Origin of the sequence: Hyphobacterium sp. CCMP332, from assembly GCA_014323545.1 — a bacterium.
Classification (GTDB): domain Bacteria; phylum Bacteroidota; class Bacteroidia; order Cytophagales; family CCMP332; genus CCMP332.
This window is the reverse complement of sequence record CP058647.1, coordinates 726,828-784,498: the sequence shown is the minus strand read 5'-3', so window position 1 is coordinate 784,498 and position 57,671 is coordinate 726,828. Positions and strand designations below refer to the sequence as shown.

49 protein-coding genes (1 of these 49 only partly in view) are annotated in these 57,671 nt (G+C 37.2%); 29 read left to right on the top strand and 20 right to left on the bottom strand.

The genetic code is table 11. The features are described from left to right. Window positions 1-343, top strand: partial view of a T9SS type A sorting domain-containing protein gene (locus HZR84_03405; GenBank protein ID QNL21024.1) — the end only. The gene continues 2,045 nt to the left of window position 1, outside the view; the window shows 343 of its 2,388 coding nt (coding positions 2,046-2,388); its start codon lies off the left edge, out of view; it ends in the stop codon at window positions 341-343. A 282-nt stretch (window positions 344-625) separates the two neighbouring features. Here HZR84_03405 and HZR84_03400 read toward each other — a convergent pair whose 3' ends face one another. Further along, window positions 626-3,256 (bottom strand): valine--tRNA ligase, encoded by a 2,631-nt coding sequence (locus HZR84_03400; protein QNL21023.1) that lies wholly within the window; start codon window positions 3,254-3,256, stop codon window positions 626-628. A gap of 191 nt (window positions 3,257-3,447) precedes the next feature. Between HZR84_03400 and fahA the strand changes: the two genes are divergently transcribed. Beyond that, window positions 3,448-4,728, top strand: a complete 1,281-nt coding sequence (gene fahA, locus HZR84_03395) for a fumarylacetoacetase (protein QNL21022.1) — start codon at window positions 3,448-3,450, stop codon at window positions 4,726-4,728. Next, window positions 4,725-5,627 (top strand): flavin reductase family protein, encoded by a 903-nt coding sequence (locus tag HZR84_03390; GenBank protein ID QNL21021.1) that lies wholly within the window; start codon window positions 4,725-4,727, stop codon window positions 5,625-5,627. Before fahA ends, HZR84_03390 begins: the two co-directional genes overlap by 4 nt. Window positions 5,628-5,675: 48 nt before the next feature. Here HZR84_03390 and HZR84_03385 read toward each other — a convergent pair whose 3' ends face one another. Then, window positions 5,676-8,267, bottom strand: coding sequence for a T9SS type A sorting domain-containing protein (locus HZR84_03385; GenBank protein ID QNL21020.1), 2,592 nt, complete (start codon window positions 8,265-8,267; stop codon window positions 5,676-5,678). 78 nt (window positions 8,268-8,345) lie between these two features. Continuing rightward, on the bottom strand, window positions 8,346-9,242 hold the full coding sequence (locus tag HZR84_03380) for a DUF72 domain-containing protein (protein QNL21019.1): 897 nt from the start codon (window positions 9,240-9,242) through the stop codon (window positions 8,346-8,348). A gap of 202 nt (window positions 9,243-9,444) precedes the next feature. Here HZR84_03380 and HZR84_03375 point away from each other — a divergent pair, with 202 nt between their 5' ends. From HZR84_03375 to HZR84_03360, 4 genes are all read left to right on the top strand, one after another. Beyond that, window positions 9,445-10,866 carry a hypothetical protein gene (locus tag HZR84_03375; protein ID QNL21018.1) on the top strand — a complete coding sequence of 474 codons (1,422 nt, stop codon included), beginning with the start codon at window positions 9,445-9,447 and terminating at the stop codon, window positions 10,864-10,866. Window positions 10,867-11,040: 174 nt separating this feature from the next. Next, a complete protein-coding gene (locus HZR84_03370) occupies window positions 11,041-11,478 on the top strand; it encodes a DUF1801 domain-containing protein (protein ID QNL21017.1) in 438 nt (145 codons plus the stop codon). Window positions 11,479-11,928: 450 nt separating this feature from the next. Beyond that, window positions 11,929-12,873 (top strand): YafY family transcriptional regulator, encoded by a 945-nt coding sequence (locus HZR84_03365; GenBank protein ID QNL21016.1) that lies wholly within the window; start codon window positions 11,929-11,931, stop codon window positions 12,871-12,873. A gap of 83 nt (window positions 12,874-12,956) precedes the next feature. Next, window positions 12,957-13,409, top strand: a complete 453-nt coding sequence (locus tag HZR84_03360; GenBank protein QNL21015.1) for a GyrI-like domain-containing protein — start codon at window positions 12,957-12,959, stop codon at window positions 13,407-13,409. Window positions 13,410-13,451: 42 nt separating this feature from the next. Here the strand turns inward: HZR84_03360 and HZR84_03355 are convergent, their stop codons facing one another. Further along, complete coding sequence (locus HZR84_03355; GenBank protein ID QNL21014.1) at window positions 13,452-15,116, bottom strand: AMP-binding protein; 1,665 nt, start codon at window positions 15,114-15,116, stop codon at window positions 13,452-13,454. 185 nt (window positions 15,117-15,301) lie between these two features. Here HZR84_03355 and sufB point away from each other — a divergent pair, with 185 nt between their 5' ends. The 8 genes from sufB to HZR84_03315 all read left to right on the top strand — a co-directional run bounded on the left by sufB (window position 15,302) and on the right by HZR84_03315 (window position 24,395). After that, window positions 15,302-16,747 carry a Fe-S cluster assembly protein SufB gene (gene sufB / locus HZR84_03350; protein ID QNL21013.1) on the top strand — a complete coding sequence of 482 codons (1,446 nt, stop codon included), beginning with the start codon at window positions 15,302-15,304 and terminating at the stop codon, window positions 16,745-16,747. 11 nt (window positions 16,748-16,758) lie between these two features. Further along, window positions 16,759-17,514, top strand: coding sequence for a Fe-S cluster assembly ATPase SufC (sufC, locus tag HZR84_03345; GenBank protein QNL21012.1), 756 nt, complete (start codon window positions 16,759-16,761; stop codon window positions 17,512-17,514). A gap of 7 nt (window positions 17,515-17,521) precedes the next feature. Further along, window positions 17,522-18,829 carry a Fe-S cluster assembly protein SufD gene (gene sufD, locus HZR84_03340; GenBank protein ID QNL21011.1) on the top strand — a complete coding sequence of 436 codons (1,308 nt, stop codon included), beginning with the start codon at window positions 17,522-17,524 and terminating at the stop codon, window positions 18,827-18,829. A gap of 28 nt (window positions 18,830-18,857) precedes the next feature. Then, window positions 18,858-20,072: a cysteine desulfurase gene (locus tag HZR84_03335; GenBank protein ID QNL23175.1), complete on the top strand. Its 1,215-nt coding sequence runs from the start codon at window positions 18,858-18,860 to the stop codon at window positions 20,070-20,072. 1 nt (window position 20,073) lies between these two features. Then, complete coding sequence (locus HZR84_03330) at window positions 20,074-20,508, top strand: SufE family protein (protein ID QNL21010.1); 435 nt, start codon at window positions 20,074-20,076, stop codon at window positions 20,506-20,508. A gap of 3 nt (window positions 20,509-20,511) precedes the next feature. After that, entirely contained in the window at window positions 20,512-20,829 is a 318-nt protein-coding gene (locus HZR84_03325) for a DUF59 domain-containing protein (GenBank protein ID QNL21009.1), read from the top strand. A gap of 21 nt (window positions 20,830-20,850) precedes the next feature. After that, window positions 20,851-21,267 (top strand): BrxA/BrxB family bacilliredoxin, encoded by a 417-nt coding sequence (locus tag HZR84_03320; protein ID QNL21008.1) that lies wholly within the window; start codon window positions 20,851-20,853, stop codon window positions 21,265-21,267. A gap of 170 nt (window positions 21,268-21,437) precedes the next feature. Beyond that, window positions 21,438-24,395 carry a carboxypeptidase-like regulatory domain-containing protein gene (locus HZR84_03315; GenBank protein ID QNL23174.1) on the top strand — a complete coding sequence of 986 codons (2,958 nt, stop codon included), beginning with the start codon at window positions 21,438-21,440 and terminating at the stop codon, window positions 24,393-24,395. 73 nt (window positions 24,396-24,468) lie between these two features. On the opposite strand, the gene HZR84_03310 is transcribed toward HZR84_03315, so the two are convergent. Beyond that, window positions 24,469-25,512, bottom strand: a complete 1,044-nt coding sequence (locus HZR84_03310; GenBank protein QNL21007.1) for a fasciclin domain-containing protein — start codon at window positions 25,510-25,512, stop codon at window positions 24,469-24,471. A 201-nt stretch (window positions 25,513-25,713) separates the two neighbouring features. Between HZR84_03310 and HZR84_03305 the strand changes: the two genes are divergently transcribed. From HZR84_03305 to HZR84_03285, 5 genes are all read left to right on the top strand, one after another. Next, a complete protein-coding gene (locus HZR84_03305; protein QNL21006.1) occupies window positions 25,714-26,124 on the top strand; it encodes a 6-carboxytetrahydropterin synthase in 411 nt (136 codons plus the stop codon). Then, window positions 26,084-26,770, top strand: coding sequence for a GTP cyclohydrolase I FolE (folE, locus tag HZR84_03300; protein ID QNL21005.1), 687 nt, complete (start codon window positions 26,084-26,086; stop codon window positions 26,768-26,770). Before HZR84_03305 ends, folE begins: the two co-directional genes overlap by 41 nt. Window positions 26,771-26,958: 188 nt before the next feature. After that, window positions 26,959-29,226 (top strand): S9 family peptidase, encoded by a 2,268-nt coding sequence (locus HZR84_03295; GenBank protein ID QNL23173.1) that lies wholly within the window; start codon window positions 26,959-26,961, stop codon window positions 29,224-29,226. Window positions 29,227-29,364: 138 nt separating this feature from the next. Continuing rightward, window positions 29,365-29,550 (top strand): hypothetical protein, encoded by a 186-nt coding sequence (locus HZR84_03290; protein ID QNL21004.1) that lies wholly within the window; start codon window positions 29,365-29,367, stop codon window positions 29,548-29,550. Beyond that, window positions 29,550-30,011, top strand: coding sequence for a nucleotidyltransferase (locus HZR84_03285; protein ID QNL21003.1), 462 nt, complete (start codon window positions 29,550-29,552; stop codon window positions 30,009-30,011). The genes HZR84_03290 and HZR84_03285 overlap by 1 nt, the downstream gene beginning before the upstream one ends. Before the next feature lie 97 nt (window positions 30,012-30,108). On the opposite strand, the gene HZR84_03280 is transcribed toward HZR84_03285, so the two are convergent. From HZR84_03280 to HZR84_03270, 3 genes are read right to left on the bottom strand one after another with little or no spacing between them, the layout of a single operon-like run. Next, window positions 30,109-31,170, bottom strand: a complete 1,062-nt coding sequence (locus HZR84_03280) for an aminotransferase class V-fold PLP-dependent enzyme (GenBank protein QNL21002.1) — start codon at window positions 31,168-31,170, stop codon at window positions 30,109-30,111. Next, complete coding sequence (gene serA / locus HZR84_03275) at window positions 31,170-33,062, bottom strand: phosphoglycerate dehydrogenase (protein ID QNL21001.1); 1,893 nt, start codon at window positions 33,060-33,062, stop codon at window positions 31,170-31,172. The genes HZR84_03280 and serA overlap by 1 nt, the downstream gene beginning before the upstream one ends. 9 nt (window positions 33,063-33,071) lie before the next feature. Continuing rightward, the gene (locus HZR84_03270; protein QNL21000.1) at window positions 33,072-34,274 is read right to left on the bottom strand and encodes an S-adenosylmethionine:tRNA ribosyltransferase-isomerase; all 1,203 of its coding nucleotides are present in this window, start codon (window positions 34,272-34,274) and stop codon (window positions 33,072-33,074) included. Window positions 34,275-34,384: 110 nt separating this feature from the next. Here HZR84_03270 and HZR84_03265 point away from each other — a divergent pair, with 110 nt between their 5' ends. Together HZR84_03265 and HZR84_03260 are read left to right on the top strand one after the other, a co-directional pair. Further along, window positions 34,385-35,317, top strand: a complete 933-nt coding sequence (locus HZR84_03265) for a chromosome segregation protein SMC (GenBank protein QNL20999.1) — start codon at window positions 34,385-34,387, stop codon at window positions 35,315-35,317. A gap of 7 nt (window positions 35,318-35,324) precedes the next feature. Further along, entirely contained in the window at window positions 35,325-35,831 is a 507-nt protein-coding gene (locus HZR84_03260; protein ID QNL20998.1) for a hypothetical protein, read from the top strand. On the opposite strand, the gene HZR84_03255 is transcribed toward HZR84_03260, so the two are convergent. Further along, the gene (locus tag HZR84_03255) at window positions 35,828-37,576 is read right to left on the bottom strand and encodes a phospho-sugar mutase (protein QNL20997.1); all 1,749 of its coding nucleotides are present in this window, start codon (window positions 37,574-37,576) and stop codon (window positions 35,828-35,830) included. The two genes, HZR84_03260 and HZR84_03255, sit on opposite strands and share 4 nt — an antisense overlap. A gap of 188 nt (window positions 37,577-37,764) precedes the next feature. On the opposite strand from HZR84_03255, the gene HZR84_03250 reads away from it, so the two are divergent. Then, window positions 37,765-38,193 carry a hypothetical protein gene (locus HZR84_03250; protein ID QNL20996.1) on the top strand — a complete coding sequence of 143 codons (429 nt, stop codon included), beginning with the start codon at window positions 37,765-37,767 and terminating at the stop codon, window positions 38,191-38,193. On the opposite strand, the gene trpS is transcribed toward HZR84_03250, so the two are convergent. Next, the gene (gene trpS, locus HZR84_03245; GenBank protein ID QNL20995.1) at window positions 38,186-39,166 is read right to left on the bottom strand and encodes a tryptophan--tRNA ligase; all 981 of its coding nucleotides are present in this window, start codon (window positions 39,164-39,166) and stop codon (window positions 38,186-38,188) included. The two genes, HZR84_03250 and trpS, sit on opposite strands and share 8 nt — an antisense overlap. A gap of 93 nt (window positions 39,167-39,259) precedes the next feature. Here trpS and HZR84_03240 point away from each other — a divergent pair, with 93 nt between their 5' ends. Next, the gene (locus tag HZR84_03240) at window positions 39,260-40,369 is read left to right on the top strand and encodes a DUF1573 domain-containing protein (GenBank protein ID QNL20994.1); all 1,110 of its coding nucleotides are present in this window, start codon (window positions 39,260-39,262) and stop codon (window positions 40,367-40,369) included. Here the strand turns inward: HZR84_03240 and HZR84_03235 are convergent, their stop codons facing one another. Beyond that, window positions 40,370-41,593, bottom strand: coding sequence for an acyl-CoA dehydrogenase family protein (locus HZR84_03235; GenBank protein QNL20993.1), 1,224 nt, complete (start codon window positions 41,591-41,593; stop codon window positions 40,370-40,372). Between the two features lie 116 nt (window positions 41,594-41,709). On the opposite strand from HZR84_03235, the gene HZR84_03230 reads away from it, so the two are divergent. After that, window positions 41,710-43,563 (top strand): toxin-antitoxin system YwqK family antitoxin, encoded by a 1,854-nt coding sequence (locus tag HZR84_03230; GenBank protein QNL20992.1) that lies wholly within the window; start codon window positions 41,710-41,712, stop codon window positions 43,561-43,563. Between the two features lie 3 nt (window positions 43,564-43,566). Beyond that, on the top strand, window positions 43,567-43,929 hold the full coding sequence (locus HZR84_03225; GenBank protein QNL20991.1) for a CoA-binding protein: 363 nt from the start codon (window positions 43,567-43,569) through the stop codon (window positions 43,927-43,929). Here HZR84_03225 and hemL read toward each other — a convergent pair. Genes hemL through hemA form a run of 6 tightly spaced genes read right to left on the bottom strand, consistent with a single transcriptional unit; the run spans window position 43,926 to window position 50,050 of the window. After that, on the bottom strand, window positions 43,926-45,206 hold the full coding sequence (gene hemL / locus HZR84_03220; GenBank protein QNL20990.1) for a glutamate-1-semialdehyde 2,1-aminomutase: 1,281 nt from the start codon (window positions 45,204-45,206) through the stop codon (window positions 43,926-43,928). The two genes, HZR84_03225 and hemL, sit on opposite strands and share 4 nt — an antisense overlap. Further along, window positions 45,206-46,183 (bottom strand): porphobilinogen synthase, encoded by a 978-nt coding sequence (gene hemB / locus HZR84_03215; protein ID QNL20989.1) that lies wholly within the window; start codon window positions 46,181-46,183, stop codon window positions 45,206-45,208. The genes hemL and hemB overlap by 1 nt, the downstream gene beginning before the upstream one ends. Then, window positions 46,183-47,217 (bottom strand): uroporphyrinogen decarboxylase, encoded by a 1,035-nt coding sequence (hemE, locus tag HZR84_03210; GenBank protein ID QNL20988.1) that lies wholly within the window; start codon window positions 47,215-47,217, stop codon window positions 46,183-46,185. Before hemE ends, hemB begins: the two co-directional genes overlap by 1 nt. Continuing rightward, a complete protein-coding gene (locus HZR84_03205) occupies window positions 47,210-47,911 on the bottom strand; it encodes a uroporphyrinogen-III synthase (GenBank protein QNL20987.1) in 702 nt (233 codons plus the stop codon). The genes hemE and HZR84_03205 overlap by 8 nt, the downstream gene beginning before the upstream one ends. Beyond that, window positions 47,901-48,812 (bottom strand): hydroxymethylbilane synthase, encoded by a 912-nt coding sequence (gene hemC / locus HZR84_03200; GenBank protein QNL23172.1) that lies wholly within the window; start codon window positions 48,810-48,812, stop codon window positions 47,901-47,903. The genes HZR84_03205 and hemC overlap by 11 nt, the downstream gene beginning before the upstream one ends. Beyond that, the gene (gene hemA / locus HZR84_03195; GenBank protein QNL20986.1) at window positions 48,806-50,050 is read right to left on the bottom strand and encodes a glutamyl-tRNA reductase; all 1,245 of its coding nucleotides are present in this window, start codon (window positions 50,048-50,050) and stop codon (window positions 48,806-48,808) included. Before hemA ends, hemC begins: the two co-directional genes overlap by 7 nt. 148 nt (window positions 50,051-50,198) lie before the next feature. On the opposite strand from hemA, the gene HZR84_03190 reads away from it, so the two are divergent. Next, a complete protein-coding gene (locus HZR84_03190; GenBank protein ID QNL20985.1) occupies window positions 50,199-51,218 on the top strand; it encodes a helix-turn-helix transcriptional regulator in 1,020 nt (339 codons plus the stop codon). Here the strand turns inward: HZR84_03190 and HZR84_03185 are convergent. Continuing rightward, window positions 51,215-52,705: a hypothetical protein gene (locus HZR84_03185; protein QNL20984.1), complete on the bottom strand. Its 1,491-nt coding sequence runs from the start codon at window positions 52,703-52,705 to the stop codon at window positions 51,215-51,217. The genes HZR84_03190 and HZR84_03185 overlap by 4 nt on opposite strands. 134 nt (window positions 52,706-52,839) lie before the next feature. Here HZR84_03185 and HZR84_03180 point away from each other — a divergent pair, with 134 nt between their 5' ends. Both HZR84_03180 and HZR84_03175 read left to right on the top strand, forming a co-directional pair. Then, window positions 52,840-53,304, top strand: coding sequence for an ankyrin repeat domain-containing protein (locus HZR84_03180; protein ID QNL20983.1), 465 nt, complete (start codon window positions 52,840-52,842; stop codon window positions 53,302-53,304). 94 nt (window positions 53,305-53,398) lie between these two features. Next, entirely contained in the window at window positions 53,399-53,926 is a 528-nt protein-coding gene (locus HZR84_03175; protein QNL20982.1) for a DUF4287 domain-containing protein, read from the top strand. 15 nt (window positions 53,927-53,941) lie between these two features. On the opposite strand, the gene HZR84_03170 is transcribed toward HZR84_03175, so the two are convergent. Together HZR84_03170 and HZR84_03165 are read right to left on the bottom strand one after the other, a co-directional pair. Next, a complete protein-coding gene (locus tag HZR84_03170; protein QNL20981.1) occupies window positions 53,942-54,985 on the bottom strand; it encodes a hypothetical protein in 1,044 nt (347 codons plus the stop codon). After that, window positions 54,954-57,638 (bottom strand): hypothetical protein, encoded by a 2,685-nt coding sequence (locus HZR84_03165; GenBank protein QNL20980.1) that lies wholly within the window; start codon window positions 57,636-57,638, stop codon window positions 54,954-54,956. The genes HZR84_03170 and HZR84_03165 overlap by 32 nt, the downstream gene beginning before the upstream one ends. Window positions 57,639-57,671 lie beyond the last annotated feature (33 nt).

Genomic DNA, 57,671 nt, shown 5'->3' with positions numbered 1-57,671 from the left:
TAACATTTGTAATAGTAATGACTACCAAGCCCAAAAAATTCAGACGAAAATTGGTTTGGATTATGGACAAGAAGCATTTCAGAATTCAAACTTTACTTTCATAACATACCCCAATCCGGCAGATGATTTCGTTAAAATAGCTTTATCTGAAAACTTCTCAGAAATAAACGAGCTTGAAGTAATTGTGATGGATATCGCTGGGAGAGTCTTAAAGATCGAAAACAGAATAGCTAAAACTGCTAATCATTTCATACTTGTAACAGCCGACTTGAAAAGTGGTATTTATCTTCTTGAAGTAAAAGCTGGAGGTCAAAAAAGCGTGAAAAGGATTTTTATAGATTAGCATTCACAATTACGAAAAATAATTTAGTGTTACGAATTAGCTAAGGGATAAGAATTACCTTGGTTCGAGGATGCTTTTTAAAAACTGAAAATTCAAACAATAGGGAAGATCCAAAGCTTCATCACTCCAATCCCGTAATTTGTGCGGAGATGCAAAGCGAGTTCTTGGAGACTACAATTTTTTACTGGAAAAAAAATAGATTCCAGTGACTAGCACTGGAATGACGAAAACATTGTAGGGGAACCCGTGTCCTGCAACAAATGTGGGAATGCACGGGAATAATCAACTTAGGCTCTCCAACTGCTTCTCTAGAACCTTAATCCTTTCTTCGGCGTCTTGCTGCTTTTGTTTTTCCTTGGCAACAACTGCTTCCGGAGCATTATTCACAAAGCGTTCATTGCTGAGTTTTTTACTCACCGAAGCCAAAAAGCCTTTGGTGTATTCCAGTTCCTCCTTGAGTTTTTTCTGCTCTTCTTCCACATCGATACTTTGATCCATTGGAATATGTAGCTTGTCTTTTCGAACAATCAGAGCAAAATCACCTGAGCCGGCTTCCTGGTTAAATTCAAGTGCATCAATATTGGCCAGCTTTTTAAGTACTGACTCAAATCGCTGATACACCTGAATATCGGCGGTTTCGATGTTTAAATTCAATACGATTTTAGGTGAAATCTGTTTTTCATTTCTGAAATTTCGAATTGCAGAAACAACTTCAAAAATTCTGTTGGCCTGATCGATAATTTGTTCATCATAGCTATGTGTTTCCGGCCATTCAGCTACAATCAGACAGTCTTTTTCATCCCTGTCTCTCAGCTTGGACCATATTTCCTCACTGATGAAAGGTGTAAATGGATGCAGTACTCTTACAAGCTTGTCAAAGAATTGCAATGTAGCATTGTAGGTATGTGCATCAATAGCCTGCTGATAGGGTGGTTTGACCATTTCGAGATACCAGGAGCAGAAATCATCCCAAACCAGTTTGTAGACAGTCATTAATGCATCCGACATACGGTACTTGGAGAAATGGTCTTCAAGTACTTGAAGTGAATCGCGAAAGCGATTCTCAAACCACTCAATCGCGATCTCATTTTCAGGTCTCTTTTTTTCATCAACTTCCCAACCGCGAACCAGTCTGAATGCATTCCAGATCTTATTATTAAAATTCCTTCCCTGTTCACAGAGTTTTATATCAAAAAGAAGGTCATTACCCGCGGGTGAGGATAGAAGCATGCCTACACGTACCCCATCTGCTCCGTATTTGGCAATCAATTCCAAAGGATCGGGAGAATTACCCAATGACTTGGACATTTTTCTGCCTTGCTTATCTCTTACAATTCCCGTAAGATAAACCTCATTAAATGGTCTTTCCCCTTTGTATTCGTATCCGGCGATGATCATTCGGGCCACCCAGAAAAACAAAATTTCCGGTGCGGTGACTAATGTATTAGTCGGATAGTAATAATTGATGTCTTTATTATCAGGATTCTTAAAGCCGTCAAAAACAGAAATCGGCCATAGCCAACTTGAAAACCAGGTATCGAGTACATCTTCATCTTGCTTTAGGTCTTCTTTTTGCAATTTCTCGTTTCCTGTTTTCTGTTTTGCTTTTCTCAGCGCTTCATCTTCATTTTTAGCAATTACAAAATCAGATCCATTGATATACCAGGCCGGTATTCTATGTCCCCACCATAACTGGCGTGAAATACACCAATCCCGAACATTTTCCATCCAATGCCGATACATGTTTTTAAATTTTGGAGGAATAAGTTTAATGGTGTCATTCATCACATTTTCATAGGCTGGTTTTGTGATTTCATCCATTTTTAAAAACCACTGCATGGACAATTTGGGCTCAATGACCGCGTCTGTTCTTTCAGAAAATCCTACGCTGTTTTGGTATTCTTCGATTTTGGCCATTTGACCGAGCGACTCCAACTCTTTGGCTATCTTTTTCCTGACTACAAATCGATCTTCATTTTCATAATGCAAACCGTATTTATTCAATGTTCCATCATCATTGAATATCTCTATGCTTTCAAGTTGATGCTTTTGACCTAGTTCATAGTCATTAATATCATGTGCAGGAGTGACTTTTAGACATCCAGTACCAAATTCCATACTTACGTATTCATCCTCAATTATTGGCACTAAGCGATTGGCGATAGGAACAATGACCTTTTTGCCTTTTAAGTCCTTATATCTTTCATCATTTGGATTTATACATACGGCTGTATCTCCTAAAATGGTTTCAGGCCTCGTCGTTGCTATTGTGACCTCTCTGTCTTCTCCTTCTATTTTATAATTGACAAAATACAATCTGGAATTCACATCTTTATAGACCACTTCATCATCAGAAATAGCGGTTTTTCCTTCTGGATCCCAATTGACCATTCGAATACCGCGATAAATCATTCCTTTTTCATAAAGATCAACGAAAACGTAAATCACTGCTTCTGAAAGGGATTCCTCCATGGTAAAACGCGTGCGGTCCCAATCGCAACTTGCACCTAATTTTTTTAATTGTTCAAGAATTATACCACCGTATTTTTCTTTCCATTCCCAGGCGTGCTCCAGGAATTTTTCTCTGCCGATTTCCTTTTTACTTAATCCTTTTTCTTTCAGCATGGCCACTACTTTTGCTTCTGTGGCAATTGAGGCATGATCTGTTCCGGGAACCCACAATGCTTCAAAACCTTTCATTCTGGCGCGGCGAATTAAAACATCCTGAATGGTATTGTTGAGCATATGGCCCATATGCAAGACACCGGTTACATTTGGAGGAGGAATTACAATGGTATATGGTTTCCTGGAAGGGTCTGGACTTGATTTAAAAAAGCCATTTTTCATCCAGTGTGAATACCATTTGTCTTCTACTGCAACAGGATTGTATTTGGTTGATAATTCTTCAGCCATTATTTTTTCAATAATTGAATCGCGAAATTGAGAAATAATGTGGAAAATCCTGAATAAAAAGCAATTTGCTTCTGTCGTGTTTCGCTATTTTTCAACAATATATCTGTAAAGAATTGAAATATTGAAATTGAATATGAATTTATCGAATGGGTTTTAAGCATTCGATTCAAAATGAATAAGTTTGCATCAAAATGAATGCAGGAATGGATATAGAAAAAAATTTGACATCATGGATTGAAGTTGATCCAAATTCGGATTTCAGTATTTACAATCTGCCTTATGGTATATTCAAGACCAAATCTTCGGAATTCAGGCCGGGCGTAAGAATTGGAAACTTCATTATTGATTTAAGTCAATTGGCAGAATTGGGTTACTTCGATTCATTACCTACTACCGACCTTTCGGTATTTTATGAATCTGTTTTGAACCCATTCATAGCACAAGGTAAAAAACATTGGACCGCTACAAGAAAGCGATTAATAGAATTATTCAGAAAGGAAAATGAAGATCTTAAAAAGAATAAAGATCATCAAAAAGCCATTTTGGTGCCGGTTGAAGATGCAATCATGGGTATGCCGGTTGATGTGCCTGACTATACCGATTTTTATTCGAGCATAGAGCATGCGACAAATGTTGGTATCATGTTTCGGGGAAAAGAGAATGCATTGATGCCCAACTGGAAACATTTGCCTGTAGGATATCACGGAAGAGCAAGCTCAATTGTGGTTTCGGGTACACCCATTCATCGGCCCAATGGACAGTCCAAAGCAGATGACGCCGATGCACCCAGTTTTGGTCCAAGCAAATTATTTGACTTTGAATTGGAGATGGCATTTATTACCGGTGTAAATACGAAATTGGGTGAATCCATTCCTGTTGAAAAAGCCGAAGATTATATATTCGGAATGGTTCTTTTCAATGATTGGTCTGCAAGAGATATTCAAAAATGGGAGTATGTCCCATTGGGTCCATTTTTGGGTAAGAATTTTGGTTCATCCGTTTCACCCTGGATCGTCACCATGGATGCACTGGCTCCATTCAGAGTAGAAGGGCCAAAACAAGATCCAAAACCACTTGACTACTTAAAAGTATACGGCAAAAACAATATAGACATTAATCTTCAGGCCAGTATTATAACTTCAGAAGGAGCTGAGAAAGTAATTAGCAATACTAATTTTAAGTATATGTATTGGAGTATGAGTCAGCAATTAGCTCATCATACGGTAAATGGCTGTAACATAAGAGTTGGAGACATGTATGCATCCGGGACAATTTCCGGACCCACAGAAGATTCCTATGGTTCACTTTTGGAATTAACCTGGCGCGGTTCTAAACCCATTGCAATGCCCGATGGCAGCGAACGTAAATTTCTACAGGATGGCGATACATTAGTGATGAAAGGTTTTTGTAAAAAAGACGATATACGCGTGGGTTTTGGAGAAGTTAGTGGGAAAGTACTACCATCGAAATGAAAAAATCCTTTAAAACCATAGATCCTAAAATTGTAAGCACACCTGAATTTCACGGTTATTTGTTAGGAGCTGTAACACCGCGACCAATTGCTTTTGCAAGTACGGTAGACAACAAGGGCAATGTCAACTTAAGTCCCTTTAGCTTTTTTAACGCATTTGGAGCCAACCCACCTACACTTATTTTTTCTCCGGCGCGAAGGGTTAGAAATAATACCACAAAGGACACGCTTGAAAATGCTAAAAGCACGAAGGAAGTTTGCATTAGCATTGTTAGTTATGATATTGTTGAGCAGATGTCTTTGTCAAGCACGGAATATGATTCCGGTGTTAATGAATTTATAAAATCCGGTTTAACTGAAATGCCCTCAACCCGGATAAAGGCTCCCGGAGTATTGGAAGCACCTGCCTGTTTTGAATGCAGGGTAACCGATATTATTGAAACAGGTTCTGAAGGAGGTGCTGGAAATCTGATTATTTGCGAGGTACTATTAGCCCATATTGATCAATCCATTTTGGATGAAAACGGTAAAATCGATCCATTTAAACTTGATTCGGTAGGAAGAATGGGAGGTGATTGGTATGTAAGAGCACAGGGAGATGCACTTTTTGAAATTGCCAAACCATTGAGAAATAAAGGTATCGGCGTCGATAATATTCCGGACAACATCAGACTTTCTGATGTACTTACAGGAAATAATTTAGGTCAGCTGGGAAATGTCGAATCTATTCCCGAAGAAAATGAGGTGATAGAATTCAGACAAAACGAAGAGATTTCCGAACTCTTAAATCAAAACTACAATGACCGTGAAGTTTTAAGAAAGGCACTACATATTCATGCACAAAAACTTTTGAGTCAAAAAAAAGTCAAAGAAGCCTGGTTGACTTTGTTGCAGGATTAAAAAAAAAGGGTCAATAAATGACCCTTTTTATTATTCTCATTGAATGTATTATTCAATAATTATTTTTCTGGTATATCCACTATTATCTTCAATTACTTTAATGAGATAAATACCCTTTTTGTATTCCTGAAGATTTATTGATTTTGAACTAGTGTCATTTATTTCGTCTTCAAGTATAACTTTTCCAGTTAAATCCATAATGTAAATTTTACCATTGATCAATCGATCTGAATTGATGGTAAATACACCATTGGAAGGGTTGGGCACAATTTCAAAAAATTGCTCATTCAAATCAGCAATTCCTGAAACCACATTTACACTCTGACAAACCGTATCTGAACCATTGCTATTGCTGGCAACAAGGCAAACCTGGTAAGTTCCTAGATTGAGATAGGTATTTGTCGGATTTTGATCCGTAGAGAAATTGCCATCTCCAAAGTCCCATGACCATGCGGTAGCACCTACAGAAGCATCTGTGAATGCTACAGTGTTATTTCCCAGTAGAGTATAATTAAATTGAGCCAATGGAGCAGAAGCACCGGTTACATTAACTACAACCTCAATTGTATCATTACAGGGAGAATCATCCAATGAATTTCCGCCATTGAAATTGTCAACCCAAACTTTAATGGTATTGTTTCCGGCAATTGTAGGTGTCCATGAATTCAAGAAAGAGAATGATTCGCTATCTCCCTGATTATCCATGTTTAGATTGTTAAGGTTCTGATTAACCGGAGTACCACCATTCACACTATAATGCAATGTGAGGTTAGATGTTGCACTGTCTTTCCAGTTTACAATTTCTCCACTAATAGGAACAGGATTGCCAACGCTTGCATTGCTAATAGGATCTAGACTGGCCATTCCAATGTCATAACCAATTAAATCCTGTGAGAATGTAGCCTGATAAACTTCTTTGGTTCCATTTTCCTGAACAAATGCTACCACATCTAAATCAAAAAACTCTTCAATCGTATGATTATTACTGTGGTTAATTGGCTGTGTGGCATTTGGCGGTAATATGTAGCTGCCATTAAATGTATATGAAAAAGTGAAGGTTTGAGGTACATTCTTTTGTAATGCTCCTATGGTTGTACCATTTGCATTAGGCAACATTTTCTTCATAACATGATCAAATTCTGTCTCCCCATTTGAAGATACATTGTTATAAGTCAGTTTTTCAATAACTGCTAAGTGCAACACATTATTTCCGGGGAAGTCCGAGTATGGTGTGACTGTAACATTTACCGTAACCGTCTTGCATTCTACTCTAATTTCAGAGTGAATATCCATAAATGAAGGTACTCCGGAAAACTGATTTAATAAGGAATTGGTATAGGAATTGGTATTTCCATTCCATCCACCATCAACGGCCATATTAGGGACAGAATTTACACCGTAATATTGTCTTCGGGTCAATCCTTCGAGCGTATAATAAGGATCACCATTACCAGGCCATGACATCTGATATTTTAAAATTACAGGTGTTTGACTGCTATTAGAGAATATGGAATTCAAATTGGCATTTCCCGGATTACAAGGGCCACAGGATGAAGATGTAAACACTTCATGCAATGCCAATCTTGGAATTACGGTATCTACCACCTGAATTATTGTGGAAATGGTATCATTTGAAGGATTCTGATCGGCATTACCGTTAATATTTGAAGCCCATATATCAATGGTATAAGGTTGCGAAATCGAAGGATTCCAGCTTGTAGGGTGCGTAAAATTATAATCACTAAATGATGTAATATTCACCCCAGTTATATTTGAGGTAACTGCTGCCCCACCATCTACACTATAGTTTAAATCAAATGAAGTTACTGTTGCTGATCCTAAATTGGTCAGTTTTCCTGTTACATTAAATGGAGCTGAACTCAAATTAAGAAAACCATTCATGGTATTCTCAGATGCTGTCATATCGTATTGCGACTGGGTTCCCGGAATGAATTCCCAATACCAGTTGTCAGATCTGTCTGCTAAACTTGTGGCAACATTAGGATGTGTATTTGGTGAATTTACATCCTGAACAGCTGTTGTTCCATTTATTTGTACGCCTATTGTAAGGTTGATAGAAGTAACAGTTTGGTTATTTCTTTGATCTACAAAATAAATTTTGTCCGTACCTTCTTCCAAAACCACACTGAAATAAGTCCATCCGCTCAAGCCAGGATAGCTATAGGAAGCGAAAAATATCCAATGTTGTCTGTTGGGAGCTGTACCAAATGTTTTGATAACTATATTATCATTAGAACCCGAACCATTCAAACCCCAAACCATGGCAGAATTATCTGGAATACTTGCGCTGGGTAAAGCTGTATTACTTGTGTTTGGCACCGCTGATGCGGAAGTTGTAAAAGTAACAACGCCTGTTGTTGAAGCTTTGTATTGTGTTACCGGTGATCCATTGAAGTTAAAGGTAAAAGGTATTGTCTGAACAGGAGACCAGACCGGAGTAGAACTCGGTCCCTGAATTTGAGTCCAGGATGCATCCAGACCACCTCCAAACGGGAATTCGTCATCGTTATTTAAACCACCGGGATTACTTCCCGTGTTTACCGGCGGAAGATAAAAGTACTGCGCACTGGCTAAGAAACCAATGGCAATAAAAAAGGTAAATAGTATAAATTTTTTCATAATAGATTTTATTGAGCTACGAAAATAAATAAATACGTCGAATCAAAAAACATTAATTATTTCAATGGTCAGTACGGATTAGAACAACGAGCTTTGTCGGTCGAGAATTTTAGGAAACCGGAAATGTTGATTCAATTCTGTATTTAACCTTTTTAGATAGTGTTGAGACAGTTCTACTCCCAGAGATTCATCTTCCTGATGAAGAAAAAAATAGAGTTCCCGAATTCCGGTTTCAATGAATGAAATTGTTCTATTGGACCATTGATCAATTCTTTTATAATCTGTGGCATGCAAGTTATTTCCTTTGAATCTGATAAGTGCAATATCACTGGTCAAATTGAGATGCAAAACATCTCTTCTGCCCGGAGTATCGGTGATGACCGTTGCTATGTTTTTTGCATGCATGTATATAAGAATTTCATTCCATGCCGATTTATTTCTAAACCAGTCTTCATGGCGAAATTCAATGGCAAAAGACATATCTTCCGGGAGCAGATCAATAAATTTTTTGAGTTCTGAAATATGCTCAGGACTGAAATGCGGAGGCAATTGCAAAAAAGATACGCCTAATCTATTTTCAAACAGATAGACATTGCTTAAGAATTCATCCAGTGAATCCGATTTTTCAGACAGTTTTTTACGATGACTGATAAATTGAGGAAATTTTGGACAAAATTTAAAATCTTCAGGTGTTTGCTCGCGCCAATTGATGACCTGTGCCTGCGTCGGAATTTTATAATAAGTGGCATTGAGTTCTATACTATTAAATTGTCGACTATAGTGGTATAAAAACTGATTGGGCCGGGTGCCTTTGGGATAGATTTTGCCAATATTACCTTTCGCTGACCATATCGGTTGACCCGTGTATACCTTTAGTGTATCAGTAGATTTGTTGATTTCCTGACTTGGTGATTTGAAAGCCGGAAGACTAAAATCGATTTCCTCGGGTTTTAGAACTGTTTTGCCAAATTTCACTTTATTCTATTGATTTTGATATGACGGAGGCATTAAATTTAATTGGGTCGCCAAATTAATAATAATCATACTTCACTTTTTAATCTTCAAACTTCAATTTGACCATAAAGCATTGCGCATTACTCATTTTGCAATCCATAATTAAAACTCCCTTTGGCATCGTTTATGCATCTCTGATTCACTAAAGGAGAATTCAGATTGAATGAGACGAAATTTTTTTAACAAAGAAATCCCAAAATATAGTATTCTAATCTTGGTAATTCTGTTTGGTGCAGAATCTTTTGCGCGCAAATACCCTCGAAATCCTATTATTGAAATTAGTATAAGTAGCGATTCTAATTTTGTACCGGAGTTTGACAGCCATTTGAGTATTGGTTTGACTATTAAATATGAAAATGGCAAAATCCGAAAAACCCGCGGTTTAAATAAGGGCACAAAATCATGGAATAAATTTGATATTAAGGTCAGTCATGGCTATTTCAAAAATGGTAGTGTTTATTTTAACAGGAAAGATGTTTTAAAGTCACCGAGTAAAACATTTACGGTCTTTGTTTCGCCCAAAAAACAAAAAGATTTTCAACGAACGCTTCAAATCCGGATTCCTTTTCTTGAGAAGATTTTTTTAGAATACGATAGTACTGCCAGCCTTGTACCTGGGTATGAAATACCCTATTGGATTGCCGAGACATACTCAAGCGGCAAGACTTTCTATTCTCAACGACATTCCAAAAAAGGTATAATTCATAATCCCTCTAAAAATCCCGTGTCGCGAAATGATTATATCATTGACTCACCCGATCAATTAATTATAAGGGAAAAAAATGTCATTCTTCCACTTAGCGATAGTATCATTTACAGTTCGATCATTTTAAACGCCCACCATAAAGAAAATACAAATCTCAACTGCAAATTACAAATACCGATTAATTACAGAGCAAACTACTTTATGGACTTTCGCGGATCTCCCGGCAGAGACGGTTATCAAGGAGCTCATGGATTTAGTTCTGAGATTGGTGATGGAGGCGATGGTGAAAAGGGTGGGGATGGCGAAAAGGGTGGAAATGGTATTGATGTGAAAATTTATGCCCTGGAACAATATATCTGGAATGGTGATACCCTGCTTCAGATTGCTTTTGAATCAGACTTTGGTGTAGAGACCTTGATTATTGATGCTAAAAAAGGGAAGATCACTTTGTTATGTGAGGGTGGTGAAGGCGGACAGGGTGGTAATGGTGGTGGTGGAGGTTATGGAGGAGATGAAACACCCGAGTATGAAGGCGGTTGGGGAGGAGACGGTGCAGATGGCGGGAATGGGGGAGACGGAGGCAATGGCAGTACCATTAAACTATATACCTCTTCAAAAATGGCCCTTGATTCCACTTTGTTCGTGATTGAAAATTTTGGCGGAAAGCCGGGCAAAGGAGGTTTAGGCGGAAAGAAAGGACGTGGAGGGGCGCTTATGGATGATGATGAAGACATAGAAGACGAGCCACTATTGCTCTCATTATTCAAGGTGGTTTTAGAATCAGTATTGACGGTTAATAATGGTTCAAAAGGCAAAAATGGCAAGCCTGGGAAAGAAGGTAAAAAAGGAAAATTAATAATAATGCATCATAAGCCTTAAATAAAATAGCTCTCTAAAGTAATTGTTGGTCAATTAGATATCGGAGTCTTAATAAGCCAGTATTCTAATTTATTTCAGGAGTGATTTAAATTTGTAAATTATCTTGGCTTTATTTTAAAGTGTTGAATTATTTGTTTGTAAACGGTTTAAAAGAGTTAAAAACCTTTATTCAAAATGGCTAAAAACAAAACATCAGAAAATGCAATAGACGTATTTGATTTTCTCGAGTCATTTGTTGAAAATGATCAGAAAAAAGCTGATAGTTATAAACTAATTAAATATATGCGTGAATGGTCAGGATTTGAACCAAAAATGTGGGGACCGACCATAATTGGTTTTGGGAGCTATCATTACAAATATGCCAGCGGACACGAAGGTGATGCCCCTTTGATAGGCTTTTCTCCACGTAAAGCTCAGTTTTCCCTTTACGTTTATTCGAAAACAGAAAAAAGTGACATGCTCTTAAAGGAATTGGGTAAATACAAAATGGGGAAAGCCTGTATTTATTTTAAAAAACTTGCCGACATAGATATTTCCATTGTTGAAAAACTAAGTATGGAAACCATTGCCTATCTAAATGAACACCATGAGTGTGCATGTAGAAATTATTAATGTTAACATTTAGCATCTAATATTGCTTTTCAAGAAATCATTCAGAGAGGAAGAGAAAGTCAGCTGCTTTCAAATCTGAGTTATCAGGGAGAAGAACGAAATATCAGATATGATCTATATAAAGAATTTAAAGCTTCTGAAGCAAACTTTGAAGGCAAAGCCTTGAAAAGACCAGTAGACTGGATTGGTATAAAGATATAGACTAAATACATTTACAAATAGGTAAAAGTCTTTGCCAATAAAAGACTATCACTCTTTATCCAACTGAGATTTCTGCCTGGCGACATACAGGTTTGCAGAGGCGTGTGCGATGAGATTTTATTAACATTTAAAGAGTCCGGCTTAAGGATGATTGTTGGACTTAATCCAAATTCCCAAAATCAATTGATCCATAATCCAAATTAAATCCGAGCCTCTTTTTCTTTATCCAAATTTCTTTTTCTTTAATCCATGAAACGTCTGGATCGCCTCACAGCTATTTTAATTCAATTGCAAAGCAAAAAGATCGTGAAAGCGCAAATGCTTGCTGATAAATTCGAGGTAAGTCTGCGTACCATTTACCGCGATATGCTCAGCCTTCAGGAAGCCGGTGTGCCAATCGGATCTCAGGAAGGGGTGGGTTATTTTCTTGTTGAAGGATATCACCTTCCTCCTGTTATGTTCAGTGAAGAAGAAGCCAATTCTCTTTTAATTGGTGCTAAATTTATTTCGAATCTTACGGATAAAGTTGTGGCGGAAGCTTTTCAAAATGCCCTTGATAAAATCAAAGCCGTATTGCCTTCGGAAAGAAAGGAGGTGCTTAATGTATTGGATGAACGTCTTTTGGTATCTAAACGATTGGGCGTTGAATCCGAAAACCCTGTTATCTCTGAAATTCAAAAAGCGATCGGAAAAAATTTATGTTGCGAAATAAAGTATTACAGCAATTATAATGGTCAGGTATCTGAAAGGGAAATTGAGCCATTGGGAATAGTGTTTTATGCCGATGCCTGGCATCTGATGGCATGGTGTAGAATGAGAAAGGCATACAGGGATTTTCGAACGGATCGCATTGGAAAAATCAGAATCACAGGAAATGGCTATGATCGAAATGCGCATCCGGGACTTCAGGAACATATGCAGCAATTGACCGATCAATACCAATTGACAGAAATTAAAGTGCGTTTTAAAAAAGAAATATTGCGTTTTACCAGCAATGATAAATACAATCACGGCTATGTGGATGAAAAGGATTTGGGTGATCAGGTGGAGATGAAGTTTTTAAGCCCTTCCATGGATTATACCGCCAGATGGCTGTTGATGTTTGATAACGCGGTGGAAATTCTTAGTCCTCACGCCCTTTTAGAACATATTTCTGATTTGGTTGGAGTACTTCAGAAAAAATATTTGAAATAATTTCCCTTCTAAAAACTTGTTGACATAGGGCTGTCACAAGGGCCACTTTCTTTGCTTTTACAATTAACCAAAATTCAATTATTATGGAAACAAAAAATGTAAAAGCCAAAACAGCATTAGTATTTAAAACCAAAGCCAAGTTTGAAAAAGTGCCTGACATCGCGATGTCACATTTGCCCAAAATGTACGAAACTCTGAATAAACTGGGTTTGGAAGAAAAGGAACCTACGCACTTCATTTATAGAGGGGCAAGCGAGGATTTGGACAAGGAATTTGATTTAGAGATAGCCCTGGTTACCAATAAATCAGAAAAAATTAATGGTCCTTATCATTTCAAATCAATCGATCCGATGAAATGTATTTCGACCCCTTATAAAGGGGACATGAAAGGCCTTGATAAAAAATACCACGAAATCTTCGCAGACCTGGGAAAAGCGCAGCATAAACCTTCTAATGAAATAAGAGAAGTATATCACAACTGGATAGGAGAGAATTCCTCAGACAATGAAATAGAAATACAGGTTGGATTAAACTAATAAAAGGGGCGAGAGCCCCTTTTTTCAATTCTGAAATCGATATTACTTTTCCCGAAGATGTCTTCTTATTATTTTACCCACATTGGATTTGGGGAGTTCATCTCTGAATTCGATGTGTTTAGGGCGTTTATAACCGGTCAGATTTTCATGGCAGAAATCAATAAGTTCCTGTCGGCTTAAAGATTGGTCTTTTTTTACCACAAAAAGCTTAACACATTCAGTCGACTTTTCATCGGGCACACCAACCGCAGCTACTTCTAAAACTTTTGGATGTTCAATGACCACATCTTCAATTTCATTCGGATATACATTAAATCCTGATACGAGGATCATGTCTTTTTTTCTATCTACAATCTGGAAATAACCGTCTTCATGCATCATTCCGATATCTCCGGTTTTAAACCAATTATCCGCCAAAAAAGTATTTTTTGTTTCTTCTTCTTTTTGCCAGTAGCCCGGCATCACCTGTGGGCCACGGGCCACAATTTCTCCGGCATCACCTACCGGTAAATCATTGCCTTCTTCGTCCACAATCTTCATTTCAGTACTTGGGAAAGGCATTCCAATTGTACCTATTTTATCGGAGCCATCCAGTGGATTACAGGACAATACAGGGGAAGTTTCAGTTAAACCATAACCTTCCAGAAGCGAACAGCCCGTTTGTTCCTTCCAGCGTTTTGCCACAGGCGATTGCACCGCCATGCCTCCGCCAATTGCAATTTTTAAGCTGTCAAAATTGATCTCTTTAAATTTTTCCTGATTCAGTAATCCGTTAAAAAGGGTATTTACCCCTGTGAATACCGTAAATGGATATTTCTTTAGGTCTTTGATAAATGCTTTCATATCTCTGGGATTGGTTACCAGAATGTTTTTCGCCCCTATTTGGATCATTGTGAAACAATTGACCGTTAAAGAAAAAATGTGATAGAGCGGCAAGGCAGTTATTACGACTTCATTGTGTTTCTCCAGGCTTTTGCTCATCCAGGCAGAATTTTGCTCCAGGTTTGCAATAATATTTCTATGCGTAAGAATGGCTCCTTTTGAGACACCAGTAGTTCCTCCGGTATATTGAAGAAATGCAGTATCATTTCTATCGATATCGACCTTTTCAAAGGTGGATTGGGCTCCCCTGGTTAAAGCCTGATTTAGACTTATTGCTTTTGGTAATTTATAAGCAGGGACCATTTTTTTAATAGACTTGACAACAAAATTGATGATTTGCTTTTTTGGAAAGCTGTGAAAATCTCCAATCTGTGTAGTAATAACATGTTTTATTCCGGTTTTTGAGATTATTTTTTCCAGATTATAGGCAAAATTTGCCAGTATGATTATCGCGCTTACCCCTGCATCATTGAATTGATGTAGCATTTCCCGTGGTGTGTACAAAGGATTGGTATTGACCACAATTAGGCCTGCTCTTAATACTCCAAACATGACTACCGGGTATTGAAGAAGATTAGGCATTTGAATCGCTACTCTGTCTCCTTTTTTCAAACCACATTCATTTTGAAGATATGAGGCAAAATCCAATGACATCTGATCTATATCATTGTAAGTCAATTCTTTATCCATGCAGACATAGGCAGGATCTTCTTTAAAATTACTAAAGGCCACTTCCAGAAGGTGGACAAGCGACTCGTATTTATCCGGATCGATTTCATGCGGAACATAATCGGGATAATTTTTAAACCAAGGAAAGTCTTTCATAATCGTATCTGATTAGCTTAAAATTATTTATAACCGAAAAACTTAAGACAGTTTGTACTGTTTCTAAATAAATTGACTTGCAATATAATATCCAATCTGAAAAAAGTATCAAATAGAAGCCTCCACTGAGAAATTATTGGTTACTTTTGTGCTTATTAAGAATTGGTCTAAATAAAGAGTATTTTATGTCAAAGGATGATCAAATTCTGGAAGAAATAACCAACTCGGAGTACAAATACGGATTCCAGTCGGATTTTGAGTCAGATTCAGCCCCTCCGGGTTTGAATGAAGATATCGTACGTTTCATTTCAGAAAAGAAGAATGAACCCGAATGGTTGTTGGAATGGAGATTAAAGGCTTTTAGAAATTGGCAAAAAATGAGGGAGCCAAAATGGCCAAATGTGCATTATCCTCCAATAAATTATCAGGATATCATCTATTACTCAGCTCCAAAAAAGAAAAAGAAAGTAGATAGCCTTGATGAGGTGGATCCGGAATTATTGGAAACATTTAAAAAACTAGGCATATCGCTTGAAGAACAAAAAAGATTGACAGGAGTAGCTGTGGATGCCGTGATAGATAGTGTTTCGGTTAAAACGACCTTTAAAGAAAAACTGGCGGAATTAGGCGTAATCTTCTGTTCTTTTTCAGAGGCAGTTCAGGATCACCCCGAACTGGTTAAAAGATATTTAGGTTCTGTTGTCCCTCAAAATGATAATTATTTCGCGGCTTTAAATTCAGCTGTATTTAGCGATGGTTCTTTTTGTTATATTCCGAAGGGCGTGCGATGTCCAATGGAATTGAGCACTTATTTTAGAATAAATGCAGCTAATACAGGGCAATTTGAAAGAACATTAATTGTTGCGGAAGAAGGGTCCTATGTAAGTTATTTAGAAGGCTGTACGGCACCAATGCGCGATGAAAATCAATTGCATGCGGCGGTGGTTGAAATTTATGCTGAAAAAGACGCAGAAGTAAAATATTCAACGGTGCAAAACTGGTATCCAGGCGATAAAAACGGTAAGGGTGGGATTTACAATTTCGTTACCAAAAGAGGCCTTTGCAAAGGGGATAACTCGAAAATATCATGGACGCAGGTGGAAACAGGATCTTCCATTACATGGAAATACCCTAGTTGCGTTTTAGCCGGTGATAATTCTATCGGCGAATTTTATTCCGTGGCTGTTACCAATAACAGACAGCAGGCTGATACCGGAACTAAAATGATACATATAGGAAAAAATACAAAAAGTCGTATTGTTTCTAAAGGGGTTTCAGCCGGTTTTAGTCAAAATTCATATCGCGGTCAGGTGGAAGTTCACAAAAGGGCTGAAAATTCGCGCAACTTCTCTCAATGCGACTCTCTCTTGATGGGAGATAAATGCGGTGCCCACACATTTCCATACATCGACGTAAAAAACTCAAGCGCACAAGTAGAACACGAGGCAACTACCTCGAAAATTGGGGAAGATCAAATTTTTTATTGTAATCAAAGAGGCTTGGACACTGAAGAAGCGGTAGCCTTGATCGTCAACGGTTATGCAAAAGAAGTTTTAAAACAATTGCCTATGGAATTTGCTGTTGAAGCACAGAAGTTATTGGCAATTTCTCTGGAAGGATCAGTAGGATAATCAAAATAGACATGTTAAGTATAAAAAATTTACACGCTTCCATCGAAGGGAAGACAATACTAAAAGGAATAAATCTCGAAATCAAACCCGGTGAAATCCATGCCATCATGGGCCCCAATGGCTCTGGAAAAAGCACTTTGGCTTCGGTTCTGGCAGGTAGGGAAGAATACGAGGTTGAAAAAGGAGAAATATTTTTTGAAAATGAAGATATACTGGAAAAATCTCCCGAAGACAGAGCAAGAGAAGGTTTATTTCTGGCATTTCAATATCCGGTGGAAATACCGGGCGTCAGCACCACTAATTTTTTAAAAGCGGCCGTCAATAATGTCCGTAAGCATCGCGGACTGGAAAAACTGGATGCGGTAAAATTTCTTCAGGCAATGAAGGAAAAGATGAAATTGGTTGAAATCGATCAAAGTTTGTTAAGCAGATCGCTTAACGAGGGTTTTTCAGGAGGAGAGAAAAAAAGAAACGAAGTATTTCAAATGGCACTTCTCGATCCAAAACTGGCTATTTTAGATGAGACAGACAGTGGGCTTGACATCGACGCATTAAAAATTGTCTCTAATGGTGTAAATAAATTAAGGACGGATAAAAATGCATTCCTCGTAATTACCCATTACCAACGCTTATTAAATTATATCCAACCGGATTTTGTACATGTATTGGTCAACGGGCAAATTGTAAAATCCGGAGGAAAAGAACTGGCATTGGAATTGGAAGAACGCGGCTATGACTGGATAAGAGAAGAGGAAGCAGTCAAATAAATCATCAATGGAAAAATTACAGACTGAAATATTAAAAAAATTCAGATCCTTTGAAAAAGAATTGAATGGATTTGCTAACTCGGAGATGCATGAAGAACGGCTTCAGGCTATTGCTGACATTGAATCCAATGGAATGCCCGGAAAAAAATCAGAAGACTGGAAATACACCTTTCTTTCCAAGAATCTCGAAAACTATTTCAATGCACCACAAATCAAATCTGAATCGATTCAGGATTTGACGGAAGAATGTAAATCCTTTTCAGAAGATTCCATCCATATCTTTAATATAAACGGAGACTGGATTTTTGACAAAACAATAGACGAAAAGAGCAATTTAAAAATTCTGAATTTCAAGCAGGCTCAAAAAGATTATGGCAAGATTTTTCAGGAAAATTTCAATAAAATATCCACCAGAGAGCAAAGAGCTTTTGGGAAATTAAATACTGCATTTATTAAGGAAGGGCTTTTTATCTACTGTCCAAAAAATGAGTGCGTTTCCAAAGACATACAGATTCACATCATTTCTGACACTTCCGGGTCACTAATTTTTTCACAACCGAGAATTCTTGTGGTAGCTGATGAAAATTCCGAATTGAAAATTGTTGAAAATTATCATCAAAAAGGCCGGAATTCATCTTTTACGAACACTTGTACGGAAATAGCATTGGCTCAAAACGCCAGATTGGAGTATTATAAACTTCAATTGCAATCAGAAGAATATTATCATTCGGGACTTACCGCTGTCATACAACAAAAAGGAAGTGTTTTTACTGCATATGCTTTTTCATTTGGCGGTGCAATGCTCAGAAATGATTTGGATATTCATTTGCTCGACGAACATATTGAGACCCATATGTATGGCGCTTATGTTCTCAATGGGAAGACCCATGTAGATAATCACAGCAGTGTTAATCATGCCATGCCAAATTGCGAAAGCAATGAATTGTACAAAGGGATTATGAATGATAATTCCACAGCTGTTTTTAATGGGAAAATATTCGTAAGAAAAGATGCACAAAAAACAAATGCTTTTCAATCCAATAGAAACCTGCTTTTATCGCCTGATGCCACAGTTCATACCAAACCTCAATTAGAGATTTGGGCCGATGATGTGAAGTGTTCTCATGGGGCCACTATCGGTCAGTTGGATGAAGAGCAGTTATTTTATCTGAGGTCAAGAGGAATTCCTAAAAAGGAAGCCATAGCATTACTGACACATGCCTTTATTGAAGAAGTCATTGAAAAAGTGAAGGTAGAAAGCATCAGAAAAAGATTGGATTCAGAGTTAGAACAAAGAATGGAATACAGTTTGTAAAATGCAGTTGAGCAAAGAAAAAGAGATAATTCAAATTGATTCAATAAGGAAAGATTTTCCGGTATTGAATGAAATAGTTCATGGAAAAAATCTCATTTACTTTGATAATGCTGCAACTACTCAAAAACCAAAAGCAGTCGTAGAAGCACTTAACGAATATTACTATCACGATAACAGCAACATTCACAGAGGTGCACACACCCTGGCGGATCGCGCTACAAAAGCCTATGAAGCAAGTCGCGAAAATCTGGCCAAATGGTTTAATGCCGAATCTTCTGATCAAATAATATTTACAAGGGGTACAACAGATGGTATCAATTTAGTGGCAGCAACATTTGGGAAACAATTCATTTCTGAGGGAGATGAAATTGTACTTTCCACAATGGAGCATCATTCCAATATTGTTCCATGGCAAATGCTTTGTGAAAATGTTGGGGCAAAAATTAAGGTCTTGCCCATCAATGAAAAGGGAGAAATAAATCTGGAAGAAGCGGAAAAAATTTTTACAGATAAAACCAAACTCCTGGCCGTAGTTCATGTGTCAAATGCTTTGGGGACCATCAATCCCATATCTGAACTGACAAAAATGGCCAGGGAAAAAGGAGCCAGTGTACTCATAGACGGAGCACAATCGGCTAGTCATTTGGATGTAGATGTTCAAAAGCTCGATTGCGATTTTTTTGTTTGTTCTGCACATAAAATGTACGGTCCCACCGGATTAGGAGTTCTATACGGCAAACGAGATATTCTTGAGAAAATGAATCCCTATCAGGGCGGTGGCGAAATGATAAAAGAGGTGGATTTTGAAGGCACCACTTACAATGAACTGCCATTTAAATTTGAAGCAGGTACACCAAATATTGCCGATGTCATCGCTTTTAATGCGTCCTTAAAATACTTGCAAAGTATTGGCAGGGATCGGATAAGAGAATATGAAAATGACTTAAAGGAATATGGGAGAAAGCGGCTTTCCGAAATAGGAAGTTTAAAGTTTGTCGGAGATGCCGATCAAAAAACAGCGATTTTTTCATTCCTTTTGGGTAATGCACATGCTTTTGATGTGGGGATGATGCTCGATGCAAAAGGAATTGCCGTAAGAACAGGCCATCATTGTACTCAACCATTGATGAAGCATTATGGTATTGAAGGAACTGTAAGAGCATCGCTTACATTTTATAATACCAGAGAAGAAATTGATATTCTGGTTGAGAGTCTGATCGATATCGATAAAAAACTAAACTGATTTGAAATCTTCGGAAGACATACAAAATGAAATTATAGAAGAGTTTGCTTTTCTTGGAGATGACAGGGAAGCCATGATCAATTATATTATGGAACTCGGTGAAAAACTCGAGCCCCTTCAGGATTTGGAAAAAGTGGAAGACAATATCATAAAGGGATGCCAGTCAAAAGTATGGCTGATCAGCGAGTTGAAAGATGGTAAAGTTCAATTTACAGCGGATAGCAATACAGCTATTACAAAAGGATTGATTTCCTTATTGATTAGGGTTTTAAATAACAGGAGCCCAAAAGAAATTATAGATGCCAATTTATTTTTCATGGAAAAAATTGGAATGAGTAATATGATTGGCTCACAGCGATCAAACGGTTTTGTGTCCATGATAAAAAAGATGAAAATTTTTGCCCTGGCATATCAGGGGCAATTGCAAAACGATTAATTTATGCCTCTGGACGAAAACGAAATAAAAGAAAAAGCACTTGAGGTCATCAAGACAATTTATGACCCGGAAATCCCGGTAAATATTTTTGAACTTGGATTGATCTATGAGGTTAAAGTTTTTCCCGTAAACAAAGTTTACGTTTTGATGACTTTAACATCGCCAAATTGCCCGGCTGCTGAATCCATTCCAAATGAGGTTAAACACGGAATAGAAGGGATTGAAGGGGTAAGTGAATGTGAAGTTGAAATTACTTTTGATCCACCTTATAGCACAGAAATGATGTCAGAAGCCGCCAAGCTTGAGTTAGGTTTTATGTAGAATTAATTAAATATAAGAGATATGTATCCAGAAGAATTAGTAGCTCCAATGCGAGCAGAATTGACAGATGATGGTTTTCGACAATTAATGTCGGCCGAAGAAGTCGATTTATTTATGTCGAGTCAAAAAGGTACTGCATTAGTTGTAATAAACAGTGTTTGCGGATGCGCGGCAGGTACTGCCAGACCGGGAGTGCGCCTGGCTCTGAAAAATACAGACCAAAAGCCCAATGCTTTGGCTACTGTATTTGCAGGAATGGAAAAAGAGGCCGTTAATAAAGTAAGGGAATACACCCTGCCTTATCCTCCTTCTTCTCCTTCAATTGCTTTATTTAAAGATGGGGAATTGGTTCATTTTGTTGAAAGACATCATATAGAAGGTAGATCAGCTGAGATGATAGCCAATCATCTTATTGCGGTTTTTAAGGAATATTGTTAATAATATTATTTTAAAATAAAGTCAAGCCGGTTTTTAAAATCCGGCTTTTTTTATGTTCAAAAAGAATTTCAAACTTTCGTTTTGTTGAAAAATAATTAATGAATAGCTCATATAATGCTATAAATACATATATTCAGGTGTTTAAAATGTATTTGTATAAAGAGAAGACTATGACTATAGCTATACTTAAAAAATCTTCATTCCTCCTTTTTATCCTATTTCTCTTTATTTCAGTCTCTTCCACCGCACAAACAACAGTAACAGGACAGATCAAGGATGCTGAAAATAATGATGAATTAATAGGAGTGAATGTTTATGTAAAAGGAACCGTAACAGGAACAATAACCAATTCCAAAGGAGAATTTGAATTGAAAACCAATACTCCCAGACCATTCACCCTGGTAATATCTAGTGTTGGTTATAATAAAAGGGAAATTGAAATAACAGAAGATAATCAAAATGTCGAGGTTGCTTTAGAAACTCAATCTTTACTGGGGCAGGAAGTAGTAGTTTCCGCTTCAAGAGTTGAAGAAAGTATTCTTGAATCCCCGGTTTCTATTGAAAAGATGGATATTTTGGCCATACAAAATACTCCAGCGGATAATTATTATAAGGGTATTGCAAATTTAAAAGGCGTTGATGTTGCTACTTCCTCTATTAATTTTCAAATCATAAATACTAGAGGATTTGGCAGTACGGGAAATACGCGATTTGTACAATTGACCGACGGTATGGATACTCAGGCGCCCGCATTAAATTTTCCCATCGGAAATCTAAATGGACCTTCCGAATTGGATGTTGAAAGCGTGGAATTAATTCCTGGTGCAGCATCAGCACTTTATGGTCCCAATGCATTTAATGGTATAATGTTGGTCAACTCCAAAAATGCATTTGATTATCAGGGTTTAAGCGCTTTTGTAAAATCAGGTTTTAATCATGTTGGTGCAGATGCTGACCAGAATACTGCTCCTATATACGAAGGTTCTTTGCGATATGCCAAAGCATTTGGAAATCGTGTTGCATTTAAAGTAAATGCCTCATATCAGCGTGCTGATGACTGGCATGGAACAGATTTAACTGACCGATTTCCTGAAAGAAGAGGTCAATTGGGCATAACAAACCCGGGAGCGGACCGATTACATACCATGGGCGATGAAGCAGGGATTAATCTTGCAATATTTAATTTGAGCACTGACTGGCAGACGCTCGCAAGAACGAAAACATTTGGTATTAATGAGGCCGGGGATGATATATTAGCTGCTTCAGATTACGCAAGAGACCTTCCAAGTCAGGTAGTAACGGCTAAGGCATGGCAAGAGGAATATTTGGTCGATTACTCTGCTGAAAATATAAAATTTAATGGTGGTCTATATTATCGTATCACTGAGGGTTTGGAGGCAAGCTATCAATATAATTATGGCGCAGGTACTAGTATATATACTGGGGCACAAAGATATTCTTTAAAGAATTTCAATATTCAGCAACACCAGTTAAAATTAAAAGGTGAAAACTTTTTTATTCGGGGATATACTACCATAGAGCAATCGGGTGATTCATACATAGCAGAATTTCTTGCAAAACGTATGAACGATATTGCGATGCAGAGAATATATAATAACTCTGAGAATGATGTTTCGAGATATTTAGCGGATTATGGAGTAGAATATCTGAGATCTTTGTATGATCAGGGACTTGAACCAGGAGAATTCGGAAGTTTATCGGATCAGAATAAAATCAGAACTCAGGAGATTGCGCATTTAGCAGCGCGTTCTCATATGGATTCTCTTTATACTTCAATTGGACTTGTACCTGGTACAGAAGGATTTAATGAAATTAAGGATGAAGCAGGGAAAGGAATTGTTCCTGAAGGCCCCAAGTTCAATGATAATAGTAGAATGGATCACGTTGAGGGGCAATATGACTTTACTAAGCAGGTTCCTTTTTTGGATGGATTACAAGTAGGAGGAAATTACCGTCAATTTGTATTAAGATCTAATGGAACAATTTTTCCTGATAAAGAAAGCCCTATTACCATTAATGAATTTGGAGGTTACGTGCAGGCATCGAAATATTTACTTGATGAAAAACTGAAATTGACCAGTTCACTTCGATATGATAAAAACCAAAACTTTGACGGACAGTATAGCCCAAGAATATCGGGAGTATTTAAAATTAAAGAAATTCATAATATTCGTGCTTCATTTCAAACAGGATTTAGAATTCCTACCACTCAGGGGCAGTATATTGATTTGAGTATCATTTCGGCCAGATTATTGGGTGGATTACCTGAAACAGCCGAACGATATAGAATCACTGAAAACGCTTATACTATTTCTTCAGTAAACAGATATTCACAGGCTGTTTTTGACGCCGGAGCAACTACCGCTGCTGCCAATGATCCTTCAAACATTGCTCTTCTGCAACCGTTCGATAATTTCGAGCCGGTAAAACCGGAAAGGGTTAGATCATTTGAAGTTGGTTATAAAAGTTTGATTGATAATAAGTTGTTAATTGATTTTGCGGTTTACTATAATATTTATCTTGATTTCATAACTCAGGTACAGCTTAGAAAAGTCAGTCTTAATTCGGACGGAACAGAAAACTATGCTTCTTTGGTGAATGGTGAAGCTTTAACTATACAGCCGGATGGTACGCTTACCGGAAATACCGCACAGATTTATACCAATATTGATGATCAGGTAACAACACAAGGTGCGGCGATTGGTATTCAATATGTATTGCCTAAAAATTACACTATTGGGGGTAATTATAGTTACAATAGTCTTAATGAGGATTTGAATGCTCAGGGATTTCTTGCAGAATACAATACGCCTGAACACAAAACTAATTTAAGCTTTGGTAACAGAGAGGTAATAAAAAATATTGGCTTTTCTATTACTTATAGATGGCAGGATGCATTTTTATGGCAATCATCTTTTGCCGTAGGAGAAGTTCCAGCATATTCTACTTTGGATGCTCAGGTGTCCTACAAAATGAAAGAGCTAAAAACAATACTTAAAATAGGGGCTTCGAACGCTCTAAACAACCGTTATATACAAAGTAAGGGGGGTCCAAATATTGGAGGGTTGTATTACATTTCTCTCACTTTTGATGAATTGATGAACTAAGATTTTAATATTAGGACACAAAAAAAGGGAGTCACATGACTCCCTTTTCTTTTTCTAAACTGTTTCTAAAAAATTACTGAATTATACCTCCAATTGCGTGAATAACACCATTAGAAATATTATCAGTAATATCCGGAGACACTACAGGGATGGAAGCAGAATCTAGACCCACAAATACTCCATTAGAATTAACAGCAATATTCAGAGTATCGCCACCTAAAGTTGGTATCATCATTCCATCTGACAAACTTGAACTAAGATTCAAACCATTTACAACATGATTCAAAAGTATAGCTCTGGCTGTAGCAGCATTAAAAGATGTAGGATCGATATTCCCACCTTCAAATACTAAATTAGGAGGACCAAATACAGTGTAGTTTGCTGTGCTGTCAACTGCGCCAGAAAGAACTCCTGCTATTGGAGCTTGTCCCGAAGGTACATCTGAATCTGCAATATTAACTAGCGTTGCAAGATCAGAGAAATCCGCACTTAAAAGTACTGTACCTGCCAAAGTACCCAAAATAGGAGTCAATGTTGCACCAACTGAAGGTGGAATCATTACTGATTCAACAATGTGAATTACACCATTTGAAGCCTGAATATCGGCAGTAATAACAGTAATAGCATCATTTGTAGAACCTGTAAGAAGCGTTCCATCCTGATTTACCATAATTACCTGATTGGTTCCCGTTGCAGGATCATCGAATAAAGTAGCCATATCCGGACCAAGATCACCAGAAGAAATTTGCTGACCTGGTACAACATGATAACTCAACACTCCTTTAATGATATCAGGATTGATAACATCAAAAGTAGTTGGGAAACCCGGAGTCGCTAATAAGTTAACGAATGCCTGATTGTCAGGTGCAAATACAGTATATGTAGCACTGGTATCACTAAGCGCTGCTACCAAATCAGGGAAAGCACTTAATTGTGCAAATAATGAATCGAGTCCAGCAGTTTCACCCGCTAATTCTGCAATTGTCTTACTTGGAGTCTGTGGTGGAGGAGTTGAATCCTCATCGTCATCTCCACAACTTGTAAAAAATACCACAGAGGCACTTAATAATATGGCCATAAGGTATTTGCTGTAATTAAATAGTCCTGTTTTTTTCATAATTGATTATTTGATTTATTTATCCAAAGTTAAACAAAGAAACATATACATGGTTTTGAATTTTTTGAAATGTATACGAAAAATGCATATATATGCCTCCAAGAGTGAAATACAGCCAAATCTAAAAATACCCTAAATTCAATTCCGGATTGTATTTCAATAATTTTGAACCAAATGACACTATGAGTGTTCAAATTAGGTATGAAGGTAGCTATATATAGAAAGGAAAGGTTTAACGCCGCGCATCGCTTATACAACCCGGACTGGTCCGATGAGATGAATGACAGGGTATTTGGGAAATGTAATAACCCCAATTATCACGGTCATAATTATACCCTCATTGTGAAGCTGAGGGGTGAAGTTGATCCAAAAACGGGCTATGTCTACGATATGAAAAAATTAAGCGATATTATCAAAGAGAATATTATTCGTAAATTTGATCATAAGAATTTGAATCTTGATACGGAAGAGTTTGGGAATTTAAACCCAACGGCAGAAAATATTGCTGTAGTTAGCTACAATATACTTAGGGAAATTATCGAACCTGAACTTGAACTAAGCATCAGACTTTATGAAACAGAGAAAAATTTTGTTGAATACCCAAGCAATTAACCAGGCAGTTGAGGAATCAGGTGAGGACCATGTTGTTTCATCATTCGAGACTCCACTAAGGCCCGATGCTTTTGAACTCAGTGATGATGAGAAAATAAGAATCATTGAAAAACATTTTCGTGCTATTATGGAAACGCTCGGTTTGGATCTTACCGACGATAGCTTACAAGGCAGTCCAAGACGAGTGGCTAAAATGTATGTAAAGGAAGTTTTCAGTGGGTTAAATCCCGACAACATGCCGCATGCCCGCTTATTTGAAAACAAATACAAATACGATCAAATGCTTGTTGAAAAAGAAATCACTTTCTATTCGCATTGCGAGCATCATTTTGTGCCCATATACGGAAAGGCCCATGTGGCTTATATCTCGACCGGCAAAGTAATCGGTTTGTCAAAAATTAACAGAATTGTTCAGTACTATGCCAAAAGACCCCAGGTTCAGGAAAGACTTACGGTTCAGGTGGCGGAAGAACTTAAAAAAGCACTGGATACCGAACATGTTGGTGTGGTAATGGATGCCACGCATTTGTGTGTAGCCTCAAGAGGTGTTGGCGATACGAACTCAAAAACAGGGACAGCCCATTTTTCCGGTAAATTTTTGAACGAAAATGTTAAAAAAGAGTTTTTAAATTATATCAATAGTTAATTTAAGCTTAATCCATAAATTGAAAGCCTTGTTTCTTACGGAACAGGGCTTTTTTCATTTGATCTCCATAGCTTTTTGTTAATTTGCTGCTCAAATAAATCCTTATGAGATCAGCTGCATTTATTCTATTCGTTCTTTTTAGTTTAAATCTCCAGGCCCAAACTTCTGAATTGATACTTTCAGAAATCATGAAAGGTGAAGAATTTGTAGGAACACTTCCCGATGAAGTGATATGGTCTGAGCAGAGCGATGGCTTTTATTTTAAATGGAGGGAGTCAGATCCGGGCATTAATCCTTATTATAACTATGATATAGAAGTGAATGCCATTACCGAGATGGATCCGCTTGAGGCGTTAATGGAAATTCCCTCTTCCGGAGATTACAATAATTCCAGAACCTTAAAGGTATACGCTAAAAGTGGGGATATTTTTCTGAATAATATTGCTGAAAACAAAATTGAACAATTAACACAAACCAATGTCTCTGAAAGCAATCCCCGATTTGTAATGAATGATGCTTATATCGTGTATGAATCGGGGAATAATCTTTTTCTAAGAGCACTATCCGGAGGAAATATCAAACAGATCACAGATTTCAAATCCGGGACGAAAAAGGAGAAAAAAGACACAGAACAGGAAAAATGGCTAAAGAAAGATCAGGTTCGACTTTTTGATATCATGAAGAAAAGAGAAGAGGAGAGAAAAAATAAAGAGGAGAGAAGACGAATATTAAAAGACCTAAAACCAAAAACCATTTATTACGGCGAAATGAATATTTCTTCGATGACACTCAGTGAAGATGGGAACTACGTTTATTATCAATTGCAGTCAAAAGTTAACAATGAAAATACCAACAACCTAGATTATGTTGCCGATAATGGTTATGCAAAAATTCTGGAGGACCGGCCAAAAGTAGGGCAGGAATTGGAAACCGAGGAGTTATGGGTCTATCAAATTGAAAATGATACCATGTTACAGTTTGATACCAAAGCCATTCCCGGGATATTCGAAAAACCTGCATTTTATTCGATTTACGATAAAGAGAGTGCTTCAAAACCATTCGAGAACCCAAGAAAAATATTGATCCATGGACCGGATGTAGCGGAAAATGGCAATGCTGTGGTTGAGATTAAAGCCCAGGACAATAAAGATCGTTGGTTGATGTATTTAAATCCTGAAGTTGCAAGCTGGAAGATGATCGAAAGACAGCATGATGATAAATGGGTTGGTGGCCCCGGCATTACCGGCTGGAATATGGTACCCGGAAATAAAGGCTGGATGCCTGATGAAGAGCATTACTGGTTTCATTCGGAAGAAAGCGGCTATTCACACCTATATACTGTGCATATTAAATCAGGGAAAAAGAGAGCTTTGAGCAAAGGCGATTTTGAAGTCCATGATGCATTTCTGTCAAAGGATAAAACACATTTTTATTTAGTCAGCAATGAAAAAGATCCCGGAGAGAGGCATTTGTATAAAATGGATCTTGAGGGCAAAGAAAGAACACAGCTTAGTTCAGGAGAAGGGCATCATGAACTGTTCCTGTCGCCCGATGAAAAATACATTGTAAGTCGATATTCCACTTATAACAAACCCTGGGAACTGTATTTAATGGAAAACAAGCCTAGGGCAGAAATGAAACAAATCACAGAATCAACAAAATCTGAATTTAATGACTATTCATGGAAAGTCCCGGAGTTGATTTATTTCAAAGCCTCTGATGGGGAAAAAGTAAGGGCCAGATTGTACAAACCCGAAAATTCTATTAAAAACAATGCCGCGGTTATTTTTGTCCATGGTGCCGGATATCTCCAGAATGCCCACAAATGGTGGAGTTCCTATTATCGTGAATACATGTTCCATAATTTATTAGTGGATATGGGATACACGGTATTAGATATTGATTATCGTGCTTCCGAAGGATATGGCAGGGACTGGCGCACTGACATTTACCGTCATATGGGTGGCAAGGATTTGAGTGATCAGGTAGACGGTGCCAAATACCTGGTGGATGAATTGGGTATTGACAAAAACAAAATAGGGATTTACGGAGGCTCTTATGGGGGATTTATTACGCTTATGGCCTTGTTTAATGTTCCGGAATCTTTTGCTTGTGGTGCTGCGATTCGATCTGTTAGCGACTGGGCCCATTATAATCATCCCTATACCTCCAATATTCTCAACACGCCTGTTGAGGATTCCATGGCCTATATGAAATCATCACCAATCTATTTTGCAGAAGGACTTGAAGATCCATTATTAATGTTGCATGGTGTGGTGGATACTAATGTACAATACCAGGATATCATCCGTTTAGCCCAGAAACTCATTGAATTGGGTAAAAAGGACTGGGAATTGGCATCCTATCCTATAGAACCCCATGGTTTTAAAGAAGCCAGCTCATGGACCGATGAGTATGGTCGAATTTTGAAATTGTTTGAGCAGAATTTAAGGTAAGATTCCAACTTTTACATCGGGGTCTTCAAAGAATTTCTCTGATCACAATTAGAAAAGCCTCTTCGCCAGGTTCTCTTGGTGTATGGATAAGTTTAAATTCAGAACTTTAGAAAATAGAGGAACTTTGTAAATTTAGATGTGAAAAAAAATCAAATCAGGGTAATGACGCATGAAGAGGCTGAGAAAGAAGACCAGGAATGGTTTATGGCTCTTTCGCCAACTGAAAAAATTCGCGAAGTGCAAAGGCTCAGAATTCTAAACCACGGCAAAGATTCCTTGAAACCCATCAAAAAGGTCATTACAATCATTTCAATTGAGGATTAATGGATTTATTCGTAAAAGAGTTTATCTATATACTTCATGAATTATTAAATAACAAGGTAAAATTTGTGCTACTCGGAGGGCTCGCTGTAAATTTATATGGTTATAGAAGGGCTACGAGTGATATGGATATTCTTTTCGAAGCATCGGAAGACAATTCAAAAAGACTGATCAATAGCCTTGAAAAAATGGGATATGATACTTCCTCAATTGCTTCAGGAGAACTGCAAAAAAAAATTAATTTCAGACTAGGTGAACCTGGTTTATCGGTTGATTTTATGAATGCAACAAAAGGCATTGACTACGATGAGGTATTTCAAAATGCAAAAATTTTTGAAATTGAAAATTTAAAAGTACCCGTAATACACATTAATCATCTGATAGAAAATAAAATTGCTTTAAATACATTTAAAGATCTTGATGATGCTGAAAAACTCAAGGAGATCAGATTTAACCTGAAATAGTTATCTATAACCAGTGGGCTTCAAAGAAGCCAGTTCATGGACCGATGAATACCGTAGGATTTTAAAATTATTTGAGGAGAATTTGAAGTAAATATTACTAAGGCCTAAATTCTTCCAAAGCATCAACCAATCTTTCAAAAAGCTCTTTTGAATGCGTCGGAAAATTGGCGATTCTGATATGCGTTTCCGAATGTTTGCCATAGCCATTCCCTATTTGAATGCCTGATTTTAACAAATGGTCAATAATCACATCGGATTTAAGTCCCAGACATTCTGCGACAATGGTTGTTTTGGATTGTAAGACTTTGTCTTGCACAAAAGGTTTTAATAAAGGACTGTCATCAAAGGCATTATAGGTCAATGCCGCTTTATAGCTTGTTTCAGAACGAATCATGTCAATTCCTCTTCGATTCATATCCTCACAAACTTTTCCCAGCAGATAAATACCTAAGACATTCGGCGTTTCGGGTGTTTGATATTGCTCTGCTGCTTCTAACCATTTTAGAACATTGCGATGAGGGGAAACATTGGCCTCGCTTTTAATTTTGGATTTTCGAATAATCCATACTCCCAAACCCGCAGGCAGTCCAAAGCCCTTTTGAACGGAAAAATAAACCGAATCCCAATTTTGCCAATCGGCTGAATAAAAGGGGAGGCCGGATACCATGTCCACCGCTAAAAATACATCAGAATTTCTTTTTCGGATTTCATTTATGACTTCTGTCGGCGTGGCAATTCCAAGACTGGTTTCATTTTGAGCTATGCCTATGAAGTCGCAATCTGCGAGCGATGTATAACGATCAAAATCCCAATTTTTTTCGGTCCAGAAATACGTTTCTGCTTTGAATCCCAGCGCTTCGGCCGTTTTGAAATATTTATCTGAAAATGCCCCATTGATAAAGAACCCCGGTCTTTTAGGATTTATATTTTGTAATGATCTTTCCCAAATCTCTGTTGCCGATCCGGCAAAAAGCACTGCAAATTCCTCCGGAATCGATAACAATTTCCTAAGATTTTTTTCGGTTTCTTTATATATACTTTTGAATTCATCACTTCGGTGGCTAATACTGCCAATACCACTGAGCAAGGCCGATCTTATATGATCCTCCACTGTGAAATAAAGTTCCGATGGCCCCGGTGTTAAAAATTGCGGCTGCATTAGTATAAAACTCGTACCCGGATGGTGTGTTCGATTTGTTTCAATGCTTTGAGTAGGTTTTTATCATAAAACCGGTCCACATCTGTAATGACATAGCCAATACGCTCATTGGTTTTTAAATACTGCCCTACAATATTGGCATCGTGCTCGGCCAAAACATTATTAATGCTCGCCAAAATACCACTGGTATTTTTATGAATATGAATCAAACGATGCGCATTTTGTAATTGCGGCAACTGTATATTGGGAAAATTGACCGCACCGGAGGTATTGCCCGTATTGACAAAAGACATGATCTTTTCGGGTACAAAACTCGCAATATTCACCTGGGCTTCTTCAGTGCTTCCACCTACATGTGGAGTGAGAATGGTATTGGCCAAACCTCTCAAAGGTGATTTAAATTCCTCTTCATTATTTTTGGGTTCTTCACGGAATACATCCATTCCGGCACCTTTAACCTTTCCTGATTCTATGGCTTTCCTTAAAGCTTTAGGATCCACGACATGTCCACGACTCAAATTGACCAAAACGGCTCCATCTTTCATCATTTTAAATTCATTTTCAGATAAAAGATTATCATTTCCGGGCCGGCCATCTACATGTATCGAAATTATATCAGAAGATCTTAATAATTCTTCAAGCGAAGCGCAGGGCGTGGCATTGCCTAGGGCTAGTTTATCTTCCAAGTCATAATAGAATACATTCAAACCCATGGACTCTGCCAAAACAGAAAGCTGTGAACCGATATTGCCATATCCAATAATTCCGAGTTTTTTACCGCGGATCTCATTGCTTCCCACCGCAGATTTATTCCATTTGCCGGAATGCATCTGTGAGAATTTGTCGGGAATATTCCTCATTAACATGATAATCTCCGCAATGGCCAATTCCACCACCGACCTTGTATTGCTGTAAGGGGCATTAAAAACAGCAACCCCTTTATCCATGCATGAAGGCAGATCAATTTGATTGGTACCAATGCAAAAGGCGCCTATGGATAAAAGTTTATTGGCATTTTCAAGTACTTTGGCAGTGACATTGGTTTTGGAACGAATACAGAGTATGGACACATTTTTGATTTTTTCACTCAATTCATCCTCATCCAGAGCGCTTGAAAATCTTTCGAGCTCATAACCTTCTTCAGAAAACAACTCCGTGGCTTTGGAATGTATATTTTCAAGCACCAAAACCTTGATCCTGTTTTTGGGATAGGAAATCGCCATGGTCAATTTATTCTTGTATAGAAATTCATCGAGCGATGGTGCTATATGATCGGCTTCGCTGACCACGGAATCTCGTTTTACATTTTCAGTAAAGGCATAGAATTTCTTAGCGATGCCTTTTTGTTTTATTTCATAATCGGTGAATCCATCGCCAATTACAAATATTTCACCATTCAGTTTTAATGATTGAAGCTGTTTCACTTTGCCATCGTTGTCCGAAAGGACATTGTCGGTATCCACACCCGTAATATTTCCATTTTCATCGTACTCAAAGGAATTGGCATAGACATTTTGGGGAAGCACGCCCAATTCAGTTACTACGGGAACAACAAAATCCTTAAAGCCATTGGATATGATCAAAATGTTTGAGGTGTGTTCTGAGAAAAACTGCTCATTTCTTCTAAATGATTTTGAGATTTTCTTTTTTAAAAGCTCTACCAGTTCCTGAAGATGATTTTTATTGGCTTTAAGAAGTTCGATTCTTTTAATCAACGATTCCCGAACCGTCAGCTTGCCTTCCATGCCCAAATCAGTTAGCCTGACAATTTCTTTTTTTATGGAATCTTTTTCAGGATGGCTTTTGAGAGATATATCCGCAAGAATATCCATGGCCTCTACTTGGGTAAAAGTGCTGTCAAAATCGATTACATAATAGGCTCGGTCTTCCATGTGGCAAATTTAGGGCAAGAGTAAAGAAGAATCACCATAGCTCAAAAAACGATAATTATTTCTCAAGGCATGCTCATATACTTCTTGCCATTTTTCTCCGATTAATGCGGCGATCAATAATATTAGCGTGGTACCGGGCTGATGAAAATTGGTAATTATTCCATTGCAAACCTGAAATTGATAACCCGGGACTATAAAAATTGAAGTATCACCAGAAAATTCTTCAATTCCTTTTTGACCCATCCAGTTGATGATATTTTGCATCGCTTTTTTTAATTCTATTTCCGCTTTCAATTGATAGGGCAGCTCTTTTTTACATTCGAATAAATCAAAGTGTTTATGTTCAAGCGCTTGTCCAAACCAGTAAAGGGATTCCAGGCTTCGCATTGCCGTGGTACCTACAGGAATAATGGGGCCTTGGTGGCTTAAGATTGACTCCAGGTTTTTTCGATTTATTTGGATTAATTCAGAATGCATGTCATGCCCGGCTGCATTTTCACTTTTAATCGGACTAAAAGTGCCTGCACCCACGTGAAGTGTTAACTCATCCATTTTGATTCCGGCACTTTTGAGATTTTCAATCACATGGTCGGTAAAATGTAAACCGGCTGTAGGCGCTGCTACGGCGCCATTAATTTTAGCATAAACCGTTTGATACGATTCTTTGTCTTCTTCTTTTTCAGCTCTTTGAATATAAGGTGGAAGGGGCGTATGACCTAATGCCTCCAATACAGAAGCAAAGCTTAAGTCGCCCGACCAGGAAAATTCTACCAAATTGCTTTCTCTTTCTATCAAACGGGCCTGAAGCTTATATTTTTTAGAATCCAATTGAAACTCCAGCTTTAAAAACTCCTGATCCTTCCATTTTTTTTTGTTGCCAATTATTGCATTCCACGTGCAGGATTTTTTTTGATTTAAACAAATAAGAGGGTCTCTGGATGGAAAATGAGCCTTATCGAGAAGTATTTCTATTCTTGCTCCACTTTCTCTTAAAAAATGCATGCGAGCCGGAATTACTTTTGTGTTGTTAAAAAACAAAAGGGAATTATCGGGAAGAAATTGATTCAGATCTTTAAAAATGGCATCTGAAATTTTTCCATTGCGATAAACAAGAAGATGGGATGCATCGCGTTCAGACAATGGGGATTCTGCAATTTTATCCTGGGGAAGATGGTATAAAAAGTCTTTTGGATTTATTTTGGGGAAGGCCATAATATTATCTGGCAAATTAAACCCGATGTAAGAAATAAAGGAAGTATTTTTTGCTCATTTGCATTAAAAAATGATTCTTTATTTTTAAATCCTATAAAATTAATTTTTCTATGGCCGAAGAAGCAAAAAAGAAAACATCAGGAGGTAGGAAAATTGCAGTCATTGCTGCAATTGTGGCACTTTTATTAATCAATGCCATTCAGTTGTATCTAAGGTATTCGGAAAAAAATGCTTACGAGCAGGAAATTGATTCAAACAGGGAAGAAATTGCTAAGGCAATGAATTCTCTTGATAGCGTAGAATTCGAATTAAAACAAAGACTTGCAACAATTGAAGAGCTCGGTGGTGAGAAAGATAGTCTCGTTGCTGCATTGGCTGAAATTTCTGATTTAAAAGAAAAGGCCGAGAAAAATGCAAAATATTGGTATGGCCAAAAGAAAAAACTGGATGATAAATTGGAAGGATTTAAGATTTTACTTGCCAATAAGGATAAGGAAATAGAGAAATTACAAGCTCAGAATGAAATCCTCTTATCTGAAAATCAGGGTTTGAAGCAGGAAAAAATGTCTTTAAGCGAAAATATTTCCGATCTGGAGGGAACCAAAAAGCAATTGGAGCAAAAGGTGAATATCGCTTCAAAATTAAAGGCTGAAAATATTGAAATTAGGTCTATCGACCGTCGCGGAAATATAAGTAAGGATAAAAGAGGTTCCGATCTTAAAGCCAGCAAACTGGAGAAATTGCGTGTGAGATTTAATATAGCTGAAAACAAAGTGGCCAAAGTGGAAACTAAGATTGTATATCTTCAGGTTATAGAACCGGATGGTACTATTTTATATGATCTGGCCAATGGGGGAGGTACCTTTATAATGAATGGAAAGGAAAGATTTTTCACCTTAAAACAGGATTTTCTCTTTGATAATAGAAAGCCACAGATTGAATTTTTATATATAAAGGGCAGCGATTGGGCAGAAGGACAGTACAAAGTTGAATTGTATTGCGAAGAAGTGCTGATTGGAGAAGCCCCCTTCCTTGTTAAATAGATAAAAGATGGATGCTGTTGAAATTATTCTTTATGTAGTGATTATGATCATTTGGGTGATCATTCAGAATTCGCGCAAGAAGAAATTAAAAGCCCAAAAAGAAGCTCAAAAAAATGCATCCGAGGCTCAAATGGAACAATATGAGGAGGTCCTTGATGAGCCCAAAACAAATGATCGCTCACTAATCGATGAAATTATTCGGGAATTAAAAAATGAAGATGAGCTTGTTGAGGATCGACCTGAGGAGCAGTTTGGTTATAATCCTGAAGTGAAAAAGGATTTTAGTCAAAAAGTAAATAAAACACTCTCCGAATACGACAAACGTCTCTCAGAAATACAATCAAAAAAGAAAGAAAAAGAAATAGAGCGTTTTGAGCATTACAAAATTGAAAAACGCAATGAAATAGAGGAGGAAGAAACTGAAAATGAGTATGCTTCCTTGATTTTTGAAGACCCTGACAGCCCCAGAAAAGCCATTATCCTTTCTGAAATTCTAAACAGAAAACATTTTTAGTTCAACCCAAGATCAGAACTTATCTTTTCAATTTTATCTTTTAATTCCTGCTCTTTTCTGGAATAATTTGATTTGTTATCCAATCGGGTGTTTACACTAAAATAGAATTTGATTTTTGGTTCAGTTCCGGATGGCCGCGCAGATATTTTACTTCCGTCTAGCGTAATGAACTGAAGAACATTTGAGCTTTCAAAATTCATTTTATTCTGCTCTCCGCTTATTAAATTTTTACTTAGGCCTGACTTATAATCCTTCATTTCTATTACTTCGCTTCCTCCCAAACTTTTTGGAGGATTATTTCTGTAGTTTTCCATCATCGAAGCGATTTCTTCTGCACCTTCTTTGCCTTTCTTTGTAATAGAAATTAAATTCTCCTTGTAGAAGCCAAATTTCACATACATATCAATCATCATGTCGTAGAGTGAAATGCCACTATCTTTAGCCCAGGCGGTCATTTCCGAAATCAAAAGGCAGCTGGCAACAGCGTCCTTGTCTCTCACGGCATCGCCAATCAGATAACCATAGCTTTCTTCTCCTCCGGCAATGAATTGTTCTTTTCCCTCTAGACCTTTGATCAAAGAAGCGATATATTTAAAACCGGTCAGTGTTTCATAATGATTGACATTATAGGCATTGGCAATTTTTATTATTAGATCTGTGGTTACAATGGTTTTGCAAATGAATTCATTCCCCTTGTATTTGTTCATTCGCTTCCAGGCTTCCAATAAATAATAGATTAAAAGACTGCCTGTCTGATTTCCATTGAGTAAAACAAATTGACCCTGATCATTTTTAACACCAATGCCCACACGGTCAGCATCGGGGTCAGTGGCCATGATCAAATCAGCATCCCAGTCTTTAGCCGCTTCAAGTGCAAGGCTCATGGCTTCTTTTTCTTCCGGATTCGGATAGATCACCGTTGGAAAATTCCCATCGGGTTTGGCTTGACTCTTTAGAATTCTTACATTTTTGAATCCCGCCTTTTCAAGGGCAGGGCCAACAGATCTAACACCCGTTCCATGTATCGGTGAAAAAAGTATTTTTAAATCCGACTGCCGCTTTATTAGTTCGGGGTCAACAACAAGACCCATAAGATGATCCAAATATTTATTATCTATGTTTTGTCCTATCGATTCAACCAAATCATTATTTCTTTGCCATTTCACATCATCAAATGACTGAATGGATTGAACTTCCCGAATTATATTTTTATCATGCGGAGCGATGACCTGCCCGCCGTCATCCCAATAAGCCTTATAGCCATTGTATTCCTTGGGATTATGAGAAGCGGTAAGTACAACACCGCTTTTGCATTTCAATTCGCGAATCGCAAAAGACAATTCAGGCGTGGGTCGTAAACTTTCAAACAGATAAACTTTTATTCCATTGGCCGAAAATATATCCGATACAATATCCGCAAATACATCGCTATTATTTCTACTGTCGTAAGCAATTGCAACACTTATGTCCTCATTGGGAAAAGATTTCAATAGATAATTTGCCAGGCCTTGTGTGGCCATTCCTACGGTGTACTTATTCATTCGGTTTGAACCAACCCCCATTATACCTCTGAGTCCTCCGGTGCCAAATTCCAAATCCTTATAAAAACATTCGGTCAGTTCTTTTACATCATTTTTAATAATCAAATCACGCAAATTGCTTTTATGAGCCTCGTCAATTGAAGAATTCATCCATTTTTCAATTTTGGATTTTACTTGCAGATCAAGATTTTCAGGTAGTTTCATTTCGGGTATGATTAATGCGGGATGTATATTAATTATAACATGGCAAATTAAAGAATTTAAGATAGCAATTAGGATATAATATTTGCCTTATATTCCGTTAATCAAAATGTAAAATAAATTGTTATTATTTGAAACTAATTGCTTGAAGAATAAGTACAATCTTATAATAATTGCATAAAATTAAGTCTATGGACATATCCAAATTAAATGATGACCTTACAAAAATTGTAGAACTCCGAAATATGGTGAGCGAATCCGGTTTGGAAAACAATCTGATGAAGAAAACTGAATCCGAATTAAGGAAAAGCGAATCACAGTTTTTAAAGCAATACGGGATTTATCTAGAAGAGGTATTGAAAGATGTCCATGATGAAATCTGTCCGGATGACAATGTGTTAAGTCCAATTGATTATTTAGCCAAAAAATACATAGATACCGGAAATAAGCGCGATGGCAGAAAAGTATATGAGGTGGAAAATGATCAGGGTGTGACGGTTGGGGTTGACGATTATCCAAATAAAGACACCAAATTGGTCATTCTGCCGAATCCAGTAAGAATCATGCTAATTGTTGATCGCAGAGATAGAGAAGAATTGTGGCGAGCTAATCTTAATTAGTCTTGTAACCGGTCTTATCTTTTACTCTTTTGATGACTTCCCGGGCTACCAGTCTGGCTTTTTCAGCTCCCTGCTGTAATTTCATTTCCAGCATTGCTTTGTCTTTCATAAATTCATCAAATTTTTCTCTTTCCGATTTATAATTATCAATTATGAATCCGAGAAGGTCTTTTTTAGCATGCCCATATCCATAATTGCCTGCTTCCAATTTAGATTTCATTGTATTGGCATCCGTTTCAGAAGCAATTAATTTGAACAATTGATAAACCAGACAATTCTCGGCATCCTTGGGTTCTTCCAATGGAGTACTATCCGTTACTATCGACATAATTTGTTTCTTAAGTGCTTTTTCCGCCAGAAAAATGTCAATATAATTATTATAGGATTTACTCATTTTCCTTCCATCTGTTCCGGGAACGAGCATAGTGTCTTTTGATATCATTGCTTCAGGAATAACAAATACTTCAGAATCGTATACTCTGTTAAAAGCTGAGGCTATATCCCTGCACATTTCAAGATGTTGCTTTTGATCTTTTCCTACGGGTACAAAATCCGCATCGTATAAAATTATATCCGCGGTCATAAGTACCGGGTATGTGAATAAGCCTGCATTGACATCATGGAGATTATTCGATTTATCTTTAAAAGAATGCGCATTGGCAAGCATGGGGTAGGGAGTAAAACAGGATAAAATCCATGTCAGCTCCGCAACTTCATGAATATCAGATTGTCTGTAAAATACATTTTTGTCTGTGTCAAAACCAAAGGCCAACCAGGAAGCAGCTACGGCATGAACATATTCTTCTCTTAGTCCGGCATCTTTTATAGTAGTTAATGAATGTAAATCCGCGATAAAAAAATAGGCGTCGTTATTCACCTCTTCTGCCATTTTAATACCCGGTTTTATTGCACCTAAAATATTTCCCAAATGGGGCCTTCCCGTACTTTGAATTCCTGTTAGGATTCTTGCCATTGATCTTTTTTTCCAGCAAAGCTATAAAATGAAAGTTTTGGATTTAATTTTTGTTAGTATTTAAATAAAAGAAAAGCTGTCTAACTTTGGGTCATGAATATTTCAAAAAGGATTTTTACTCTATTTATTTCAGTTTTAAGCTTTTTATCTCTTCAACTTGCTGCGCAGTCAGTACCAAAATTTGAATCGCTGATTTATAATTTTGGAAATGTAGAGGAAGACAAAGGAATGGTTAGCCATGAATTTGTATTTATTAACAAAGGCCCAAATATCCTTCAAATAGATACAGTTGAACCTGAATGTGGTTGCACTAGCTCTAAGTGGAGCAAAGACAGCATTGAAGTCGATGAATCGGGGACGGTTCTGGCCAACTTTAATCCCAAAGGTTTGTCGGGAAATTTTCAAAAAGAAATATTGGTAAAATTTAAAGGATTGAGTAACCCCAGTCGTTTGAGACTTATTGGAAATGTGGTACCCGGTATTAGTGATCCAAAAGCTTATTACAAAAAGAAAATAGGGGGCACCAGATTCAGGTCGAATTATTTTAATATAGGTCCGGTTCAAAGCGATAGCAGCGTAGAAAGAACTTTTGATGTTTATAATGATACCGACACTGTGCTGACTTTTCTCGACAAAATTAATCACCCTTCACATATCAAAGTGAGTATTGAACCCATGAAATTAAATCCAGGTCAGACCGGAAAAATCAGGGTATTATTTGACAGCAAAGCATTAAATAAGCTGGGTTTTACTTCGGATTTATTGACAATTGCAACAGATGAATTAAATCGAAATGCAATTAAGTATCTCAATATCTCGGCTAATGTGCTATACGCATTCCCGGAAATGACCGAATTAGAAAAAAAGAATGCAGCCAATATTAAATTCGAATCCTTACAACACGATTTTGGCAAATTGATCGAAGGAGAAATTGTAGAAAAAAAATTCAAATTCACTAATACAGGCAAGGACAATCTGGAAATTTTACAAACCTCTGCAAGTTGTGGATGTACTGCGGGCGTGGCAGATAAAGACCTGTATCAACCTGGGGAAAGCGGAGAAATAAAGGTCACTTTCAATTCAAGAAACAGAAATGGATTCCAAAACAAATTTATCACCGTGTACAGCAATTCACCTTTGAACCCTGTTGTACAATTAAAGATCACAGCACAGGTAGAAAAAAATGTACCTGAAGGGGAATAATTATTTAAATGCCTGAATTCCTGTTATTTCTTTGCCCAAAATAAGCAAATGGATATCATGAGTGCCTTCATAGGTTACTACCGATTCGAGGTTCATCATGTGTCTCATAATTGAATACTCACCGGTAATGCCCATTCCTCCTAGCATTTGTCTTGCTTCTCTGCCAATATTCAATGCAACTTCAACGGAATTTCTTTTGGCCATGGAAATTTGAGCCGTACTTGCTTTTCCTTCATTTTTCAATTGGCCAAGCCGATAATTCAGCAATTGAGCTTTAGTAATTTCTGTGAGCATTTCAGCTAATTTCTTTTGTTGCAATTGAAACGAAGCAATGGGTTTGTCAAATTGAATTCTCTCTATGGCATATCTTTTGGCTGTATCATAACAATCCATGGCTGCACCAATCGCTCCCCATGCAATTCCATATCGCGCGCTGTCCAAACATTGCATTGGCCCCTTCAATCCGGAAACGCCGGGCAATAAATTTTCCTTTGGTACTTTTACATTGTCAAAGACCAATTCACCTGTTGTACTAGCTCTAAGTGACCATTTGCCATGCGTTTCAGGTGTAGAGAATCCTTCCATTCCTCTTTCAACGATCAGACCGTGAATTCTGCCTTCTTCATTTTTAGCCCAAACAACTGCTATGTCAGCATAAGGGGAATTTGAAATCCACATTTTAGCACCGTTTAATAGATAGTGATCGCCCATGTCTTTAAAATTGGTGACCATTCCGCTTGGATTCGATCCATGATCCGGTTCTGTAAGTCCAAAACAACCTAAAAATTCGCCTGAAGCGAGCTTGGGGAGAAATTTTTTCTTTTGCTCTTCGGAGCCAAATGCATATATCGGATACATTACCAATGATCCCTGAACCGAAGCTGTAGATCGCATACCGGAATCGCCTCTTTCAATTTCCTGCATAATAAGACCATAAGAAATATAGTCGAGACCGCCACCGCCGTATTCTTCTGGAATGGTAGGACCAAATGCACCCACATCGCCAAACTTTGGAACTATGTCATGAGGGAAGATGGCCTTCTGGGCACAATCCTCAATAATTGGCATAATTTCTTTTTTAACGAAATCTCTTACCGAGCTGCGAATGAGCTTATGCTCCTCAGTTAATAAATCGTCAAGTTGGTAAAAATCAGGTGATTCAAATGGATCCTGATGATTTTCTTTTGCCTGTATCTGGACACCGTTTTTTGAAGGGATATACATAGGTTTGCTTTTTGTATTTTTGGAATTACAAAGTTAATGAAATGCGGCGAAGCAGCATGCGAAAGAATAAAAAACGATAAAATATCAAAGCCTTAACAAATTATTTTATTTCAATAATGAATTTTCTGCCAAAACATCTTGGGCTGATTGTTTTATTGTTTTTATCAGTGGAATCAACGGCGCAATTAAAAGAGGTTCGCGTAATGTTTGATTCCCTTGATCAGCAGGTAAAAGAAAAATATTTCGTCAGAGAGGATAATCCACTGATTCTAGATGGACCTTATACTTCATTTTATTTGAATGGGAATGTAAAATCCAAAGGACAGTATCAAAATAATTTACCGACAGGGAAATGGTATTATTATTTTGAAAATGCGAAACTTAAAATGGAATCTGAGATTTCTGAAAATGAAGGCGGCTATTGGAAATATTACTTTGAAAACGGAAATATCAGTCAGGAAGGCGTATTAAAAGATGGAAAGAAAACCGGCCTCTGGCAATTTTATTATGAATCCGGACAGCTAAAAAGCAAAGGCTATTACAAAGAGGATAAAAGAGAGGGAAACTGGAATATTTATTATGAAGACAACACACTCAAAGCCCAGGCAATTTATGAGGGTGACATCGCATGGTATAGAGAGTTTTATCCAAGCGGCGAACTTAAAATGGAAGGTAAAATTAGTTCGGGTAAAAGTGATAGCACCTGGACGCACTATTATAAAAACGGAAATCTAAAGGCAGTTGGTGAAGAAAAAAATGGCTTAAAAGAAGGAAAATGGGTGTATTATCATGAATCTGGTGAAAAAGAGAGCGAGGGAACTTATGAACATGGCCAGAAAAATGGTAAATGGAAATATTACTATTCCGATGGGGCTCTCAATGCTGAAGGAAAATTAATTGCTGATCAAAAAGAAGGTTATTGGAAATTATTTTACAATAGTGGAGCATCACTTGCCGAAGGTATTTACGATGATGGTAGCGGGAAATACACCGAATATTACGAAAGTGGAAAAGTCAAAGTAAAGGGTTTTGTTAAAGAAGGGGTAAATGACTCTTCGTGGACTTTCTTTTACGAGGATGGTTCAATAGAAGGTCAGTGCAATTATGAGCAAGGAGAAGGAGAATACACGGGTTTTTATAAAAATGGCAAGCCCAAAATGAAGGGGAAATTAAAAAATGGTGCTAAAACCGGTGTTTGGCAACTCTATGATGAAAAGGGTAAACTGGCCGGCTTATACAAAACCTATTATGACAAAGAAGAACCGGTCGTTGTTGAACCCAAAGATCCGGTAGTAAAAAAAGAACCAAAAAAAGAACCCGAGAGCAGCAAACCCTCCTATAATTTCAAACAACGAAGGAGGATCAGCTATTTTCAAGCACGGATCAATGAATATAGAAGTTTTATTTTAAGCTCAAATCCCCTACAAACACTCTTTGGGAGTTTTCCGGTGGCTTTGGAATATTATTATCAGGAGCGGTTGGGTTACGAATTGAAAGTGGCCTTAATCAGAAATCCATTTTATATCGCCAACAGGCAGGTTGCGACTGATGTGCCTTATGAGCGCGGTTTTTATATCGATTTACGCCAAAAGTTCTATTTTGAAAAAAATATTTATGGACTGCTTTATTTCGGCCATGAAATTCGATACACTCGAAGTACATATGGCGCCAATCTATCTGATCCTGTACTTAACCGTTTCTTTAAACCATCATTAAACGAAGATTTGGTTGAATACAGTATAGTATTTGGTGACAGAGTAATGGAAAGTCATGCCAATAAAGGATTTACTTTGGACGTTTGGGGCGGATTGGGAGTAGGATATCGAAGCATTTCCAGGAACTGGACAAATATTCCGGCTGTTTCAAATGCTTATAGAGATGTAAATCAAGATCCCATAAGTATTCCAATTCGAATTGGAATTACCGTGGGTTATGTTTTCAAATACAATCCATCACCATTGTACAATTAATTTATGGCAGGAAAAACATTAGTATTAGGGGCATCACCAAATCCCAGGCGATATGCTTACTTAGCGGCTGAAGAGCTTTTAGCCAAAGGGCATGAAATCGTACTGGTTGGGAGAAGAAAAGGTAACATTGAAGGCGTAGAAATAGAAACTGACTTCCCGGTCTATAATGACATTGACACCATTACCCTCTACGTGGGAACATCAAATCAAAGCCAACTTTACGACTACATTTTTAAAATTAAACCCAAAAGAATAATTTTTAATCCGGGTACTGAAAACTCTGAATTGCGAAAACTGGCAACTGAAAAAGGCATAGAAACCGAATATGCTTGTACCTTGGTATTGCTGTCTCTTGATAGTTATTAAATATCAAAACGTTCAACAGCATCCAAAGTCTTTCTAATATGGATTTCGCTCAAGGCATCATTTAAAAACCAGGATTCGAATGCTGAGGGAGGTAAATAAATACCATTGTTCAGCATATGATGAAAGAAACGTTTAAAGGTTTCATTATTCCCTTTCGCAGCAGAATCGAAATCAAGCACATCTTCATTTGTGAAGTGTACAGATAGCATGGATCCCAGTTGATTAATTCTAAAATCGGCATTTTTGGTTTCAAGAATTTCTGAGATACCATTTTTTAGCATTAATGCTTTTGCATTGAGGCTTAAATAAATTTCAGGATTATCCAAAAGGAATTCTAAAGTTGCAATGCCCGAAGCCATAGCTACCGGATTTCCTGAAAGCGTACCGGCCTGGTAAACAGGGCCGTCCGGTGCAACATAATCCATTATCTCGGCCGAGCCACCGTATGCTCCAACAGGCATTCCACCACCGATTACTTTTCCATATGTCACGAGGTCGGCGGTAATTCCAAAAAGTTCCTGCACGCCGCCGGGTGCGAGTCTAAAGCCTGTCATCACTTCATCAAAAATCAAAAGCGCATCATTGGCATGGCAAATAGTTTTGACCTTTTGTAAGAAGCCCTCTTGTGGAATAATGCAACCCATATTGCCAGGTACCGGTTCTATGATTAGGGCCGCTATTTGATTGGGATTTTGCGAAAATATCTCCTCCACTTGTTCAACGTTATTAAAGGAGCAGGTTAAAGTATCTTCAGCGACTCCTTTGGTAACACCTGGGCTGTTAGGAATACCGAGTGTACTTGCTCCACTTCCTGCTTTTATCAAAAAGCTATCGGCATGACCATGATAGCATCCCTCAAATTTTATTATTTTATCCTTTTTGGTAAATCCACGTGCCAAACGAATGGCGCTCATGCATGCTTCTGTTCCTGAATTTACCATACGAACTTTATCAATACCCGGTGCCATCTTACAGACCAATTCCGCGAGGTCGATTTCTGCTGACGTAGGTGCGCCAAAAGATGTTGAATTTTCTACTGCTTTTTGTATTGCCTGAACCACTTCAGGCTGAGCATGTCCCAGAATCATAGGACCCCATGAAGAGATATAATCAATGTATTCGTTGCCGTTGACATCTTCCAGGATAGCCCCTTTGGCTTTTCGAAAAAATATCGGCTGTCCTCCAACACTTTTAAATGCTCTGACGGGCGAGTTTACACCCCCGGGAATGTGATTTTGTGCTTTTTGAAATAATTCCTTGCTTTTGGATATATCCATTATAAAATTTCTTTAACAATTTCTTTGGCAAAATAAGAGGCAATCATATCGGCCCCGGCCCTTTTAATTCCCAAGACTGATTCCAACATTGCATATTTTTCATTTAACCATCCTTGTTTGGCTGCGGCTTTTATCATGGCGTATTCCCCTGAAACCTGATAAGCGGCTATGGGTAATTGCGTATTTTCTTTCACCTTACTTATGATGTCAAGATAAGGACCGGCCGGCTTTACCATTAATATATCTGCACCTTCCAACTGATCCATTTGAGCCTCTTTTACAGCCTCTCTGCTATTGGCAGGATCCATTTGATAGGTCTTTTTGTCACCAAAACCCGGTGCAGAGTCAAGGGCGTCGCGGAATGGACCATAAAAACAGGAAGCGTATTTTGCACTGTAAGCAAGTATTCCCGTGTTATGAAATTGATTGACTTCAAGTTTTTCCCTAATCATTTTTACTCTGCCATCCATCATATCGGATGGTGCCACGAAATCTGCACCGGCCTGAGCATGACTCAAGGCCATATTTGCAAGGATTTTATTGCTTGGGTCATTTACAATTTGTTTATTTTCTACAAGCCCATCATGACCAAATTCAGAATAGGGATCCATAGCTACATCTGTCATTACGCATAATTCGGGTGCCAAATCTTTGATCATTTTAATACTCTGCTGCATTAAGCCATCGGAGTTTAATGCTTCTTTGCCAAAATTGTCTTTTTTGTGATCCGGAACTTTAACAAAGAGCAATACTGATTTTAAACCCAGTTTTTTAATCAGATTAATTTCAGTTTTCAAAGTATCCAACGAATACCGATAGTAACCGGGCATTGAAGTAATTTCGTTTTTTTGATTTTTACCTTCTTCAATAAAGACAGGGACTATAAAATCATCTGGACTCAGGGAATGCTCTCGGCTTAAAGCTCGAATAGAATTACTTTGGCGAAGCCTTCTGTTTCTTGTTGTGGGATAGTTCATTAGTTCATTGATTTTACAGTGTCGACAAAAGCCTTGGCATGATCAACAGGAATATCCGGTAAAATTCCATGGCCAAGATTTGCAATATAACCCTGCTTGCCAAAGCGGTTAACCATGTCCTTTGTTGCCTTAATAATTTCCGGAATCGGTGCATATAAATTGCAAGGATCAAAATTTCCCTGAATAGTTATGCGGTCCTTTAGTATGGAGCGTGCAAACTCCGGTGAAACAGTCCAATCAATACCTAAAGCATGTGTTCCGCTTTGAGCGAATTCCTCCAATCCATACCACAATCCTTTTGGATATGAAATAACATAAGTGATCTCATTTAAGGCATTTATAATCTGCAGAAAATAGGGCATGGAAAATTTGAAGTACATTTCAGGAGAAAGAACAGAAGCCCAGGAATCAAATATTTGTACGGCATCAACACCTGCCTCTACTTTAGCTTTAAGATAGTCTTTGGTAGCATCTGTAATTTTCTGTAGAAGTAAGCCCGACTCATGCGGATATCTGTAACAAAATGCTTTGGCCTTATCAAAATTTTTCGAACCTTCTCCTTGGACCATATAACAAAAAATTGTCCAAGGCGCACCTGCAAAACCAATCAAAGGAACTTCATTATTGAGTTCATTTTTGGTGAGTTTTATCGCTTCAAAAACATAGTGTAATCGCTCTTTTATATCTACAGACATAATATTATGAACATCTTCCGGCTTTTTAATCCGACCGGGTAATTGTGGGCCTTTTCCCGGAGTCATCAATACCTCCATACCCAAGGCCTGCGGGATAACCAAAATGTCTGAAAATAGGATTGCAGCATCAACACCAATTTGAGTCACGGGCATAATTGTAATTTCGGTCGCCAGTTCCGGAGTCTCTACCCGTTCAAAAAAACTATATTTGGCTTTGAGCTTCATAAAATCTGGCAAATACCTGCCTGCCTGGCGCATCATCCAAACAGGAGGTCTTTCAAGGACTTCTCCTTTTAATGCCTTTAAAAGCAAGTCATTTTTTATTTGACTGTCAATCATTGGAAAAGTATTCATGAATTTCTTTGATTAATGTTTTTGAATCAGTTTTTGAGGCAGTAATTATCGGGCCATCAAAATGCTTTTGAAGATACTTGGTGGTTTTTATCCCTATAGTAAAAACAGGAATATTATTGGTCAAATGGTATTTTGAAAAAAAACTGTCTATGCCCGAATAACTTAAGAACACGATCGCCTTATAATCCATAAGGTTCAATTCAGGTTGAATGAATTCGGTCTTGTAAACCTGATAATTTTTAATTGTGATTCCTTTGGATTTTAACAGTTTTTTCAGTGAATCTTGTCTCAAATTTCCCGTGAGATGAAGTAGTCTTTGATTTGAAAAATACAATTCTATCATATCTGATAGACCATTTTCATTGTTTTCTTTAGAATATACTATGGCTTTGAAATTTCCTTCAATTTGATTGGCGATTTTTTCACTCAATGTCAGAATTGACATTTTTTCTTTATCTGATTCGGAGATTTCATATAATCCATGCAAGGCGTTTTGGCTGCTTATTACCAGACATTCCGGTGTAATAATTCTGATCAATTCCTTGAAATTTTCTTTATCAAAATTTTTATTAACTCGGATGAAAGGCCTGATATCAATTTCAAGAAATTGCTTAGAAGGAAAATTCTTTATTGATTCCCTCCATTCCGAAGTGTATAGTACTTTAATTTTATCTGGCATTTTTTAATTCAGCAATTATTGCATCCCCACCGTCTTTCAATATATCATTAGCTAAATCTTTTCCTAAATTTTGCCAATCGGATATATTAACCGTTTTAGACTTAAAAATTCTTTTTTTACCATCTGCATTTAACAGTACGGCGCTTAATTCAATTTTTTCATCATTAATTTTTGCATGGGCACCAATAGGCGCCGAGCATCCCCCTTCAAGAACATTTAAAAGTTGTCTTTCAACCAGACTCGTGATTTCGGTGTGCAGATCTGAAATTGTTTTTAACCTACCGATAATCTCTATGTCTTTTTTTCTGCAAGCAATACAAATCACACCCTGAGCCGGTGCGGGAATCATCCAGTTGAGTGAAATATGAGGTAATTTTTGATATCCCAAACGTTCAAGTCCAGCTTTTGCAAATACGGCTCCAAACCAGTCATTATCTTTAACTTTTTGCAATCGTGTGTTCACATTGCCTCTTAAATTTTCGATTTTGTGTTGAGGATAGCGATGCAACCATTGTGCTTTTCTTCGAATACTACCGGTGGCTATAGTTGTAATTGGGGGGATCTTAGTTTGATTTCCCGATGTGACCAATACATCTTCAAATGAGGCTCTTTTCAAATAGGCCGCATAATGGATTCCGCTCGGTTCCTTGGTTGGAAGATCCTTACAGGAATGCACCGCAATGTCAATTTCACCTTTGAGCAAGGCTTCGTCGAGCGCTTTGGTAAAAACACCAACGGTTCCCAATTGATGAAGCGGAGCTTCCGTATTTAGGTCACCTTTACTTTTTATAAAAATAAATTCTGAATCAATATGGATTTCATCGAGAAGAGATTTCACTTTCTCCGCTTGCCAAATTGCAAGAGCGCTATCACGGGTTCCTATTTTTAGCAAAATCAGGATTTATTAATCTCCAATACTGAAGTAAGTGTTTTTACAGGGTCGCTATCCGAATGATGATTTTCCTTAAGGTGATTAATCATTTGTCGGGCAATTTTATCCATCAATCTACCTGTGAGCACATCTAATTTTGACTGATCTTCAGAATTGAATTTGTTTTTATGAAATTCCAGTTCCGCTAATCTGATTTCATGAAGTTTGGATTTGATGGCTTTGAAGGTAGGGGACAGATGGCGAATTTTCATCCACGATTCAAATTCAGTAATGCCCTCATCTATAATTTCCATCGCTCTCGGTATAGATGCACGTCTTTTTTGAATTGCCTTTTCCTGCATTTTACTGAGGAAGTCGACATCGGCAATTTGTACATGAAAATCCTCAATTATACCAGGATCAATATTTCGTGGAACCGATAAATCAATTAAAATTCTTTTCTTATTGCTTACAGACTTAAAAAGCTCACGGTCAACTGTATAATTTGAAGCTCCGCTGGCAACGATCAATATGTCACAGGCATCCAGTTCTTCTTTTAGGTTTTTAATATCTTTTACCTCTGCTCCAATTTTGCTAGCTAGTTTTTCGGCATTCTCCTTTGTCCTGTTGGTAAGAACGAGATTTTTCTCGTAAATATGTTTTCGAAGGTTTTCACAAGTCAGACTACCAATTTTACCAGTACCGAATAGCAGCACTCTTTGTTCTTTGATATTTGAACTATTTTCAAGAATATATTGAACGGCAGCATAGGCAACAGAAGCGGCACCTTCGCTTATTGAAGTTTCATTTTTAATCTTTTTAGAAAATCTAAGTGCTAATTGAATCAGGCGGTTTAATTCCGGATTTAATACATTCTTCTCCTGTGCCAATTTAGTTGACCTTTTTATTTGAGATTGTATTTGAAGATCACCGAGTATTTGGGAATCTATTCCAGCAGCCACTTTGAAAACATGTTTTATAGCTTCATTGCCTTGCAAACAAAAAGAGTGTTTGTTTAGCAGCGAATTATTTCCGGAGCACTTTGAAATTAAGACTTTCTTTAATTGGTTTAAATCATTCGTATAGGCCCAAATTTCTGTTCGGTTGCAAGTGGACAAAATCATCATGCCATTTCCGGAAATTTCTGAAGCTGAGTATATATTAAGAATTTGATCTTCGGACAAACTGAAGACTTCTCTTACCGAGATATCTGCATTTTGATGCTGAATGCCATAAACATGGAAACTGTCAGAATGATCGTTTTGCATTTGCATGCAAATTTAATTGCGGAATAGGAGTAGAAATACCCAAAAACGGATAATAAATACCCAAATCAGAAGGCCGTTCAAATAATAATTTACTCAATCAAGAGATATATTTAAAAAATGCATTAGAATTCTAATTCAAATCATAATTTTGCAGAGAGCAGCGAAAGAGATTTGTGTTGAAATAAAATTGAAATTGGAGAACATCAGCCTAGACAAATACCTATCAAACCTTTTTAACAAAATTTATCATCAGATTTCCGGATCGGGGATTTTAGAAAATACTCCTTTGATTGATAATGCAGTGGAATATAAATTGATTGAAAAAGGACTTGGCAGGATAAAAATTAATAATTCAATAAAAAAACCGATCTCCATAGATCTCAATTTCCCCAAAGAAATTATTCTTTTTGTAATTCCTCTTTCAGGTCAATTAAGTATTGCATCTGATATTCAAAATACTCAAAAGAATCTCGATGAATCCAACTATGGAATTTTGGCATTTCCTTTTCAGGATTGGAGCATAACTATTGATCTAAAATCCAATTCTTCAATTGGTTTAATAGCCGTTACCATTCATAAAATTCACGAATTATTTGATCTAGACATTGAGGATAAGATTTCTCCACGAGAGGTAGCAAAGAATTATAGATCTAAAACATTTTTGAGTTTAAGGGCAAAAAAACCAGCCTTTTCAATAGTGAGTAATGAATTATTTGAGCACAACCTGAAAAATAGTTTTTCCGGAATTTATGAAAAGGCCAAAGTGCTGGAGATTATGAGCATGTATTTGGAGCAAGGCAATTATTCTGAAAACGAAAGCAATGCCTGCCCTGTAATTCACGATAATCTTGAAGAAGAGAAAATCAGAAGAGTTGAAAAAATTTTGATTTCCAATATGTCAAATCCGCCTTCAATTCCGGAGTTGGCAAAAATGGTGGGAACAAATGAAATGAAGCTGAAGAGCAATTTCAAAAAGATATTTAGAAATACCATTTATGGCTACCTTGTAAATCACAGGATGGATTCTGCAAGATTAATTCTAGACAAAGGCAATGTACAAATAAAAGATGTAGCATATAGCGTGGGATATACCAACCCTAGTCATTTTATTGCTGCCTTTAAGAAGAAATTTGGTGTAACGCCTAAGAAATACCTTCTTAAAGTTTAAAATCTAAATTTAAAAAATCCAAAACCAGCCGAAAGCACAGGGCCTTTTTGCCTAAAATAGGTTACAATATCCCTTGTTGCCGCACCAATTTCATAAGATCCCTGCCCAAGCATTACAGAACATCCAATTGGGATCAGCACTCTCGAATCGAAGTTACCCCCATAAGTGAATCCTGTACTTGCTCTGATTAATTTTAAGGGTGTGAAATCACCACCTATAGAAATAATTGGTCTGTCAATTGCACCTGGGAGGTCATTTAAGGGCATAATAACATCAAGCCCTACGTGAATGGTATTTCTTATTTCCTGACTTGCACCGATACGAAGATTTGCGGGCAAATTTATTGTTCTTTTTTTACCAGTTTCCCATTCAAAAATTCCATCATCGCCGCCGAATTTTTGAGCTTCTTCAAAAAAGTTTAGAGTTTCAAAACCACCGTTGTCAAGGTCTATCAAATCTTTATCAACAGCTTCGTATAAATTTTTATTCCATGTAATAAAGCCTACATTGTTAAGGGCAATACCAAAATTTGTCCGCTTTTTATATTCTACGCTAAGCCCTAAATCAAAACCAAACCCATTTCCAACCACATTAAATCCTCCTATACCAAATCGTTTACTGTTAATCGCTGTTGGATTAGTCGCCGCCGCGGCTCCAAAATCAATGTCGAGCCATGGTGAAAATGCACCGTAGGCCTCCATTTTTCCATCGCGATTTCTAATTTCAGTCATGTTATAACCAGCGATATATCTGATTCCCACACCACCTTCAATTTTAAGATCGCCATTATTATAAGCTTCACGACCCCATCCCAAACTGTATTCCCTATAAGCCACCATAGAAAGATTTGTGTTTCCAATGAGTGTAGTATAATCAATGGCCTGTGTAGTATCTGACAGCACTCCCTTGGTAATCATAGCTCTTACTGAATCGGATAAATCCGGTGAATTTTGAATGATTTGAGTTGATCCATCCGGCCTTTCAATCTGAACCTGATCAAAATACTGTGAATTATAACCCAGAAACATCAGATCAGAAGCTTTGGTGTCAAATTCGGAATACCACTGGATTTTATCGCGAATGGTAAAAGCAAAACCACCTGCTTTTCGATGCTGATAATAGGCTCCGAATAGCATGTAGTCAAAATTCATGCTAATTGGTTCTCCAATAAAAACAAGCGCATTTTCTACTTTTTCTTGGTAAGACAAATTATCATTTCCTCCAAAAGCTCCAATGGCCTCTTCTTTAGATAACGGAGCTGTAAAAACGGTCATGTTGAATGCCAGCAAGCCAATTGTTGTCTTCTTTTCAAAAAAGAATGGTTCTCTTGCAAGATTGGCAGCATTAATACCTAATGCATTGTATTCTTCGGCAAAAGTGGTTCCTACACCGGCTCTTGCGGTGGTTTGAAAATCTGCTAATTCGTGTTGCGAATAGCCTATATGGAAAATAAAGTATGCGATAGTAAAGTAGAGCAGTTTTCTCATATCATATAATTTATATAATTAAAGTTAAAGGAATTATTCTTTTGAAAGAAAATCAATATGTCAAAAATGTGCCTTTATTTTTCTTAAGTTTTGGTTTCAAATTAAATTTCTCAAAAATATTAAATAGGATTAGAATGAATATATCTGTGAATGAAGCAATTAAGTCAAAAGACCAGGAGACATTGAAAAAAATAATTGAAACAAATCCCGATTTAATAAACACAAAAGACGAAAGAGGATTTAGCCCATTGGTTTTTGCCACCTATTTTGGAAATCAGGAAGCTGCTGAATATTTGATTAAAAAGGGGGCTGAAATCAATCATAAAGATGTTTTGGGAAATACGGTTTTGATGGGCGTGAGTTTTAAAGGCCTAATTGAATTAGCTGAATTACTTATTTCAAATGGTGCTGATATTGAAACAAAAAATAATGCCGGAGAAACAGCTTTGATGTTTGCTGCAAAATACGACCAACTTGAAATGGTCAAATTATTAATCGGCAAAGGGGCTAATAAATCCGCAATAGATTCATCCGGCTTAACCGCCGCGGAAATAGCCAAAAAAGAAGGGCATCAGGAAATTGTGGGCATATTATTATGAAAAATACTTAAGATAATTGATTGAGAAAGGGATAAAAAATCTTTGTCTTCAAAATTTCAAAGTATTAACTTTTAAACGCTAAAATTTAAGAATTATGGAAAAGGGACTTATCGAGAAAACCGGGCATGACTTAAATTATTGGATAGGAGTAGTAAATAAATCCGGCATTGAAAAGCATGGTGAGATTGTCAAATACCTAAAATCAGAACATGGATTTACCCATGGCTATGCCAATACAGTTGCCCTAAAAGCCAAAAAAGCAGATGCGGGAAGTATTGACGATGCCAGCCTTCTAAAAAATCAATACAATGGCAAGGAAAATTTAAAGCCCATTTACGATGAAATTATTAAGTTGATTTCCGGCTTTGGAAAAGATATTACCATAACTCCCAAAAAGGATTCTGTAAGCTTGATTAGAAATAAACAATTTGCGCTGGTTAAGCCGGCTACAAAAACAAGAATTGATTTAGGCTTAAAAATTAAAGGTAAAGAACCTTTGGGAAGATTGGAACACTCCGGTCCATTTGGCACCATGTGTACACATAGGGTAAAACTGGAGAAAAAAAATGAAATAGATCAAGAAGTCATTTCCTGGTTACAAGAAGCTTACGAAAAGAATTGATAACAGCTTAAATTATTAAGGAAATAATCTTTGAACAGTCCCGTCCTTTAATCCTACTATTACTGACCCATCTCTTATTGGCTCGGCAAATAAAATTTCCTGACCAAAATCTTCAAATATTTCTGTTTTAGGGTCTAAATAAGTTTCAGATTTCATCAATGAAGTACCAGATACATAAATGAATACTCCAGATTGTAAATATTCAAAATCATCAGGTAATCTAGTTTCATTTGTGACATCTGTGTATTCAAGACCATCTTCGGAAATGGTAATATATTCTGGTGGATATTGGGAAGAAGGTTGAGGATTATAAAGAAGGATTTTTTTATCGGCCAGTTCTTTAATCCTAAAATCGTAATTGAATGTATATAGAAAACCCCATTCTGAAATTAGGTTAATATCCACTTTTCTTAATGCATATTTAGAAGGGTCCTCATCCCATATTCCTACGTTGTAGTAGATTGAGTTTTCCTGAACCAAAATGTTCCCTTCAAAGGTTTGGGTTTCGCTGAACTCATCACTAGATGAGATTATTTCACCTACTTCATTTAATATTGTAATAAATCTTCTATTATCTTGGCGCCCATTGATTTCTGGGGTATATAAGTATACCGTATTAGTTCCTAATGTTTGACAATCGAGGAAAATACCTCTTAGATTTATATCTAATTCAAATGAGTATAAATATAAGTCATTTGTAGAGGTGTATATGCTTCTACTGATTTCAACTATTCCGGGATACAAATTATAGACAGAATAAGTCGCGTTCGGATAGGCCAATATTGTTGCGTTTTCATTATTCACTTCCAAACCACGGGCGGCTATTTGATTTCCTTTTGTATCATAGGTAATACTCGCAATTGCCCCGCTCAAATATCCTAGAACTACTACCTTCCCGTCACTTAAAACCTGAGCAGTTATTAATTCTTCCATTCCGGTATTGATGGTAACGCGTGGATCAAATCGGGTTACTTCCTCTCTAGAACAGGAAGCTGCCATAAAAATGATTAAGGCAAGTACAAAGCCTCTATAAAATAATGCCGAATTTGATAAATGCATTTAAGTTGTCTTTTGGGAAATTTGAAAGAATGTTTGCAAGTCTTTCTTGCTCAATATCAGAAGGAGAATCGGTTAGTTCATCTTCGATTATCTCTGTTAGAATGAAATAATTAATGCCGTATTTTATATATAATGTGGAAGCTCCAACCTGGTAGTTAAACCCGATATTCGGATTTATAGCTGCCATAACCATACCTGTAAAAATTTTATTTTCAGTTATGGAGTTTTCATTGGCAAATGTGTATTGAATATTTTCATAAAAAGTAAGCCCATTGAAATCTATAAATGCATTTGCATCGATATCCAATGATAACCTTGGAAGTATATATGAGACAAATCCTATCTCAAATTTTGCACCACCACCAAAACGCGACCATTTTTCTTCCTTAGTAGCGGACTGCTTGCCAATGACACTTTCACTTCTGGTTATATTCGTATTGCTTATACCTGCATTCAAATCGAGCCCAACACCATAATAAAATGACAATGGTGAATTCACCATACTATAGGGTTTAAATGCATATAGGTTTATGAATGGAATTTGAATATTGTGTCCATGCCCATTTACAGCATATTCAACTTTCCATTTTGCATTGGGGCTGAGAAAGCCATAAAAAGCTTGATCCTGTAGACCGACATCCTTATTAGGTTTATACTGTTTCCTTACGCTGGTGAATTGCTTCATAAGCGGATGCTCACGATATACCCAATAGTTTGGACTTATTAAATAAGATTCAGGAGCTTTGACGGTTATAAATGTGTCTATTGGAAAATGGTATCTTTTTTTAGCGTGGATTGTAAAATTTCCGGGCTCAACTAATTGATAATCATTTGAATTATTTTTAAAATCTTTTGGGTTTATATATCTGGCATTTAGGCCATTTGAGGATGCACATTGTCCTATAATCGAATTTGCCTTTTTTATCCTTTCAAGTTGATCTGAGGGGGTATCAAAACTCGGGTCAATTGTTTTCCCAATATTGTAGGAATAGATATTGTTAGGATTGTTTTTAATCTGGACTTTAACTTTGGCGTAATCATTTTGAAATGACTCATAAAGCTTTTTTCGCCTCATATTTTCTTCACTTATTGCTTTTTTCCCATCAGCTATTGTAAGAGCTTTTTCCAATTGGTATGTGTAGGATTCACCTGCCGACTGGTTAATTCTCATGAGAGTTGAAACCTGATACTTTATATCTGAATATTTGCAATTTTTAATAAGGCGAGGAATATGAATTCTCGAAAGCTCTGTATAGTAAGGTTCTGCTTTTGGGTTTTCTTCAAGATCTCTGCGCGCCTCCCTCAATATGTTTGGAATACCATAATCATAATATCCTCTGTTTTCATTCAGAAAACTTTCCAAACTATATTCAAAACTGGAAAGTGGAAAATAATCAGGGTCGTCCATCATATCTAATTTCCTCATATCTTCCATCCGTTTTTCAAAATCTTTAATGAAATCATCAACTGGTTGAAGCTTATCTTCATATGCTTCATCAAGCTCTTTTTCAGCCTTTCTTAAGGTCTGTAGTGAAAGATTAGCACTGTGTTTTGCAGTTATTTCCCTTATTTTCATGATCTCCTTCTGATGATACTCTCCAAATCTTTCGACTGTAATTACTATTTCATCCAGAGTTCTGCGAATTTTATTACTTTTCGCTTGTAATCTTTCCCTTTCTTTCTGTTCCTGAATTTGAATGATAACATTGGCAATATTTCGAGCCGCCTGATCTACCATTTGATCTTTTTTCTGGCGCATTATTAAGGCTTCTTCCTGTCTCCTTGAAAAAGCTTCTGAGAACTCTCTAGTTTCTCTTTCATAATTTCTATTCCATGCTTCGATTTCTCGTTGGCGATTATACTCATATTGGTTTTTGGTTCTTTCAGTTGGAGATTTGGAACCTGTTATTAGTGTTTGGGAATCATTTAATTCATTTTTTTCTGATTGATTCTGGACAGAAGAACTGCTGGAATTATTTGATTGTTTTCCCGCTGGTGATTCTTTTGTGTATTGAGTGTTTGTTGTTTGATTGGATAAACCCTGTTCTTTGGCCATTTTGTCGATATAAGAATCGATCTGCCAACTGGAAAAGCTAATATCAAATTTTACGTTTTTAAGGTTTAAGCCTCCATCAAATATTTTGTTAACCTCTTCCATCGTAGATACCCCGAGCCATGTTTTCCATGAAACGGGTTGTATGGCATTTTGAGTATTATCTCCATTTAATTTTCCAAACATTCCACCTTGTGTTGAAAGGTCTGTACTTTTAATCAGTCTATTTCCGGAAAAAATTTCTGCTTTAAAGTTTCCTACACTGAATTGAAAAAAATTACTCCCCTTTATATCAGACAGTGGAATATTTTGTCCGTTCCAATTAATAAATTGGACAGGGCTGTATTTAACATCTATATTAACGCTTCCCTCATCCGCAAAGCCCCCAGTTAAAGTGGACTTATCAGTTCTTGAAGTGACATACTGTGGAAACTTATACTCAAAATTGATATTCCTTATATCCAGACTCCAGGTATTCCCCTGTTTAGTTGTATTTTCAAAATGAAAATCGGGAACGACAATACGCTGTTGAGCGTAAGTTGATACTGATAAAATTCCAATTAATATTGTCGAAATAAAAGAGGCTAAGCATTTATACATCAAAGGAAAAGTAATTTATGTGCCTCAAATAAA

Excerpts from the sequence above, each read along its gene's own strand:
- sufD (QNL21011.1), top strand. The coding sequence starts at position 17,522 with ATGGAAAAATTACAGACTGAAATATTAAAAAAATTCAGATCCTTTGAA.
- HZR84_03185 (QNL20984.1), bottom strand. The coding sequence starts at position 52,705 with ATGAGAAAACTGCTCTACTTTACTATCGCATACTTTATTTTCCATATA.
- HZR84_03265 (QNL20999.1), top strand. The coding sequence starts at position 34,385 with ATGGCCGAAGAAGCAAAAAAGAAAACATCAGGAGGTAGGAAAATTGCA.
- HZR84_03205 (QNL20987.1), bottom strand. The coding sequence starts at position 47,911 with ATGCCAGATAAAATTAAAGTACTATACACTTCGGAATGGAGGGAATCA.
- HZR84_03325 (QNL21009.1), top strand. The coding sequence starts at position 20,512 with ATGCCTCTGGACGAAAACGAAATAAAAGAAAAAGCACTTGAGGTCATC.
- HZR84_03250 (QNL20996.1), top strand. The coding sequence starts at position 37,765 with ATGGACATATCCAAATTAAATGATGACCTTACAAAAATTGTAGAACTC.
- HZR84_03180 (QNL20983.1), top strand. The coding sequence starts at position 52,840 with ATGAATATATCTGTGAATGAAGCAATTAAGTCAAAAGACCAGGAGACA.
- HZR84_03285 (QNL21003.1), top strand. The coding sequence starts at position 29,550 with ATGGATTTATTCGTAAAAGAGTTTATCTATATACTTCATGAATTATTA.
- HZR84_03295 (QNL23173.1), top strand. The coding sequence starts at position 26,959 with ATGAAAGGTGAAGAATTTGTAGGAACACTTCCCGATGAAGTGATATGG.
- hemA (QNL20986.1), bottom strand. The coding sequence starts at position 50,050 with ATGCAAAACGATCATTCTGACAGTTTCCATGTTTATGGCATTCAGCAT.
- HZR84_03240 (QNL20994.1), top strand. The coding sequence starts at position 39,260 with ATGAATATTTCAAAAAGGATTTTTACTCTATTTATTTCAGTTTTAAGC.
- folE (QNL21005.1), top strand. The coding sequence starts at position 26,084 with ATGAAACAGAGAAAAATTTTGTTGAATACCCAAGCAATTAACCAGGCA.
- hemB (QNL20989.1), bottom strand. The coding sequence starts at position 46,183 with ATGAACTATCCCACAACAAGAAACAGAAGGCTTCGCCAAAGTAATTCT.
- HZR84_03355 (QNL21014.1), bottom strand. The coding sequence starts at position 15,116 with ATGAAAGACTTTCCTTGGTTTAAAAATTATCCCGATTATGTTCCGCAT.
- HZR84_03365 (QNL21016.1), top strand. The coding sequence starts at position 11,929 with ATGAAACGTCTGGATCGCCTCACAGCTATTTTAATTCAATTGCAAAGC.
- HZR84_03390 (QNL21021.1), top strand. The coding sequence starts at position 4,725 with ATGAAAAAATCCTTTAAAACCATAGATCCTAAAATTGTAAGCACACCT.
- HZR84_03320 (QNL21008.1), top strand. The coding sequence starts at position 20,851 with ATGTATCCAGAAGAATTAGTAGCTCCAATGCGAGCAGAATTGACAGAT.
- HZR84_03370 (QNL21017.1), top strand. The coding sequence starts at position 11,041 with ATGGCTAAAAACAAAACATCAGAAAATGCAATAGACGTATTTGATTTT.
- hemE (QNL20988.1), bottom strand. The coding sequence starts at position 47,217 with ATGATTGACAGTCAAATAAAAAATGACTTGCTTTTAAAGGCATTAAAA.
- sufC (QNL21012.1), top strand. The coding sequence starts at position 16,759 with ATGTTAAGTATAAAAAATTTACACGCTTCCATCGAAGGGAAGACAATA.
- HZR84_03375 (QNL21018.1), top strand. The coding sequence starts at position 9,445 with ATGAGACGAAATTTTTTTAACAAAGAAATCCCAAAATATAGTATTCTA.
- HZR84_03170 (QNL20981.1), bottom strand. The coding sequence starts at position 54,985 with ATGCATTTATCAAATTCGGCATTATTTTATAGAGGCTTTGTACTTGCC.
- serA (QNL21001.1), bottom strand. The coding sequence starts at position 33,062 with ATGGAAGACCGAGCCTATTATGTAATCGATTTTGACAGCACTTTTACC.
- fahA (QNL21022.1), top strand. The coding sequence starts at position 3,448 with ATGAATGCAGGAATGGATATAGAAAAAAATTTGACATCATGGATTGAA.
- HZR84_03225 (QNL20991.1), top strand. The coding sequence starts at position 43,567 with ATGGCAGGAAAAACATTAGTATTAGGGGCATCACCAAATCCCAGGCGA.
- HZR84_03400 (QNL21023.1), bottom strand. The coding sequence starts at position 3,256 with ATGGCTGAAGAATTATCAACCAAATACAATCCTGTTGCAGTAGAAGAC.
- HZR84_03235 (QNL20993.1), bottom strand. The coding sequence starts at position 41,593 with ATGTATATCCCTTCAAAAAACGGTGTCCAGATACAGGCAAAAGAAAAT.
- HZR84_03255 (QNL20997.1), bottom strand. The coding sequence starts at position 37,576 with ATGAAACTACCTGAAAATCTTGATCTGCAAGTAAAATCCAAAATTGAA.
- HZR84_03385 (QNL21020.1), bottom strand. The coding sequence starts at position 8,267 with ATGAAAAAATTTATACTATTTACCTTTTTTATTGCCATTGGTTTCTTA.
- sufB (QNL21013.1), top strand. The coding sequence starts at position 15,302 with ATGTCAAAGGATGATCAAATTCTGGAAGAAATAACCAACTCGGAGTAC.
- HZR84_03310 (QNL21007.1), bottom strand. The coding sequence starts at position 25,512 with ATGAAAAAAACAGGACTATTTAATTACAGCAAATACCTTATGGCCATA.
- HZR84_03230 (QNL20992.1), top strand. The coding sequence starts at position 41,710 with ATGAATTTTCTGCCAAAACATCTTGGGCTGATTGTTTTATTGTTTTTA.
- HZR84_03175 (QNL20982.1), top strand. The coding sequence starts at position 53,399 with ATGGAAAAGGGACTTATCGAGAAAACCGGGCATGACTTAAATTATTGG.
- HZR84_03315 (QNL23174.1), top strand. The coding sequence starts at position 21,438 with ATGACTATAGCTATACTTAAAAAATCTTCATTCCTCCTTTTTATCCTA.
- HZR84_03280 (QNL21002.1), bottom strand. The coding sequence starts at position 31,170 with ATGCAGCCGCAATTTTTAACACCGGGGCCATCGGAACTTTATTTCACA.
- trpS (QNL20995.1), bottom strand. The coding sequence starts at position 39,166 with ATGGCAAGAATCCTAACAGGAATTCAAAGTACGGGAAGGCCCCATTTG.
- HZR84_03165 (QNL20980.1), bottom strand. The coding sequence starts at position 57,638 with ATGTATAAATGCTTAGCCTCTTTTATTTCGACAATATTAATTGGAATT.
- hemL (QNL20990.1), bottom strand. The coding sequence starts at position 45,206 with ATGGATATATCCAAAAGCAAGGAATTATTTCAAAAAGCACAAAATCAC.
- HZR84_03260 (QNL20998.1), top strand. The coding sequence starts at position 35,325 with ATGGATGCTGTTGAAATTATTCTTTATGTAGTGATTATGATCATTTGG.
- HZR84_03360 (QNL21015.1), top strand. The coding sequence starts at position 12,957 with ATGGAAACAAAAAATGTAAAAGCCAAAACAGCATTAGTATTTAAAACC.
- HZR84_03305 (QNL21006.1), top strand. The coding sequence starts at position 25,714 with ATGAAGGTAGCTATATATAGAAAGGAAAGGTTTAACGCCGCGCATCGC.
- HZR84_03270 (QNL21000.1), bottom strand. The coding sequence starts at position 34,274 with ATGGCCTTCCCCAAAATAAATCCAAAAGACTTTTTATACCATCTTCCC.